The 55,157-nt window shown below is 32.5% G+C and carries 48 protein-coding genes; 28 read left to right on the plus strand and 20 right to left on the minus strand.

Features of this window, described 5'->3' with window-relative positions; all coding sequences use genetic code 11:
• From KQA_RS19600 to KQA_RS0211000, 3 genes are all read left to right on the plus strand, one after another.
• The coding region (locus KQA_RS19600; RefSeq protein ID WP_157366658.1) for a CBM96 family carbohydrate-binding protein at window positions 1-3,451 on the plus strand (3,451 nt) is incomplete at its 5' end.
• A 414-nt stretch (window positions 3,452-3,865) separates the two neighbouring features.
• Window positions 3,866-7,600 (plus strand): CBM96 family carbohydrate-binding protein, encoded by a 3,735-nt coding sequence (locus KQA_RS0210995; RefSeq protein ID WP_040396291.1) that lies wholly within the window; start codon window positions 3,866-3,868, stop codon window positions 7,598-7,600.
• A 338-nt stretch (window positions 7,601-7,938) separates the two neighbouring features.
• Complete coding sequence (locus KQA_RS0211000) at window positions 7,939-12,048, plus strand: CBM96 family carbohydrate-binding protein (protein ID WP_157366659.1); 4,110 nt, start codon at window positions 7,939-7,941, stop codon at window positions 12,046-12,048.
• Between the two features lie 96 nt (window positions 12,049-12,144).
• Here KQA_RS0211000 and KQA_RS0211005 read toward each other — a convergent pair whose 3' ends face one another.
• The 5 genes from KQA_RS0211005 to KQA_RS0211025 all read right to left on the minus strand — a co-directional run bounded on the left by KQA_RS0211005 (window position 12,145) and on the right by KQA_RS0211025 (window position 16,335).
• Complete coding sequence (locus KQA_RS0211005; RefSeq protein ID WP_010181072.1) at window positions 12,145-12,522, minus strand: CoA-binding protein; 378 nt, start codon at window positions 12,520-12,522, stop codon at window positions 12,145-12,147.
• Between the two features lie 410 nt (window positions 12,523-12,932).
• Window positions 12,933-13,949: a 3-oxoacyl-ACP synthase III family protein gene (locus KQA_RS0211010; RefSeq protein WP_010181074.1), complete on the minus strand. Its 1,017-nt coding sequence runs from the start codon at window positions 13,947-13,949 to the stop codon at window positions 12,933-12,935.
• Between the two features lie 145 nt (window positions 13,950-14,094).
• The gene (locus KQA_RS0211015) at window positions 14,095-14,409 is read right to left on the minus strand and encodes a hypothetical protein (protein WP_010181076.1); all 315 of its coding nucleotides are present in this window, start codon (window positions 14,407-14,409) and stop codon (window positions 14,095-14,097) included.
• A 356-nt stretch (window positions 14,410-14,765) separates the two neighbouring features.
• The gene (locus tag KQA_RS0211020; RefSeq protein ID WP_232285887.1) at window positions 14,766-15,578 is read right to left on the minus strand and encodes a TlpA family protein disulfide reductase; all 813 of its coding nucleotides are present in this window, start codon (window positions 15,576-15,578) and stop codon (window positions 14,766-14,768) included.
• 241 nt (window positions 15,579-15,819) lie between these two features.
• Entirely contained in the window at window positions 15,820-16,335 is a 516-nt protein-coding gene (locus tag KQA_RS0211025; protein WP_010181080.1) for a hypothetical protein, read from the minus strand.
• 169 nt (window positions 16,336-16,504) lie between these two features.
• Between KQA_RS0211025 and rpmH the strand changes: the two genes are divergently transcribed.
• From rpmH to KQA_RS0211055, 6 genes are all read left to right on the plus strand, one after another.
• Window positions 16,505-16,666, plus strand: coding sequence for a 50S ribosomal protein L34 (gene rpmH, locus KQA_RS0211030; RefSeq protein ID WP_010181082.1), 162 nt, complete (start codon window positions 16,505-16,507; stop codon window positions 16,664-16,666).
• Window positions 16,667-16,767: 101 nt separating this feature from the next.
• Complete coding sequence (gene carB / locus KQA_RS0211035) at window positions 16,768-19,620, plus strand: carbamoyl-phosphate synthase large subunit (protein WP_010181084.1); 2,853 nt, start codon at window positions 16,768-16,770, stop codon at window positions 19,618-19,620.
• A gap of 173 nt (window positions 19,621-19,793) precedes the next feature.
• The gene (locus tag KQA_RS0211040; RefSeq protein WP_010181086.1) at window positions 19,794-20,216 is read left to right on the plus strand and encodes a hypothetical protein; all 423 of its coding nucleotides are present in this window, start codon (window positions 19,794-19,796) and stop codon (window positions 20,214-20,216) included.
• A gap of 113 nt (window positions 20,217-20,329) precedes the next feature.
• On the plus strand, window positions 20,330-20,785 hold the full coding sequence (locus KQA_RS0211045) for a GNAT family N-acetyltransferase (protein ID WP_010181089.1): 456 nt from the start codon (window positions 20,330-20,332) through the stop codon (window positions 20,783-20,785).
• Window positions 20,786-20,930: 145 nt separating this feature from the next.
• Window positions 20,931-21,380, plus strand: coding sequence for a lipocalin-like domain-containing protein (locus tag KQA_RS0211050; protein WP_010181091.1), 450 nt, complete (start codon window positions 20,931-20,933; stop codon window positions 21,378-21,380).
• 112 nt (window positions 21,381-21,492) lie between these two features.
• Complete coding sequence (locus KQA_RS0211055) at window positions 21,493-22,713, plus strand: bifunctional alpha/beta hydrolase/OsmC family protein (RefSeq protein ID WP_010181092.1); 1,221 nt, start codon at window positions 21,493-21,495, stop codon at window positions 22,711-22,713.
• Window positions 22,714-22,912: 199 nt separating this feature from the next.
• Here KQA_RS0211055 and KQA_RS0211060 read toward each other — a convergent pair whose 3' ends face one another.
• Genes KQA_RS0211060 through rlmN form a run of 3 tightly spaced genes read right to left on the minus strand, consistent with a single transcriptional unit; the run spans window position 22,913 to window position 24,687 of the window.
• Window positions 22,913-23,131 carry a VF530 family protein gene (locus tag KQA_RS0211060; RefSeq protein ID WP_010181094.1) on the minus strand — a complete coding sequence of 73 codons (219 nt, stop codon included), beginning with the start codon at window positions 23,129-23,131 and terminating at the stop codon, window positions 22,913-22,915.
• Window positions 23,131-23,631 (minus strand): TlpA family protein disulfide reductase, encoded by a 501-nt coding sequence (locus tag KQA_RS0211065; protein ID WP_010181096.1) that lies wholly within the window; start codon window positions 23,629-23,631, stop codon window positions 23,131-23,133. The genes KQA_RS0211060 and KQA_RS0211065 overlap by 1 nt, the downstream gene beginning before the upstream one ends.
• 3 nt (window positions 23,632-23,634) lie before the next feature.
• Window positions 23,635-24,687 carry a 23S rRNA (adenine(2503)-C(2))-methyltransferase RlmN gene (gene rlmN / locus KQA_RS0211070; protein WP_010181098.1) on the minus strand — a complete coding sequence of 351 codons (1,053 nt, stop codon included), beginning with the start codon at window positions 24,685-24,687 and terminating at the stop codon, window positions 23,635-23,637.
• 137 nt (window positions 24,688-24,824) lie between these two features.
• Between rlmN and KQA_RS0211075 the strand changes: the two genes are divergently transcribed.
• The 10 genes from KQA_RS0211075 to KQA_RS0211120 all read left to right on the plus strand — a co-directional run bounded on the left by KQA_RS0211075 (window position 24,825) and on the right by KQA_RS0211120 (window position 34,912).
• On the plus strand, window positions 24,825-25,595 hold the full coding sequence (locus KQA_RS0211075) for a M90 family metallopeptidase (RefSeq protein ID WP_010181100.1): 771 nt from the start codon (window positions 24,825-24,827) through the stop codon (window positions 25,593-25,595).
• Window positions 25,596-25,857: 262 nt separating this feature from the next.
• Window positions 25,858-26,757 (plus strand): MerR family transcriptional regulator, encoded by a 900-nt coding sequence (locus KQA_RS0211080; protein WP_232285888.1) that lies wholly within the window; start codon window positions 25,858-25,860, stop codon window positions 26,755-26,757.
• A 3-nt stretch (window positions 26,758-26,760) separates the two neighbouring features.
• Window positions 26,761-28,227, plus strand: a complete 1,467-nt coding sequence (locus KQA_RS0211085; RefSeq protein WP_010181104.1) for a phytoene desaturase family protein — start codon at window positions 26,761-26,763, stop codon at window positions 28,225-28,227.
• Between the two features lie 2 nt (window positions 28,228-28,229).
• Window positions 28,230-29,069, plus strand: coding sequence for a phytoene/squalene synthase family protein (locus KQA_RS0211090; RefSeq protein WP_010181106.1), 840 nt, complete (start codon window positions 28,230-28,232; stop codon window positions 29,067-29,069).
• Between the two features lie 6 nt (window positions 29,070-29,075).
• Window positions 29,076-29,525 (plus strand): sterol desaturase family protein, encoded by a 450-nt coding sequence (locus KQA_RS0211095; RefSeq protein WP_010181109.1) that lies wholly within the window; start codon window positions 29,076-29,078, stop codon window positions 29,523-29,525.
• A 10-nt stretch (window positions 29,526-29,535) separates the two neighbouring features.
• On the plus strand, window positions 29,536-30,693 hold the full coding sequence (locus KQA_RS0211100; RefSeq protein ID WP_010181111.1) for a lycopene cyclase family protein: 1,158 nt from the start codon (window positions 29,536-29,538) through the stop codon (window positions 30,691-30,693).
• Between the two features lie 6 nt (window positions 30,694-30,699).
• Window positions 30,700-31,329: a rhodanese-like domain-containing protein gene (locus tag KQA_RS0211105; RefSeq protein ID WP_010181113.1), complete on the plus strand. Its 630-nt coding sequence runs from the start codon at window positions 30,700-30,702 to the stop codon at window positions 31,327-31,329.
• A 413-nt stretch (window positions 31,330-31,742) separates the two neighbouring features.
• The gene (locus KQA_RS0211110; RefSeq protein ID WP_010181115.1) at window positions 31,743-33,014 is read left to right on the plus strand and encodes an ammonium transporter; all 1,272 of its coding nucleotides are present in this window, start codon (window positions 31,743-31,745) and stop codon (window positions 33,012-33,014) included.
• 25 nt (window positions 33,015-33,039) lie between these two features.
• Complete coding sequence (locus tag KQA_RS0211115; RefSeq protein WP_010181117.1) at window positions 33,040-33,897, plus strand: hypothetical protein; 858 nt, start codon at window positions 33,040-33,042, stop codon at window positions 33,895-33,897.
• A gap of 1 nt (window position 33,898) precedes the next feature.
• Window positions 33,899-34,912: a hypothetical protein gene (locus tag KQA_RS0211120; RefSeq protein WP_029209565.1), complete on the plus strand. Its 1,014-nt coding sequence runs from the start codon at window positions 33,899-33,901 to the stop codon at window positions 34,910-34,912.
• 88 nt (window positions 34,913-35,000) lie between these two features.
• Here the strand turns inward: KQA_RS0211120 and KQA_RS0211125 are convergent, their stop codons facing one another.
• The 4 genes from KQA_RS0211125 to KQA_RS0211140 all read right to left on the minus strand — a co-directional run bounded on the left by KQA_RS0211125 (window position 35,001) and on the right by KQA_RS0211140 (window position 37,427).
• Window positions 35,001-35,525: a DUF4494 domain-containing protein gene (locus KQA_RS0211125; RefSeq protein ID WP_010181121.1), complete on the minus strand. Its 525-nt coding sequence runs from the start codon at window positions 35,523-35,525 to the stop codon at window positions 35,001-35,003.
• Window positions 35,526-35,749: 224 nt separating this feature from the next.
• The gene (locus KQA_RS0211130; protein WP_010181123.1) at window positions 35,750-36,058 is read right to left on the minus strand and encodes a SelT/SelW/SelH family protein; all 309 of its coding nucleotides are present in this window, start codon (window positions 36,056-36,058) and stop codon (window positions 35,750-35,752) included.
• 101 nt (window positions 36,059-36,159) lie between these two features.
• Window positions 36,160-36,729 carry a carbohydrate binding domain-containing protein gene (locus KQA_RS0211135; protein WP_010181125.1) on the minus strand — a complete coding sequence of 190 codons (570 nt, stop codon included), beginning with the start codon at window positions 36,727-36,729 and terminating at the stop codon, window positions 36,160-36,162.
• Window positions 36,730-37,022: 293 nt separating this feature from the next.
• On the minus strand, window positions 37,023-37,427 hold the full coding sequence (locus KQA_RS0211140) for a TerB family tellurite resistance protein (RefSeq protein ID WP_010181127.1): 405 nt from the start codon (window positions 37,425-37,427) through the stop codon (window positions 37,023-37,025).
• A gap of 342 nt (window positions 37,428-37,769) precedes the next feature.
• On the opposite strand from KQA_RS0211140, the gene KQA_RS0211150 reads away from it, so the two are divergent.
• A complete protein-coding gene (locus KQA_RS0211150) occupies window positions 37,770-38,015 on the plus strand; it encodes a DUF1456 family protein (protein WP_010181131.1) in 246 nt (81 codons plus the stop codon).
• Window position 38,016: 1 nt separating this feature from the next.
• On the opposite strand, the gene KQA_RS20270 is transcribed toward KQA_RS0211150, so the two are convergent.
• The 3 genes from KQA_RS20270 to KQA_RS19605 all read right to left on the minus strand — a co-directional run bounded on the left by KQA_RS20270 (window position 38,017) and on the right by KQA_RS19605 (window position 41,775).
• Window positions 38,017-38,655 carry a hypothetical protein gene (locus KQA_RS20270; RefSeq protein ID WP_010181133.1) on the minus strand — a complete coding sequence of 213 codons (639 nt, stop codon included), beginning with the start codon at window positions 38,653-38,655 and terminating at the stop codon, window positions 38,017-38,019.
• Window positions 38,656-38,674: 19 nt separating this feature from the next.
• Window positions 38,675-39,868 (minus strand): ADP-forming succinate--CoA ligase subunit beta, encoded by a 1,194-nt coding sequence (gene sucC / locus KQA_RS0211155; protein WP_010181134.1) that lies wholly within the window; start codon window positions 39,866-39,868, stop codon window positions 38,675-38,677.
• Between the two features lie 266 nt (window positions 39,869-40,134).
• Window positions 40,135-41,775, minus strand: a complete 1,641-nt coding sequence (locus KQA_RS19605; RefSeq protein WP_010181137.1) for a family 16 glycosylhydrolase — start codon at window positions 41,773-41,775, stop codon at window positions 40,135-40,137.
• 267 nt (window positions 41,776-42,042) lie between these two features.
• On the opposite strand from KQA_RS19605, the gene lysA reads away from it, so the two are divergent.
• The 8 genes from lysA (at window position 42,043) to KQA_RS0211200 (ending at window position 49,567) form a co-directional block, all read left to right on the plus strand.
• Window positions 42,043-43,269, plus strand: coding sequence for a diaminopimelate decarboxylase (gene lysA, locus KQA_RS0211165; RefSeq protein ID WP_010181139.1), 1,227 nt, complete (start codon window positions 42,043-42,045; stop codon window positions 43,267-43,269).
• Window positions 43,270-43,464: 195 nt separating this feature from the next.
• Window positions 43,465-44,277 (plus strand): DUF6503 family protein, encoded by an 813-nt coding sequence (locus KQA_RS0211170; RefSeq protein ID WP_010181141.1) that lies wholly within the window; start codon window positions 43,465-43,467, stop codon window positions 44,275-44,277.
• 271 nt (window positions 44,278-44,548) lie between these two features.
• Window positions 44,549-44,947, plus strand: a complete 399-nt coding sequence (locus tag KQA_RS0211175) for a hypothetical protein (RefSeq protein WP_010181143.1) — start codon at window positions 44,549-44,551, stop codon at window positions 44,945-44,947.
• 51 nt (window positions 44,948-44,998) lie between these two features.
• A complete protein-coding gene (locus KQA_RS0211180) occupies window positions 44,999-45,316 on the plus strand; it encodes a DoxX family protein (RefSeq protein ID WP_316912118.1) in 318 nt (105 codons plus the stop codon).
• A gap of 105 nt (window positions 45,317-45,421) precedes the next feature.
• Window positions 45,422-45,976 carry an alpha-ketoglutarate-dependent dioxygenase AlkB family protein gene (locus tag KQA_RS0211185; protein WP_010181147.1) on the plus strand — a complete coding sequence of 185 codons (555 nt, stop codon included), beginning with the start codon at window positions 45,422-45,424 and terminating at the stop codon, window positions 45,974-45,976.
• 151 nt (window positions 45,977-46,127) lie between these two features.
• A complete protein-coding gene (locus KQA_RS0211190) occupies window positions 46,128-46,934 on the plus strand; it encodes a Cof-type HAD-IIB family hydrolase (RefSeq protein WP_010181149.1) in 807 nt (268 codons plus the stop codon).
• Between the two features lie 9 nt (window positions 46,935-46,943).
• The gene (locus KQA_RS0211195; RefSeq protein WP_010181150.1) at window positions 46,944-48,839 is read left to right on the plus strand and encodes a M61 family metallopeptidase; all 1,896 of its coding nucleotides are present in this window, start codon (window positions 46,944-46,946) and stop codon (window positions 48,837-48,839) included.
• A 2-nt stretch (window positions 48,840-48,841) separates the two neighbouring features.
• A complete protein-coding gene (locus KQA_RS0211200) occupies window positions 48,842-49,567 on the plus strand; it encodes a DUF4369 domain-containing protein (RefSeq protein ID WP_040396303.1) in 726 nt (241 codons plus the stop codon).
• 4 nt (window positions 49,568-49,571) lie between these two features.
• Here the strand turns inward: KQA_RS0211200 and KQA_RS0211205 are convergent, their stop codons facing one another.
• From KQA_RS0211205 to KQA_RS19610, 5 genes are all read right to left on the minus strand, one after another.
• Window positions 49,572-49,982 (minus strand): 6-pyruvoyl trahydropterin synthase family protein, encoded by a 411-nt coding sequence (locus KQA_RS0211205; protein ID WP_010181154.1) that lies wholly within the window; start codon window positions 49,980-49,982, stop codon window positions 49,572-49,574.
• Entirely contained in the window at window positions 49,979-50,503 is a 525-nt protein-coding gene (gene idi, locus KQA_RS0211210; protein WP_010181156.1) for an isopentenyl-diphosphate Delta-isomerase, read from the minus strand. Before idi ends, KQA_RS0211205 begins: the two co-directional genes overlap by 4 nt.
• Window positions 50,504-50,596: 93 nt before the next feature.
• A complete protein-coding gene (locus KQA_RS0211215; protein ID WP_010181158.1) occupies window positions 50,597-52,552 on the minus strand; it encodes an OmpA family protein in 1,956 nt (651 codons plus the stop codon).
• Between the two features lie 25 nt (window positions 52,553-52,577).
• The gene (locus tag KQA_RS0211220; protein ID WP_010181160.1) at window positions 52,578-53,519 is read right to left on the minus strand and encodes a PorP/SprF family type IX secretion system membrane protein; all 942 of its coding nucleotides are present in this window, start codon (window positions 53,517-53,519) and stop codon (window positions 52,578-52,580) included.
• A gap of 34 nt (window positions 53,520-53,553) precedes the next feature.
• Window positions 53,554-55,157 (minus strand): T9SS type B sorting domain-containing protein (locus KQA_RS19610; protein ID WP_010181161.1); only part of this gene is annotated, 1,604 nt, incomplete at its 5' end.

Here is a 55,157-nt window from a genome sequence, read left to right on the forward strand (position 1 = left end):
TATTCATAAAGGTAGTAACAGGTCTTATAAAATACCTGGATATTTCGCAGCTTGTGGTAATGCCGCTAATAATAGCTGTACTTCAGGAAATAAATGGAGAGTAAATTTTTCTCCTGATCAAATTGGTGGTTGGAACTGGAAGGCATCCTTTAAAAAAGGTGCTAATGTAGCCATTAATGGAGGTGGATCTGCTGCCGGGTTTATGAATGGTAAATCTGGTTCTTTTGACATTGCCGAATCTAACAAATCTGGAAAAGACTTTAGAAATAAAGGCCTAGGAAGATTACAATATGTTGGTGAACATTATTTAAAACACACTGGAACTAATCCTACTAGTCCAAATGGACCTTGGTTTTTAAAAGCTGGTGCAGATTCACCCGAAAATGCTTTTAATTATGTTGATTTTGATGCTACACCTAGTTTTAAAAATAACCTAAACAAAATAGGAAGTAAAACATGGCAACCCCACCAAAGAGATTATGCTGCAAATGATGCACAATCCTACACATGGAATAATAATAAAGGAACCGAGATATTAGGTATGATTAACTATTTATCGGGACAGGGAGCTAATGTTGTTTCATTCCTTACTTGGAATGCTGGTGGTGATGGCGGAGCCGTTTTCCCTCATTTATTAAAAGGTTCAGTAGCCGACTATGAAAAAAATGGTGGCAACAGAAATGCACAATGGAATAAAATGCACCATAACCGTTTTGATGTTTCTAAAATGGATCAGTGGGAAAAAGTAATGGAATATGCCGATAAAAAAGGGATGTACTTGCACTTTAAAACCATGGAAACAGAAAATGACAACAAAATGGATGGTAATAAATTCGGTAACGAACGTAAAATCTATTACCGTCAATTAATTGCTCATTTTGGACATCACTTAGCCTTAAACTGGAATTTAACAGAAGAAACTACAATTCCTGATAATGTGGTAAAATCAACTGCTTCATACATTAAAAACATTGACCCGTATGATCACAACATTGTTATCCATACCTTTCCAGGAAAACAAGATCAAGGATACAATCCTTTAATAGGAAATCAATCCGTATTAACTGGAGCTTCAATTCAAACAGATAAAAATAAAGTTCATAATGATGTAAAAAGATGGATTGAAAAGTCAAGAAAAGAAGGCCGAAAATGGGTTGTTGCCAATGATGAACAAGGAAGTGCTGGACAAGGAATTAGAGTTTCTGATAAAGAAGTGAGACATAAAGTGCTCTGGGGAACACTAATTGCAGGTGGTGCTGGTGTTGAATATTATAGTGGTTACACGGATGATGATGGAGACATCAATGGAAATGATCATCGTAAGAGAGGTAGAAAATATAAAGAAGGAAGTTATGCTTTAGCTTTTTTCAATACACATTTACAAGCCTACATGGTAGACATGAATAGTGCCGATAATGTAACTGCCGATGGAAAAGATTATGTATTAGCTAAAAACGGCGAAATATATGCTATTTACAGACCTAATGGTGGAAGTACAGGTCTAAATTTACCTAATGGAAATAATAAGTATGATGTACAATGGTATAATCCTAGAACTGGTGGTAACCTTACTGCTAAAAAAACATTAGGAGGAAATTTAGTTGCCCCTGACAAAGAAGATTGGGTAGCTTTAATTACCAAAAAAGGAGGAGCAACACCTAGTACAACACCTGTTGTTACACCAAACCCTACTCCAACTCCGACCCAACCTACTACACCAACAAATCCTAATTGTAGCAATACAACTTTAGCTGCATTAAGTGATTTTACTAATTTAGCTATTAACGGTTTTTCTCCTGCGTACAAGGATAATGCTAGGAAAGCTTTAGGTATAAACGCAGCACAACACAAAAATAAATTTGCTGCTGCTGAAACTAATTTTTCTGGACAAACAGGAACTTATAACATTAAATTAAATACACTAGCTGAACTAGATGGCGAAAGCACCTATCGTTTAAGAGTTAATGGTACATTAATAGGGACATATAAAAATCCAGAAACTACAACTGATTATTCTCCAGCTGGAAAAACATTTACTAATGTAAGTGTGAAAAATGGAGATAAAATTAGAGTTGAATTTAGTTCACATACAAATGGTAAAATTCCTGAAAATGGAGGAACGGCTTTTTCTAGAGGAAGATGGACGGGTCTTGAGTTTATTTGTACTGGTAGTACTACTCCAACTACACCAACAACTCCTGTAGTTACTCCTAATCCTACTACACCTCCAGTTACTACTCCTCCTACAACACCATCAAAACCAGATACCACTGGTGGATACAGTCCAATTCATGATGCTTATTTAGAAGGCAATAAGAGTTTTAACACGAGTATTGTTCGTGTCGAAGGAAATGAGCGTACAGCTCACTTATTATTTGACCTATCAAAAGTTAAAGGAAAAATTACTAAAGCAAGTCTTGAATTCACTGTAAATGGTGATGCTGGAAACGGAACTGTTAAAGTATACAAAGGAACTTCAACAAATTGGACCGAAACTAACTTATCTGCAGCTAATGCTCCAGGTAAAGGGAAGGAACTAGGTAACACTTCTGGAACTTATACTATAGGAAAAGGAATAAGTATACCACTTTCTGCCAATGATATTTCTAAAGGAAAAATTTCACTAGTTGTCGAACAAACTAGTGGTAACGATTTTGCTTTTTCATCAAAAGAAAATGGTAACGCAACTGCTCCTAAGTTAATTCTTGACATTGAACAAAATGTGGAAAAAACAACCAAGTTTAATGCACTTCAAGATGCCTTTATGCAAGGTGATAAGCGCTACAACACCGAAATGCTTAGAACCGAAAATGGAAAACGTACTACTTACTTAAAATTTGACTTACGTAAAGTAAATACGATCAAAAATGCAAACCTGGAACTTATAGTAGATGGTGATGCTGGTAATGGTACTATTGAAGTGTACCAAGGTACCGATAGCGGTTGGACAGAATTTAACTTAAACAAAAGTAACGAACCTACCACATTAAAAAAAGTAGGAAGTACTTCTGGTAATTTTACTTTAGGCAAAAAAGTAAACATTAAGTTAACTAATATTGACAAGAAAAATTACGTTACATTAATTGTTAAGCAAACTAGTGGTAATGATGTGGCTTTTGCTTCTAAAGAAAATGGAAATAAAGGACCTAAATTAGCACTTACTTACACTGAAAATACCGGAGCTAAAATTGGCGTTGAGGACTTTAACATTAATGTTAATGTTTACCCTAACCCAACGGTAAATAGTGTAACTGTTTCTTCCGAAAATTTATCACAATTATCAGCTATTAATGTATACGATTTAAATGGTACATTATTAAACAAAGTGATTATCGATAAAGAAAAACCTGAAACAGTTATCGATCTATCGAATTATAGTAATGGTATTTATTTATTAAGTCTACAAAGTGACACAAATAAATTAAAGATTATAAAAGTGGTTAAAGAGTAATTAATCAAATCACATACAGTTTAAAATTAGTTTTAAACTATCTAACAAGACCGCCTTGCCATAGTAGCGGTCTTGTTTTTTTTATATTATCACAAGGATTCAATAGAATAGCATCATTTTTTCTTATAGAAAAATACAGCTACATCATTATAAACTTTACGTAAAGTAATCTTACTCTTCAATCTACCAATACTGTAAAATTAATTTGAGTAATATCTTTCTTACTTAATTTATTAGCTATTAAAAATCCCCCCATAAAAGACAGCTTAAAAAGTTAAAATTCTATTTAATTAAGCTCCTCTAAAACTGTGGACGGTAGCACTTTTTTAACCTATTGATTTACCTTCATAAATAGCTTAAAATTGTATTAGTTAACAAAACATATACAGAAACCAACTCATAAAATTTAACCACATGAGACAAAAATTTTCACTATTTCTAATAAGTATATTATGCTTTTCAAGCATGATAAATGCTCAAAAAATTACCGGCGAATTAAAAAAATGGGAAAAAGTAACCCTTAGTGTTGATTTACCTGCTTCTAATCTTAATGAAAGTGCTGACACTTTTAAAAATCACCGAATGGATGTTGTTTTTACAGATCCAAACGGAAGTAAAATTAGAGTACCTGGTTACTTTGCTGCCGATGGTAATGCTGCAAATTCAAGTTCAAAAAGTGGTAAAACTTTTAAAGCCATTTTACGTCCATACATGACTGGACCTTGGAAGTATGAAATATTGTATTATACAGGAACTGATGTCGCTTTAAAAAATGTAAATCAACTTCCTAGTCCAGCACAAAAATTAACAGGAAACGTTGGTGATATTCAAAACAACAACGTAACTGCTCCAGATTTACGTGCTAAAGGAAGACTAACTTACCGTACTGCAGGTGATGTAAATTCTAGACGTTATTTACAATTTTCAGAGACTGGGGAATTCTTTTTAAAAATTGGCCCAGACTCACCAGAAAACATGTTAAACTATGATGAGTTTGATTTTGATGCCAAATTAAACAAATGTGGACTTTGTCCAACTCATAAATTTACTCCTCATAAAAATGACTACAAAACGGGAGATCCAACATTTAAAAACGGAAAAGGTAAAAACATCATTGGTGCATTGAATTATATTAAAAAACAGGATATGAATTCCTTTTCAATGTCTCTGTATGGAGGTGATGATAAAAATGTATTTCCTTGGGTGAACCTAAACAACAAATTTGTTTTTGATGTTTCAAAATTAGATCAATGGGAAGTGGTTTTTGATCATGCCGAATCACTTGGATTAGTTATGCACCTTAAATTAGCAGAAAACGAAAATTGGGATAAACTTAATGCTAATGAAATTAGAGCTCAATATAGAGAAATGGTAGCTCGCTTTGGACATCACTTAGCTATTGAATGGAACATTTCTGAAGAATATCGTGGTGCCGCCCAATCCGCAATGGCGCGTATCAACTTTTTAGAAGCTATCGATGCTTACCAAAACCCTAGAGTAATTCACACCTACCCAGGAGAACATAGCAAATATGATGAGTGGTTAAAATTAGGAGCTAAACTAACGGGTGCTTCTATTCAAAGTGCGAGTAATCCTAATGATGCCTATGATGGTCGAAGCGGTATTTTAACTTGGATTAATAAATCGAAAAACAATAATACGCCATGGGTAGTATCTTCGGATGAACAAAATCCTGGTAGTACTGGTATATTTAATAGTAAAAGCATTAATGATAAAACTGTTAAAAAAAGCGCTAGAACACATTACTTATGGAAAAATCTTATCGCCGGAGGACAAGGTGTTATGTGGTATGGTGGTGGTGAAGGAGACTTCAAAACCGAAAACTTTGATCGTTTTAGCACCTTATTTGAATGGTCAAGACATGCCTACAAATTTTTTAAAGAAAACAAAGTTCCTTATTGGGAAATGCAAAATAATGACAACCTAGCAGATGGTAAAAACAATCATGTTTTAGCTGGAGCAGGTAAAACATATGTAATTTACCTTGAAAAAGGAGGAAACACTCAATTGAATTTGAATGGAATTACTGGAAAATTTAATGTTAAATGGTTCGACCCAAGAAATGGTGGAAACTTAAAAGATGGAAGCGTAACTACAATTTCTGGTGGTGCTAAAAGAGGAATTGGTAACCCTCCAAATAATGCAAATGATGATTGGGTTGCTTTAGTTACTAACACAGATAATTCAGCAACCATTACTAATCCTCCAGTGGTTACCAATCCTACACCAGAACCAAACGTTCCTGTTACAGATGATTGTAAAGAAAAAATATTTGAAGAAAACGAAGGAGTAATTGCTATTGAGGCCGAAGATTTTTTTGAACAAACAAAAATTAGCAAAAGAGAATGGTTCATTTTTGATGGATCTACTAAAAATACTCCTAAACCAGACCCAGATGGTGATCATTCTGAAGGAGCAAGTAACGGTAAGTATATTGAATTACTACCAGATACAAGAGTAGTACATGCTGATCCTTTAGAAAATGGAGTAAGCTTTACAAACACTCCTGGCGAAGCTGCTATTATAAGTTATAAAGTCAACTTTAAATCTGCTGGTAAATATTTTGTATGGGTACGTGCGTATTCTACAGGTAGTGAAGATAATGGAATACATGTTGGTCTGGACGGGAATTGGCCGGCATCTGGAGCTAGAATGCAATGGTGCGGCGGTAAAAACAAATGGACTTGGGAAAGCAAGCAACGTACAGCTGCAAATCATTGTGGGGAACCCGAAAAGATTTTCTTGAACGTACCTAGTGCAGGTTTACATACGGTATCTTTTTCTATGCGTGAAGATGGTTTCGAAGTAGATAAAATGATATTATCAAAAACTTATAAAAAACCAACCGATGCCGGAACATTTGCTTTAGTAAATAACTGTAATGACACTACACCTACTACTCCAACAACTCCGACAAATGGAAGTTGTAATAAGGTAACTTTACAAGCAATTGATGATTTTAGTAATCTAAATATCTCAGGTTTTTCTCCTGCATACAAAGATAATGCGCGAAAAGCTATTGCCATTAACGCAGCTCAACACAAGGATAAATTTGCTGCTGCAGAAACTAGTTTTACGGGAGAAACAGGAACCTATAATGTAAAACTAAATACACTTGCAGAACTTGATGGTGAAAGCACGTATCGTTTAAATATTAATGGTAAACTAATAGGAACCTATAAAAATCCTGAAACAACTACTGATTATGCTCCTGCTGGAAAAACATTTAACAATATAAGCGTTAAAAAAGGAGATAAAATTAGAGTCGAATTTAGTTCACACACTAATGGTAAAATTCCTGAAAATGGAGGCACTGCTTTTTCTAGAGGAAGATGGACAGGAATTGAATTTATATGTACGGAATCAACACCTCCTACTGCTCCTACTACTGGAGTTAAATCAATAACACTTTCTCCTATTTATGATGCCTTTTTACAAAATGGAGTAAACAATAACACTAATGAACTTAAAATAGAAAAAGGGAAACGTGTTGCTTATTTAAAATTTGATCTGAGTGCGGTTACAGGTACCATAAATGCGGCTAATTTAGAGCTTAACGTTTCTGGTGATGCTGGTAATGGAATCATTAAAGTATATCAAGGTAAAGATACTAATGGATGGACCGAAACAAACTTAGACAATACCAATACGCCAACAAAAGGAAGTGAGCTAGGTAGTCTTGATAAAAATTACCCTTTAAATAGTAAAAACTCCATTGCTTTATCAGACCTTAATAAATCTAATTTTGTCACATTAATTATAGAAATGGAAAGTGGCAATGATGTTAGTTTTGCTTCCAAAGAAAGTGGAAACAATGGCCCAAAATTAACTATTACCTATACAGAATCTACCTTATCAATAAATACCCCTGATGTAGACAATGAAGTTAGGGCCTCTATTTTCCCTAATCCAACTACTGATTATATAAGCATTAATTCTGCAAATTCATCTAAATTAAAATCAATTAAAGTATTTAATTTAAACGGAATACTATTACAAGGAATCTCTAATACTCAAATAAATAATGAGACTAATATTGATCTTTCAAATTACAGTAATGGAATTTATTTAATTAGCCTACAAGATGCTAAAAACAACATAAAAATAATTAAAGTTATCAAAGAGTAATTATTTTTTCACTTATTAAATCTAGGCCGCTTTTTTGTTAAAAAGCGGCCTATTTTATTGTATCAATTTCTGTGGAATTTGAAAATTCTTACGCTAATTTATATTGGTATATTTTTCTAAATTTAATTTGAGTAATATTTTTCTTACCACTATTGTTACCTAGCCTTATTACTCCCTTTAAAACACACCTTAAAAAGTTAAAAATACAATTAAAAGCCCCTTTAAAAACAAGGTTACGGCTGGCTTATTTACCCCTATTGTTAGGCCAAAATAAATGCCTTAAAATTGTAGTTATTAAAGCAATAGTTTTTAGAACAAAACACAAACAAACTAAAAAAATGAAACAAAAATTAACAATGTTTTTGATATGCTTGCTCAGCGTATCCAACCTAATCAACGCTCAAAAAATTAGTGGCGAATTAAAAAAATGGCACAAAGTGACCCTAAGTGTCGATTTACCTAGCGCTAACTTAAATGAAAGTGCAAACACTTTTAAAAATCACCGAATGGATGTAGTATTTACAGATCCAAATGGTGGAAAAATTAGAGTTCCTGGTTATTTTGCTGCCGATGGAAATGCTGCTAATTCAAGTTCAAAAAGTGGTAAAAATTTTAAAGCTATTTTACGTCCTTACATGACAGGTGCATGGAAATACGAAGTGTTGTATTATACAGGTACAGATGTAGCACTTAAAAATGTAACCCAACTACCTGCTCCTGCCAAAAGATTAACTGGTAATGTTGGTACTATTCAAAACAACAACAAATCAGTTCCTGATTTGAGAGCTAAGGGTAGATTAACTTATAAAACTTCAGGAAACAATAACTCAAGACGTTACCTACAGTTTGCAGAAACGGGTGAATACTTCTTAAAAATTGGTCCAGATTCACCTGAAAACTTTTTAAATTATAATGAGTTTGATTTTGATGCTAAATTAAATAAGTGTGGTCTTTGTCCAACACATAAATTTGCGCCACACAAAGGGGAATTTAAAAATGGAGATCCTACTTTTAAAAACGGAAAAGGTAAAAACATAATAGGGGCATTAAATTACATCAAAAGACAAGGAATGAACTCTTTCTCTATGTCTTTATACGGAGGTGATGACAAAAATGTATTTCCTTGGGTAAACCTTAATAATAAATTTGCTTTTGACGTTTCTAAATTAGACCAGTGGGAAGTTGTTTTTGATCATGCCGAAAAGCTTGGTTTAGCTATGCATTTTAAATTAGCTGAAAATGAAAACTGGGATAAATTAAATGCAAATGAAATTAGAGCTCAATACCGTGAAATGGTAGCTCGTTTTGGACATCACTTAGCTATTGAGTGGAATATTTCTGAAGAATACAGAGGTGCAGCACAATCTGCTATGGCACGTATTGACTTTTTGGCTACAATTGATGCTTACCAAAACCATAGAGTTATTCACACCTACCCTGGTGAGCATAGTAAATATAATGACTGGTTAAGATTAGGAGCTAAATTAACTGGTGCATCAATTCAAAGTTCTAGAAATCAAAATTACAGAGACGCCTATAATGGTAAAAGTGGTATTCTTACTTGGATAAACAATTCAAAAAACAACAATACTCCATGGGTAGTAGCTTCAGACGAACAAAACAGTGGTAAAACAGGTATTTTTACCGATGAAAAAATGTCTACAAAAAGTGTAGTAAAAGAAGCTAGAACTATCATTTTGTGGAAAACCTTAATTGCAGGTGGACAAGGTGTAATGTGGTACGGAGGAAGCAGAGGAGACTTCCAAACAGAAAACTTTGATCGTTTTAGCACTTTATTTAATTGGTCTAGACATGCTTTTAATTTCTTTAAAGGAAATAAAATTCCTTATTGGAACATGGCTAACAATGATAAATTAGCTAATGGTAATAATAATCACGTATTGGCCGAAGTTGGAAAAACTTATGTCATATACCTTGAAAATGGAGGTAATACGCAATTAAACTTAAGTGGTGTAAATGGTAACTTTAATGTAAAATGGTTTGACCCAAGAAATGGTGGAACGCTTAAAAATGGTAGTGTTACCCAAATTTCTGGTGGAGCAAAAAGAGGTATAGGAAACCCACCAAATAATACAAATAATGACTGGGTAGCTTTAGTTACAAACACAAACAATACGGTAACTAACCCAGCACCTCCAGTAGTAGTTGGACCAGTAGCTGACCCAAGCCCAAACCCTTCGGTTACTCCTCCTACAAATGGAAATTGTAACGAAAAAATATTTGAAGAAAACAATGGAGTAATTGCTGTGGAAGCCGAAGATTTTATTAGTCAATCAAAAACTAGTAAAAGAGAATGGTTAGTACTAGATAAAAACACAAAGAATACACCAAAACCTGACCCTGATGGAAATCATGCCGATGGCGCTAGTAACGGTAAGTATATTGAATTACTACCAGATACAAGAGTAGTACATGCTGATCCTTTAGAAAATGGAGTGAGCTTTTCAAACACTCCTGGTGAAGCTGCTATTGTAAATTACAAAGTAAACTTTAAGTCTGCCGGAAAATACTTTGTTTGGGTACGCGCTTACTCTACAGGTACTGAGGACAACGGAGTACACGTTGGTTTAGATGGAAAATGGCCTGCATCTGGTGCAAGAATGCAATGGTGTAGTGGAAAAAACAACTGGACATGGGAAAGTAAACAACGAACTGCTGCTAATCATTGTGGGGAACCTGAAAAGATTTTCTTAAATGTGACTAGTGCAGGTGTTCATACTGTATCATTCTCTATGCGCGAAGATGGTTTTGAAATTGATAAATTCATATTATCAAAAGCTTACAAAAAACCTTCAGGTCAAGGAACTAAAGCTATTGCTGAAAATTGCACAAACAATCCAGCACCCGCTCCAACTCCAACACCTACACCAACTACCCCTAAGCCTGCTCCACAAAATCCAACAAATGGAAATTGTAGCAATTCAAGCTTAAATGCAATTAATGATTTTAATAAGTTAAATGTGAATGGTTTTTCTCCAGCATATAAGGATAATGCAAGAAAAGCGATTGCCATTAATGCTGCACAACATAAAAATAAATTTGCTGCTGCAGAAACTAATTTCAAAGGTGAAACAGGTACTTACAATATTAAATTAAATACACTTGCTGAACTTGATGGTGAAAGCACGTATCGTTTAAGAGTAGGTGGTAAGTTAATTGGTACTTACAAAAACCCTGAAACAACAACTGATTACTCTCCTGCAGGCAAAACATTTAATAATGTAAGTGTTAAAAAAGGAGACATCATTAGAGTGGAATCAAGCTCTCACACTAATGGTAAAATTCCTGAAAATGGAGGAACTGCTTTTTCTAGAGGAAGATGGACTGGAATTCAGTTTACTTGTGTGGCTGCTAATCCTACCCCTGAACCTACAACTCCTAATCCTGAACCGACTCCAAAACCAACAACTCCTACTCCAACAACAAATGGAGATGTTATTATATATGAACACTGTAATTTTGGGGGAGAAAGTTTAGCGCTTAATGTTGGTAACTATTCGAATTTTAATAATTTAAAATTCTCAAATGATCAACTGTCATCAATTAAAATAGCATCGGGTTATACTGTACAGTTATTTGCAAATAGTAATTTTAACGGAAAATCTATAACACTAAAAGCCAATAATGCTTGTTTAATTGGGGACAATTTTAATGATATAGTTTCTTCTATTAAGGTTTCTAAAACAAATGAAGCTAAACCTGTTACTAAAACTTTTAACGCCTACCAAGATGCATTTATGCAAGGATCAACTAGTTTTAACACAGAAATACTTAGAACCGAAAATAGAAAACGTACTACTTACTTAAAATTTGATTTACGTAGTGTTAAAGGTGCTATTAAAAATGCAAACTTAGCACTTATAGTAGATGGTGATGCTGGTAATGGTACTATCGAAGTTTATCAAGGTGTTGATAAAGGATGGACAGAATTAAACTTAAACAAAAACAATGAGCCAACCAATATCAAAAAATTAGGTAGCGTTTCTGGAAACTTTGCTTTAGGTAAAAAGATCGATATCAAGTTAGCAAACATTGATAAGAAAAACTATGTGACTTTTATTATTAGACAAACAAGTGGTAACGATGTTGCTTTTGCTTCTAAAGAAAACGGAAACAAAGGACCTAAATTAACACTTACATATGCTAACAATAATGGCGCTAAAATTGGTGCCGAGGATTTAAATATTACTGCTAAAGTATATCCTAATCCTACTGCAAATACAGTAACTGTTAATTCTGAAAACTTATCATTATTAGAATCTATTAATGTATACGATCTAAGTGGTACATTATTAGAAACTGTGAATATTGATAAAGAAACTACAGAAACTTCAATTGATCTTTCTGCTTACAGTAAAGGAATTTACTTATTAAGTTTACAAGGTGCTGGAAACAAATTAAAAATTGTTAAAGTTATCAAGGAATAACAACTTTTCAAATCAAGTTGCTTGATAAAAAGGACCGTCTTAAAAATTAAGACGGTCCTTTTTCAATGGTACTAATAATAAGATTTACAGATAAACCTAACTTAATGTGATCTCATATTGATCTGTTGATAATAACACTAAAGTACATGATGCTTCAAATGGAATGGAAGCACGCTGAAGCAACTCAAATAATTCTGGATTTTCTGTCCCTGGATTAAAAATAACACGCTTTGGTTGAAGAGCTATAATATAATCATAATACTCTGGTTGACGTTTAGGGTTTATATAAAGACTCACCGTATGCACATCATCGAGTAAAGGTTTTCCTTTTACTATGCTTACATCTTGTACCTCTCCTTCTCTTAACCCTATCGCTACAGTTGGGTGCTTATAGTTTCTTAACTTATTTATTGCTTTATTCGAGTAACGTTCTTCTTTTAATGAAGCTCCTATTACTAATGTTTTTAATGGCATATATTCTTTTTTGGGTATTGGTAGGTCAACCTATTCAAAAATTACAATTTTAACTTTATCCTAATTAAGCAATGAAATATTTGATTATGATCAAATTTGGGTTCTGATTAGATTTCCTTTAGCAGTATTAGTGTATCAATCAGTTTTAAAAGTCTATGATTAAAGAACTCAACCTAAAAAATGTTAAAATCTATTTTTTCTGTAATTATATCGAACCTTATACGTCTATAATAATAGATATTAGAATAGTTAGTTGGTTAGTTAATTTTTACCCTTTTGTTCTTCATTGATTTAGATGATTGATTAGTAGTTAGTGTTAGTATGATAATTTTCAAAAGGGTAAAAGAAAGCCGCAGAGAGTAGTTAACTCTGCGGCTTTCGTTTTTTTATTCTTTTAACAAAAAAAATAACTACCACTTAATCAAAGCACTAGCCCATGTGAATCCACTACCAAAGGCTGCTAACACTACCATATCACCTTCTTTTATTTTACCAGATTCCCATGCCTCTGTTAAGGCAATTGGAATAGAAGCCGCAGTTGTATTTCCGTATTTTTGAATATTATTAAATACTTGATCATCGGTTAAACCAAATTTTTTCTGTACAAATTGTGAAATTCTTAGGTTAGCTTGATGCGGGATCAGCATGTCAATATCTGTAGGGGATAACTTATTTTTTTCAAGTCCCTCCATAATTACTTCCGAAAAACGAACTACAGCATTTTTAAATACAAATTGTCCATTCATATATGGGTAATAAGTAATATCGGCATCGGTAGCTGTCTCATGCTCTTCTATTATTTGAGGCACCCAATGCTCTGTACTTGGACCTATCATAGCTAACTCTTTAGCATGTTTCCCTTCACTATGCATATGTGTTGATAACACCCCTTGGTGATCATGTTCACTTCTACTCAATACGGCTGCCCCTGCTCCATCACCAAAAATAACAGAAACAGATCGCCCTCTAGTAGTCATATCTAAACCACCACTATGATTTTCACTTCCTATAATCAATACATTTTTGTACATACCAGTTTTAATATACTGATCGGCTACAGAAAGCGCATATATAAATCCACTACATTGATTTCTAATATCTAATGCAGGAACGGTAGGTAACCCTAATAAATCCTGTACTTGCACTCCACATCCAGGAAAATAATAATCTGGACTTAATGTAGCAAATACAATAAGTTCAATAGCATCTTTATCAATTTTAGCTCTTTCAATAGCTATTTTAGCTGCCTTTACCCCCATAACTGCAGTAGAATTCCCATCACCTGCCTTTATATGACGACGTTCCTTTATACCTGTACGTTCTTGAATCCACTCATCATTAGTATCCATTACTTTTGAGAGATCGTCATTGGTTACTACATTTTCAGGGACATACATTCCCAATCCAGTAATTTTAGAGCTATACATATTTTCAATTAAATTTTCTAAATAAATAAAATAAAGATCGCAAGTTACCTATTTAAGTACATAATGAAAAGTATTGCGTTTACTTAATATATGCAAGCATAATAATCAGCTGATTTACAGTCAAAAGCATCTTAATAAGCTATGCTCATTTTTTAGTATAATCACAACCTAAAAAATCAAATTCCCTCCACTTTACTCGCACAGTTCTTTCATGACTTTGACCGGACATATCTGTACACTCTAAATTTGATTGTGTTATTTCAATCGAGTTTTTATTATGATCTATTCCTTTAAAAACAACTCTTTCCTCACTTGAATTCATTGAACCTTCCATTAACTGTAAAGTCCCTCGAATTTCTCCTTCATCAGTTGCTAATGTTACTAATTTAAAAGAGTAACCACCTCCATCAAGTTTATCCACAAATAAATTCCAAGAAGGCTCACTTCCTCCCGCTACCAATTTAGAAATTTCACTTTCTTTGGTTAAGTTAACGGTGCCATTCTTAGGCGTTTCTTCCCCTTCTATTTTTTCGATTGAATCTTCTGCTTTTTTTCTCTACTATTATTTTCTTTACAAGAAAACATTAAAAAAGACAACGTAAATAAGGTTACATATTTAATTTTAATCATAACTTAAAATTAGTATTTGTTTTAAATTTAATCAATAGAATTAAATTTATCTAAGGATAAATAAAAAATAACTATGCATAAACATTCCATACTCAACTTAAAAGAATAAAGAATATTATATTAACCGAAGGAAAGAATAAACTTTTTAATGAACAGTAAAAAAATGTAAATTCGAATAAATGATCGCTACATTTTAGATATCATAGAACTGATATCTTCAACCATATCTTCGAAGTACTCTGTATATGATTTCACAAAATGATCCTTAGAATCTTTAGGATTAAACTCTCCAAAACGCACTCTATCTTCATATTTATGAGCTGAAAATTCTGGAGCAATCCCCTTTTTAACATTAAGAATAGTTCTTTTTCGATCCATCAAAAAAACTGATGGAAGTCCTAAAGAATGTTTCACTCTACGCACAATATCCGAACTAAAATTATCTTGTTCATCAACATAAACTACCGAAACATTGGAATCATAATATTGTACTTTACTCGCTACCTTTTCTCTTGGCTCCCAATACAACACTACAAAATCTATTAAATCCCCAAACTCATTAGCAATATCATTAAATGCAGCTGCTTCGGACTCATTAGGTTCACACCAAGTTGCAATTGTTTTTAAATAAATGGGTTTTTGAAAAGATTCAAAATAAATAGGATCTCCCGATTTGGCTTTATTTACAATAAAATTATCAAATTGAGTCCCTTTTAAACAGTTCTGAACCAAGGAATCATATAAAAATCGAGCCCTTTCCAAATCCTTACGTTCATAAGCGACTTGGCTATTCACTTTAAATAAATTAATATTTCGATCGATAGCATCGGAAAAAAAGTTATAGTCTGCCAGTGAACCAATAAGTGAAGTCTCCTTTTTATCTGCTAAATCTTTATCATACCTATCTACAGGATCATAATCATTAGCTCTATCATCATCTTGTGCTTGTATGCACATAAATGACAATAGAAAACCGATAAGTAAATACTTTATTTTCATAATTAGGTTTCGGGGCATTAACCTGTATCATGTATTTAAAATTCTAATACATAAGCCAGATAAAAATAAGATATTATAAACAATAACCTATTTTTAGTAACATTTAGTATACAAAAACTTAGTAAACTCTAATTAAATAACAGTCTAACACTATAAAATGTTACAAATCAAGCGCCATTAACTAATAACAAATTTAAAAAAAATCCCCACTTAACCTCGATAAAAGATTCTTTTTAAAGGATTAAATACGTTTTAACTGCTGTTTCATCATATCCATTTGCTCCTTAAGCATTCCGTGCTTGTCTAATTTTTTCGCTTCGCTAAGCAAAGTTTGCGCTTCGCGCTTACGCCTCTTTTGCATTGCAATACCTGCTAAATTTAATTTAGCTACCGCTAAATCTTGATCCATGGACAAACCTAATTTAATCGCATTTTTAAAAAAACGCTCCGCTTTTGTTAAGTTAGTTTGAGAAACAATAATACCACGTAAATAACTGTAATATCCTTGTTGTTTTTTTGTCAAAGCCGTTTCTGGACTTTGAATTTTGTCAAGTAATTTTTCCGTACCTACCAAATCTTGTTTTCTTAATTTTAAAAAAGATAACAATATGATTTCATTTTTAAAATAAAGAAACACAAACATTCCTGCTAAAAACAACAGTAAAATTCCGTTACCTATATAATTGTCTACAAATTGCCAAACTGCTGCAAAAACAGCTAGAACAGCTAAAACTAACTTAATATTTTTATTGAACATTTATTTTATTTATTTTTAATGCGCAAAGGTACTAAAAACAATTGAAAATATTTTTCCCTAGAGTGTTGCAGAACAAAAAACTCTTTGTATATTTGCACGCAGTTTTAAGATGAGCTATATCATCTTGAAATAATGATATAGATACTTAAGATTTTTTAAAGATACCAAAATGAGTAAGAGAACATTTCAACCATCTAAGAGAAAAAGAAAAAATAAGCACGGATTCAGAGAGCGTATGGCTTCTGTTAATGGTAGAAAAGTCCTTGCAAGAAGAAGAGCTAAGGGCAGAAAGAAAATTTCTGTTTCTTCAGAAATTAGACATAAACACTAATTATGATTAGTGTTTCAAATACAGGGTGTTACTTTTTTTAAGAGTAACGCCTTTTTTTATATCTTATAGCATACAATTTTTAATTTCAATACAATTTCCAAATGCCAAAGAATAACAATCTTAAATGTGTACTTTTAATAGGTTCAGGTCCTATAGTTATTGGTCAAGCGTGTGAGTTTGATTACTCTGGATCACAGTCCCTAAGATCGTTAAGAGAAGATGGAATAAAAACCGTCCTTATTAATTCCAATCCTGCGACTATTATGACCGATCCGTCCATGGCGGATCACGTGTATTTAAAGCCATTAAATACAAAGTCAATTATTGAAATTTTAAAGAATCATCCAGAAATTGATGCCGTATTACCTACAATGGGAGGTCAAACAGCATTAAACCTTTGTATTGAAGCTCAAGAAAAAGGTATTTGGGATGACTTTAATGTAGCATTAATCGGTGTTGATATTGATGCCATTAACATTACCGAGGACAGGGAGTTATTTAGAGAATTAATGGGTAAAATTGGCGTTGGAATGGCTCCACAGGCTACCGCTAATTCATTTTTAAAAGCAAAAGAAATTGCTCAGGAATTTGGTTTTCCTTTGTGTATTCGTTCTTCTTTTACATTAGGAGGTGCTGGTGCCGCAATTGTTCATGAAGAAAAAGATTTTGATGAATTATTAACTCGTGGCTTGGAGTCCTCTCCTATTCACGAAGTAATGATTGACAAAGCCTTACTTGGTTGGAAAGAATACGAATTAGAGTTACTACGTGATAAAAATGATAACGTTGTTATTATTTGTACTATCGAAAACATGGACCCTATGGGAATCCATACAGGTGATTCGATTACTGTAGCTCCTGCCATGACACTTTCGGACAAAACATTCCAACGTATGCGTGATATGGCTATTCATATGATGCGTAGTATTGGTGATTTTGAAGGAGGATGTAACGTGCAGTTTGCTGTAAGCCCAGATGAAGCTGAAGAAATTATTGCTATTGAAATCAACCCACGTGTATCTCGTTCATCTGCTTTAGCAAGTAAAGCTACTGGATATCCAATTGCAAAAGTAGCTACAAAATTAGCTATCGGATATACACTTGATGAATTGAGTAACCAAATTACAGGATCAACATCTGCTTTATTTGAGCCTACGTTGGATTATGTAATTGTTAAAATACCACGTTGGAACTTTGATAAATTCGAAGGTTCGGACAGAACTCTTGGATTACAAATGAAAGCTGTTGGCGAGGTAATGGGGATTGGACGTTCATTCCAAGAGGCATTACATAAAGCTACACAGTCGTTAGAAATTAAACGTAATGGTTTAGGTGCAGACGGAAAAAGCCATAAAGATTACGATACCATTGTTGAAAAATTAACCCATGCAAGTTGGGATCGTGTATTTGTAATTTACGATGCTATCCAAGCTGGAATTCCTTTGAGTAGAATTTTTGAAATCACTAAAATTGACATGTGGTTCCTTAAACAATACGAAGAGTTATACACCTTAGAAAAAGAGATTAGCACCAATACTATTGAAACACTTCCAAAGGATTTATTGTTAGAAGCAAAACAAAAAGGTTTTGCAGATAGACAAATAGCCCACATGCTTAAGTGTTACGAAAGTGAAGTATACAAAAAACGCGAAAAATTAAACATCAATAGAGTTTATAAATTAGTAGATACATGTGCTGCCGAATTTAAAGCACAAACACCTTACTACTACTCTACTTTTGAAAGTGAAATTGAAAAACCAGATGGTACCGTTAGCGTACAAAACGAAAGTATAGTTACCGACAAAAAGAAAGTAATTGTACTTGGTTCGGGACCTAACCGTATTGGACAGGGTATTGAATTTGATTACTGTTGTGTACACGGGGTACTTGCTGCTTCAGAATGTGGCTACGAAACCATTATGATCAACTGTAACCCAGAAACGGTATCTACCGATTTTGATATTGCTGACAAATTATACTTTGAGCCTGTTTTCTGGGAACATATTTATGACATTATTCGTCATGAAAAACCAGAAGGCGTTATTGTACAATTAGGTGGTCAAACCGCACTTAAATTAGCCGAAAAACTAGAGCGTTACGGAATCAAAGTACTAGGTACTAGTTTTGATGCTTTAGATTTAGCTGAAGACCGTGGAAGTTTTTCTACCTTATTAAAAGAAAACAATATTCCTTACCCAGAGTTTGGAGTAGCCGAAAATGCTGATGAAGCTTTAGCTATAGCCGATGAGTTAGATTTCCCAATACTAGTACGTCCATCGTATGTATTAGGAGGTCAGGGAATGAAAATTGTAATTAACAAAAAGGAACTAGAACAACATGTGATCGACCTTTTAGTTAAAATACCTAACAACAAACTGTTACTAGACCATTATTTGGATGGTGCTATTGAAGCTGAAGCAGATGCGATTTGCGATGGCGAAAATGTATACATCATCGGTATTATGGAGCATATAGAACCTTGTGGAGTTCACTCTGGAGATTCTAACTCAACCTTACCTCCATTCAACTTGGGTGAGTTTGTAATGCAACAAATTAAGGATTACACTAAAACTATTGCTTTAGCCTTAAAAACAGTAGGTTTAATTAATATCCAATTTGCTATTAAGGATGACAAAGTGTACATCATTGAAGCAAACCCTCGTGCATCACGTACCGTTCCTTTTATTGCAAAAGCATACGGAGAACCTTATGTAAACTATGCAACTAAAGTAATGTTGGGTCACAATAAAGTTACTGACTTTGATTTTAACCCTCAGTTAAAAGGTTATGCAATTAAACAACCTGTTTTCTCATTTAATAAGTTCCCTAACGTAAACAAAAAACTAGGACCAGAAATGAAAAGTACAGGAGAAAGCATCTTGTTTATCGATGATTTAAAAGATGATGCTTTTTACGAATTATACTCTCGTAGAAAAATGTATTTGAGTAAGTAAAACTTACTTTTTATAACATATCCAAAAGGCCGTTTATTTTTAATAAGCGGTCTTTTTTTGTTTTTATTCGACATACAAATTAACTTTTTGTATACAAATACATATAAACAACTAATTTCTAAGCAACCATCTCGCAAAACTCTCATCTCATATTAAAACAAAACTATTACAAAATGAAAAAAACACTGATGTTAATACTTATGGGAATAGCAATTTTTAGCTGCTCAAACGATGATGATAAAAATCAAAATAACTGTGATTTTAATACCCTTATAAGTTCTGAACAATTTAAAAACTCACCTTCTGATGAACTAGAGATTCATAACTTAGAAATAAACAATGACTGTCTAAAAATTAACTTTAGCTCAGGAGGCTGTAGCGGAGATACTTGGGTAGTAAAACTAATTGACAAAGGAATCACCACAAAATCTATCCCTCCTCAGCGATCTTTAAAGTTATCCTTAAAGAATGATGAATTATGTGAAGCGCTTATCACTAAAAAACTAACTTTTGATATTTCAAACTTACAAGTTAAAGGAAATCAAGTCAAACTAAATATTGCAAATTCAAACAAAATAATCTTGTATGAATATTAAAAACATATTTCAATCCTAAAAAGCTCTTTTAAAATACGTTAAAATCAACCTTAACATCTAGTACTTATTTTAATATTGTAAATTTAGTATAGTGATCAATTTAAAAAGAGTAAATGATAACATTGAAAAGAATAAATTCTGATAATTCTGATTTCAAAAAATTAGCACAAGAACTAGACACGAGTCTAAGATATTACTATAAAGGTGAACAATCTTTTTATGAAGAATTAAATAACCTTGAAAAAATAAAATATGCTATAGTTGCTTATAATGAAAAAAGGAAACCCATTGGGTGCGGAGGAATTAAAAAAATTTCTGAAGATATAGCAGAAATTAAAAGGATGTATGTTGACCCAACATTTCGAGGAAATGGAATTGCTACAATGATATTAAATGAATTGGAAAAATGGGCTATTGAATTAAACTTTAGCAAATGCATACTTGAAACGCTAAAAACAAAACCTTATGCAATTGCATTTTATACAAAAAACAAGTATTCAAAATTCCCAAATTATGGTGAATATGTTAATGCCAAAAAAAGCATTTGTTTTCAAAAAAAACTAAACTAAAATATCTACTATTACTACAGTAAAATCATATTTAAATACCAATCATTTATACTTAAACCTACTGATAAATAATCACCACCTAACTATTCTTTTAAATTTTTAACGCAAGCTTTAAAAAAAGTCTATTTACTAACAAATACCAATTATGAAAAAAATTAAACTAATCTTAACCTACCTATTCATAGTATCATTAGCCTTTGCTGGTTGCAATAACGATGACACTAATAACAACAGTAATAATATAGATCCAATCATTGGAAAATGGAAAACCATAGAGTTAAATGAAAATGGCATAAAACAAAAAATAGCCGAATGTGAACTACAAAACACTATAGAATACCTAAATGATGGTAAAATTATTGACACCTATTTTGAACCCAACTCTAACAATGGATGTGATAAAATCGTAGACAATTCTGGAAGTTGGAAAAAAATATCCGATTTAGAATATCAAATAATTTTAGACGATGGTGATGTTAATTATATAAGCCCTATAAGCTTTTCTAAAAACAATACTGTACACGTTCAAAAATTCACTATACAGGATGGTGAAGAAAAATCAGAACAACTAAATAAATATCAAAAAATAGAATAAATCACTTTGAAACAAGCTTAATTTGCCCTTATTAATTTTAAGTAAAAAACAGTTGTTATACTACTTAAAATAAAACGACATAACCAATGAACATTTAAAAAGGCAAACCACGGTGAATACTCAAAAGGTTACATTTAAAAATACTACAGGTCAACAATTATCTGGCCGATTAGAATTACCATTTAATCAACAGCCCCATAATTTTGTACTATTTGCACATTGTTTTACATGTAATAAAAACTTGAGTGCTATTCGAAATATTAGTCGAGCCCTAGCCATACAAGGCTTTGGTGTGTTACGATTTGATTTCACAGGACTAGGCGAAAGCGAAGGAGATTTTGAGGATACTAATTTTTCAGGTAATGTAGAAGACCTTGTTGCTGCATCTAATTATTTAAAAACACATCATCAATCACCTGTTTTACTAATAGGTCATTCATTAGGCGGAGCGGCAGCAATTTTTGCAGCCTCCAATATAAGTTCGATAAAAGCAGTGGCCACTATCGGAGCTCCTTCCAACCCAAAACATGTTACTCATTTATTACATAATAAGATCGGTGAAATTATAGAAACGGGCCTAGCAAATGTCAATTTAGGAGGCAGGCGGTTTACCATAAAAAAACAATTCATTGATGATTTAGAAGAACAATCATTACCCAAACTTGTACATAATTTTGAAAAAGCTCTTTTGGTATTGCACTCTCCACAAGATACTACAGTAGGTATTCAAAATGCTGAAGAAATTTATAAAGCTGCTAAGCATCCTAAAAGTTTTATAAGTCTTGACGGAGCAGATCATTTACTTATGCGTAAAGAAGATTCCATTTATGTTGGTGAAGTGATTGCCGGCTGGTCCAAACGTTATATTAAATTCCCCGAAAAGAAAACGTTAAAAACTACTGACGAAGTTGCTGCTAGTTTAAATGCTGTTGATGGATTTACCACACAAATGAAAATAGGAAATCATCACTTTTATGCCGATGAACCCAAAAAAGTAGGAGGTAATGATTTTGGCCCTAATCCTTATGAATTTATTTCTGCTGGTTTATCTGCTTGTACAGCTATGACAATTCAAATGTATGCTAAACGAAAAGGATGGCAAGTTGATAATGTCGAGGTACACACTAGTCACAGTAAACAATACAACTCAGATTGTGAAAATTGCGAGCAGGATACTGCAAAAATTGATACTTTTATCAGGAAAATTAAACTCACTGCTCCTACTTTAAATAGTGATCAATTAAATCGTATTTTAAAAATAGCCGATAAATGCCCTGTACACAAAACATTATACAACAAGTCACAAGTAATCACAGAACTCCTCAACTCCTAAAATGATTTCACCAATATAGGGTAGTTCTTAAAAACTTTCCCAAAACAACATTATTTATAGCAGAAAATGACATCATATACCCCGATCAAATAAAAGGAACTAATATGCCACATATTTGGCCATTCCTTCCTGTAATGAAAGAAGCCAAAATAACCTTAAAACAAATCATCACAATAATCAACAGCTAACAAAATAAAACTCATCGCTTTCGCAACATATGCACATATAAATTTTCTACTTTGGTACGTGCCCAAGGAGTGCGACGTAAAAATTTAAGACTCGATTTTAGGGATGGATCATGCGTAAAACAACGTATAGGTATCGTATTCCCAAGATATTCCCACCCATAATGCGCTTCCAACTCGGTAATAATTTGTTGTAACTTAATACCATGCAATGGATTATTTTTTTGCTCCATTACTTCGTATTAAGTATCGTTTCTATTTCATTAAATGTTAGTTTTCCTAACAATTTCCCTTGGGGAGAAATTAAAAACTTTGAAGGTATTTCGGTCACACCATACTTCCGTGCAATACTCGATAGTACAACAATTCTGCTTTTATCAACAATTTGATGTTCCCAATTTAAACCATCCTCCTTACTCGCTTTTTCCCAGGCATTATCCGTTCGTTCCAAAGCCACACTAACCACCTCTAATTCATTTTTATGTTTATTATAAAAATGAACTAATTTAGGATTTTGCACTCTACAGGGCGGACACCATGATGCCCAAAAATCGAGCAAGACATATTTCCCTTTTAAATCCGATAATTTAAAAGGCCTACCATCAATTAACTCCGTTTCAAAATCGGGAGCTTTTTCTCCTCTGGTATAGGCATTAAATTTAGTAATTAGAAAAGCACCTCCCAATACTATAATAATACCCCAAGTTGCATAATTAAATAGTTTCTTAAACATCTTTTATGATTTATTTGCTAACTGGCCGCAAGCTGCATCTATATCCTTCCCCCTACTCCTACGTACATTAACTACTATCTTTCTTTTTTCTAAAGCTTTAATATAATTATCCACAGCTTCATTGGATGCTTGTTGAAATTCGCCATCATCAATAGGATTATATTCAATCAAGTTCACCTTACAAGGTACATACATACAAAACCTAACCAAGGCATCAATATCCTTTTTCTTATCATTTATCCCTTTCCAAACTACATATTCATAAGTAATACGACTTTGAGTTTTCTCATACCAATATTCCAAAGCTTCACGCAAATCGGTTAATGGAAAATGCTCATTAAATGGCATAATCTGTGTCCGCACCTCATCAATTGCCGAATGCAAGGATACAGCTAATTGAAACCTCACCCCATCATCAGCCATTTTTTTTATAATCTTTGGTACTCCCGAGGTGGAGACAGTAATTCGTTTTGGTGACATACCTAAACCTTCGGTGGAGGTAATTTTATCAATTGCCTTAATCACATTATTATAATTCATTAAAGGCTCTCCCATTCCCATAAACACAATATTCGAAAGGGGGTGATTGTGATACAAACGACTCTCATTATCAATAGCTACTACCTGATCATAAATTTCATCAGGATTTAAATTCCTCATTCGTTTCAGTCGCGCGGTAGCACAAAACTTACAGTCCAAACTACAGCCTACCTGCGATGATACACAAGCCGTAGTCCTTGTAGCCGTGGGTATCAACACCGATTCTACTACTAAGCCATCATGTAAACGAACTGCATTTTTAATAGTCCCATCACTACTTCGCTGCATTTGATCCACACGAATATGATTAATTACAAAATGAGTTTCCAAAAGTGTCCTTGTAGTTTTAGATAGGTTAGTCATTCCTTCAAAACTATGTGCTCCTTTACCCCATAACCACTCATATACCTGATTACCTCTAAAGGCCTTATCCCCTTGAACTACAAAAAAATCACGTAATTGCTCTTTAGTTAATGCTCGTATATCCTTCTTTTTACCTGACTTATTTTCTACCATGAACTGTACATTTCATCAAGCCACAAAGTTCGCCAATTTATTATAAACAAAGGCCTTGTTTTTTTGTGTAAATTAACCCAATCGATTTTTGGACATAAAAGTTCCTGCTCTTATTCATTAATAACATAAATTTTTAAATGAGCTACATCATTACATTACTTATCATTGCTGTATTATTAATTGCTGTTTTTCATAAAAAAAAGAATAAAAAGCCTATAACTCCCCCAAAAAATTGGCATCAAATATTACTTCAAAAAGTTCATTTTTACACTAAGCTTTCCTCCAATGAGCAATTGCTTTTCCAACAAAAAATGGCAGACTTTTTAAGTTATATAAACATAGAAGGTGTACAACTTGAATTAGAAGAAAACGATCCTATTTTAATAGCCGCAAGCGCAGTAATTCCTATTTTTAGGTTTGATCACTGGAAGTACCCCAACTTAAACACCGTACTTTTATATCCAGATTATTTTAATGAGGATTTAGATTTTAATGCTTCCGCAGAAGGTAAAAATATTGCGGGTTTAATAGGCACTGGGCGTTTTGAGAATCAAATGATTTTATCCAAAAAAGCCTTATATCATGGTTTTTCGAACAAAACGGATAAAGGAAATACCGCTGTTCATGAATTTGTACACTTATTAGACAAATTAGATGGAGCCACCGATGGTATCCCCGAACGCTTATTAACACAAGAAAACACCATACCTTGGCTTAATTTAATGCACACTAAAATGGAAGCCATTAACAATGATGCATCCGATATTAGAAATTATGGAGGCACCAGTAAAACAGAATTTTTTGCAGTGGCCTCGGAATATTTTTTTGAACGACCCGATTTACTTAAAAGAAAACACCCCGATTTATACCAAATGTTAGCTTCTTGTTTTTCTCCAGAAAAAAAGTAAATCTGTAATAAATTACTATTAATAATGAGATAAGCTTCCTGTAAAACTCTCCAGTTACAAATCAAATATTAAAGCCTAAATATATAGTATTCAATTGAGTACTATATAAATTTCAAACCTTTCTGATAATTACACTTTTATTTAAAAATTTAACAGTTGTTAAATAACTACTGTTAAATCTATCACAATTAAAGTATTTTTTTTTCGTAAAAGTAGGCTTAACTCGTACAAATTGTTAGATTTGTTTAATGTAAATGAAATAATGATGAACAAAACAAATCAAGCTTTTAGTATTAAGGATCTGGAGAATATATGTGGGATAAAAGCGCATACCATTCGTATATGGGAAAAAAGATACCATCTTTTAACACCCGAAAGAACGGACACGAATATACGTTCGTACAATATGGAAAACCTCCAAAAACTATTAAATGTTACTTTTTTAGTTAGTTGTGGCTACAAAATATCGCGTATATCAAAACTTGAACCCGAAGAAATTTTAGAATACGTAACAAGTATTGTTTCGGACAAAACCACAGTTGACCGCTCAATGAATTCGCTAAAATTAGCTATGTTGAACTACAACACAACTATTTTTACTGACACTTTTAATGAGTTAAGTGAGCGCTTTAGTTTTTCTCAAATTTTTTATGACATATTCATCCCTTTCTTAGGCGAAGTGGGTATGCTATGGCAGACAAATACCATAAATAGTTCTCACGAACATTTTATTACCAGTCTTATAAAGCAAAAATTATGGGCCAAAATTGACTCATTACAACAACAAGTAACCAATCACGAACAAACATTTGTACTCTACTTACCAAGTGGAGAAACCAATGATTTAAGTTTGTTATTCATAAATACACTTATACTAGAAAAAGGATACAAAACAATCTTTTTAGGGCCAAATGTGTCCACTGATTACTTAAAAGACTTATCCGAATTACAAAACAATTTAGTATTTGTATCCTATTTCACATTACAACCACATATTGACGAAGTAAATGAATATATAGCAAACTTTAAAAACGAAATATGTGTACCTAACGAACATGAATTATGGGTTATGGGTCGTCAACTAAAAGAAGTTCCCGTACCTATATCTGCGCAAATAAAAATAATACAATCGTTTACCGACTTTGAAAAAATACTAGGCTAATACATGAAAAAAAAAATTGCTATCATTGGTTCTGGCTTTTCCTCTTTAGCCGCTGCATGTTATTTAGCCAAAGAAGGTTATGAGATAAGTGTTTTTGAAAAAAACGAGAGTATCGGTGGACGTGCCAGTCAATTTAAATCCGATGGATTTACTTTTGACATGGGTCCTTCATGGTACTGGATGCCCGACGTTTTTGAACGCTTTTTTAATGATTTTGGACATTCGGTTTCCGATTTTTACGAGCTAGAGAAATTAAACCCTGCGTATTCGGTCTTTTTTTCAGATGGCACATCCATTGATATACCAGATAATTTAGAGGCTATTTTTAATACTTTTGAAACCGAGGAACAAGGAAGTTCCAAAGCCTTAAAGGAATTTATGGCAGATTCCAAAAGTAATTATGATGTTGCTGTAAAGGATTTAGTATACCGACCAGGAGTATCTCCTTTGGAACTTATCACGCCCAAAACAGTCACAAAACTTGGTCAATTTTTTAGTAACGTATCGCGAGAAGTCCGCAAAAAAGTAACCAACCCCAAACTTGTATCTATACTCGAATTTCCCGTATTATTTTTAGGTGCTAAACCAAACAAAACACCAGCCTTTTATAATTTTATGAATTATGCCGATTTTGGACTTGGTACTTGGCAACCAAAAGGCGGAATGCATCAAGTCATTTTGGGCATGGAAAAATTAGCCAAAAGCCTTAGTGTTACTATTCATTTAAATAGCCCTGTTTCCAAAATAAATACAAAAAATAATAAGGCAACTGGTATCACTATAAATGAAAATGAACTCTTTTTTGATACCGTGTTAAGTGGTGCAGATTACCACCATACCGAAACCTTATTAGGAGCACATCAAAAACAATATTCCGAACACTATTGGGATAAAAAAACTTTTGCTCCCTCTAGTTTATTATTCTATGTTGGTTTTGACAAGAAATTAAAAAATGTGAATCATCACAATTTATTTTTTGATACTGATTTTGAAAAACACGCACAAGAAATATACGATGATCCCCAATGGCCAACCGAACCTTTATTTTATGCCAACTTTACTTCTATTACAGATCCTAAAATGGCTCCCGAAGGCATGGAAAACGGTTTTTTCCTAGTACCAATAGCCCCAGGACTTACTGATACCCAAGCCTTAAGAGACACTTATTTTAACAAAATAATAACTCGCTTTGAACGTGTTACTAAACAAAACGTTAAAAATAATATTATCTTTAAGAAGAGCTTTTGTGTAAACGACTTTGTAAGCAGGTATAATTCCTATAAAGGAAATGCTTACGGAATGGCTAACACATTACTACAAACAGCTTTCTTACGCCCCAATCTAAAGAGTAAAAAAGTAGAAAATCTATTTTTCACAGGACAGTTAACTGTTCCTGGACCAGGAGTACCTCCAGCCCTAATTTCAGGAAAACTTGCTGCAGGTTTAGTACTAAATAAACACAACCAGTAATTATGAAGTCTTTATTTGATTCCGTTTCGTACAAGTGTAGTAAAACTGTAACACAGTCCTACTCTACCTCTTTTTCATCGGCTACAAAAATGCTAGCCCCTAATATCCGTCAAGATATATACAATATATATGGTTTTGTCCGTTTTGCTGATGAAATTGTTGATAGTTTTCATGAGTACCCAAAAGCCACATTATTTGATGATTTTGAGCGCCAGATGTATGCTGCTATTGAAAATAAAATTAGCTTAAACCCTATTTTAAATAGCTTTCAGGAAACGGTGCACAAATATACCATTGAACCAGAATTATATGAAGCCTTTATGAAAAGTATGCGCTTAGATTTATCCAAAAAAGTATACTTAACCGACGATGAATATAAAGAATACATTTATGGATCTGCTGATGTTGTTGGTCTAATGTGTTTGTGTGTTTTTGTGAAGGGGAACAAACAACAATATGACAAATTAAAGGATAGCGCTATGCGATTGGGTTCTGCTTTTCAAAAAGTGAATTTTTTACGTGATTTAAAAGCCGATTTTGAAGGTTTAGATCGCACCTATTTTCCTAATGCCGATTTAAAAAATTTAAACGAAGAAAGTAAGCAACAAATTATAACCGAAATTGAACTTGATTTTAAAGAAGCAAAAAAAGGCATTAGTAAATTACCCATTGAGGCACGATTTGGAGTATATACCGCGTTTTTATATTACCAAAAACTATTAAATAAACTTAAAAAAACACCTTCAGAAAAACTAAAAGAGTCTAGAATTAGAGTACCTGACTATCAGAAATTCAGCCTTTTAGCTCAAGGCTATGTAAATTATCGATTAAATTTAATATAAGCATATATGAAAATTACTTTTTGGATCGTTATATTCATCGGTACATTCCTTGCTATGGAAGGCATGGCTTGGTTTACTCATAAGTATGTAATGCATGGATTTTTATGGTCATTACATGCCGATCATCATCATAAAAAGCATAAAAGTTGGTGGGAACGCAACGATCTATTTTTTGTTTTTTACGCACTGGTAAGTATTGGTTGTTTTCTTTTGTGGAAATACGATATTGCATGGTATGGATTACCTATTGGCTTAGGCATTTTAGCTTATGGAATTACCTACTTTTTAGTGCACGATATATTTATTCATCAACGTTTCAAAATATTTAGAAACGCGAATAATTGGTATGCTAAAGGTGTACGCAGGGCTCACAAAGTACACCACAAACACTTAGGGAAAGACAAAGGTGAATGCTTTGGTATGCTGTTTGTCCCTTTTAAATATTTTAAACATTAATATTTGATTTGTGAATAAAAAAAATGAGCCACCTTTAAATTTTGATTATATTATAATAGGGAGTGGTGTTGCTGGTTTACAATTAGCTTTGGCTATGAGCAGTAACAAAAAACTAAGTAATAAACGTATTGCTATTTTAGATCGATCTAAAAAAACCACTAATGATAAAACCTTTTGTTTCTGGGAAAAAGGAGCAGGCAAATGGGATGAATTGGTTTCGAAAAGTTGGCATCAAGCCTTTTTCTACAGTAATACCAATAAAAAATTAAGTATCGATTTAGCTCCGTACAGCTACAAAAAAATTAAATCAATTGATTTTTATAATTACTGTATAAAAAAACTTAAAGATAAGCCTCAGTTTACTTTCTTTACAGAAGAAGTTAATGTTGTTACTGAAAAATTAGATAAAGTAACCATTAAAACACCAAACAACATATTTGTTTGCGATCATCTTTTTGATAGTAGATTACCTGAATGCTTTAAAAAAAGAAAAGAATCCTTTACTTATATTGATCAAAGTTTTAGTGGTTTTGAAATTGAAACCAAAACAGCTTTTTTTGACCCCAACAATTTCACTATGATGGACTATCGCTTCACTTGGAAAGATAGTACCAGTTTTATGTATATACTTCCAGAAAACAATACCAATGCTTTGGTTGAATATACTTTTTTTGCTCCATTTACATTGAGTAAAACTGAATTTGAATCTCAATTAAAAAAATACCTTAAAACGCAGTTAAAAGGAACTGAATACATTATAAAAAATACGGAAACTGGTGTAATACCCATGACCGATTATCCTTTTGAAAAACGACAAACTTTACGAATTACTAAAATTGGTACCGCAGGTGGTTGGGTTAAAGCCTCCACAGGCTATTCTTTTAAACGATCCGAAAAATTCGTCTCCTCTATTATTGATCAACTTATAAATAATCAAAATGTAGTTGGTTACCAAGCCGCACCACGCTTTAAGTTTTATGATAAGTTATTATTAAAGGTACTTGAAAAGCAAAATCAAAAAGGTCCCGAAATTTTCTTTAAAATGTACAAAAATACACCCCCTACTACTTTTTTTAAATTTTTAGATGAAGAAACCTCACTAATGGAAGAAGTTAAGCTGATTTTAAAACTTCCGTATTTACCTTTTATTAAAGCATTATTAAGTTAATATTCTATGAAAAATCCGTCCCCTTTAAATGCTCTAGATTTTCAAACTAAAACTAAACAACTAAATACTATAGTGCTAGATGTTCGTCATCAAGTGGACTTTGTTTCAGCTCATATTCCCAATTCTATATTTATTGGTTTAGATGGTTTATTTGAACCTTGGGTACAAGCATTTATTAACACCAAAGACGCTATATTACTAATAACACCTTTAGGCAGGGAAAATGAAACTATTGAGAAACTTACAAACATCGGTTACACCAATATTATTGGTTATTTAAAAGATGGATTTCAAACATGGAAAAATGAAAACTTTAAAACTACAACTATTGAATCTATACCTGCCACATCCTTAGAAAACATAATGAATGCAAAACAAATTACTGTTTTTGATATTCGAAAAATTAATGAGTATAATGATGGCCATATTAAAAATGTAATTTTTTCCCCTTTAACTTCTTTAAATCAAAACTTGACTAATTTTAATTTAAAAAACGAAACTGCTTATATCCATTGTGGAGGTGGATACCGAAGTATTATCGCTATTTCTATACTAAAAAGAAATAATATTCATAATGTTATTGATATTGCCGGGGGCATGGGAGCTATTCGTAAAACAAACATCGAAATAATCTAATACCCCTCGACTCTTTAATTATTATCCTCTTCGATTAATAGTGATGCTATCTTATTTTTAGATATTAAAATTATTCCCTTTACAGAATAAGAAATACCATCATATTGTTTTTTAACCCACAAAAAGAGCAAAAAAACGATAAACAAACCTAAAAATTACCTTCGAATTAGGTTTATACACTAATTTTTAGTAGTAAAAATCGCATTTTTTAAGTCGTTCAGCCTTAAAAAACGCATTTAAAAATGTTAAAATTTAAAAATAAGTAATCCTTTTCCTTCTCTTTAAAATCAACGTATTCAACAAAATTTAGTTGATTTATAATTTTACAAAAACTCAAAACAACATCAACATATTGATTTTCAGCTATTTAATTTTGTAACTTGGGGGCACTAACAATAATAATTTTAACATATATGGATTTGTCAAATACGCTCGACTTACTTTGGGTAATTGTAGCTGGAATTTTAGTTTTTTTTATGCAAGCTGGCTTCACTCTTTTAGAAGCTGGTTTTACCCGAGCAAAAAACACCGCCAATATAGCAATGAAAAATATAGTTGACCTATTCATAGGAGCTATAGCATTTTGGGCAATCGGTTACTCGTTAATGTATGGAAATTCAATTAGTGGATTTATAGGAACCCCTAGCCTATTCTATATTGAACCTTCGGATATGCATAATTTATTTTACCAAACTGTATTTTGTGCTACAGCAGCTACCATTATTTCTGGTGCTATTGCAGAACGTGCAAAATTTAGTACTTATGTGATTTTCACCTTTGCTTTTACCACATTTATATACCCAATAGCTGGTCATTGGATTTGGCAAACGGATGGTTGGTTAACCCAAATGGGCTTTATTGATTTTGCAGGCTCTACTGCTGTACATGTTATGGGTGGTTTTTCGGCATTAATATATGCCTTACTCGTAGGGGCTCGTAATGGTAAATACAATGCGGATGGGAGTGTTAATCATATCAAAGGACACAATAATTTATTTGCTGTTCTTGGTGTTTTCATTTTATGGATGGGTTGGTTTGGTTTCAATGCTGGTTCTACTTTAGCCATAACTGGAGAAAGTACCAGCATGGTTCCCCTAATTATATTAAACACCAATTTAGCCGCAGCTGCTGGTGGATTAGCAGCTTTATTCGTAACCTGGATTAAATATAAAAAAGCTGATATTTCAATGACTCTAAATGGGACACTTGCTGGATTAGTAGGTATTACTGCTGGTTGTGCTATTATGGGACCTGTTGGAGCTATGGTAACTGGATGTATTTGTGGTATTGCTGTATCTCTCGGTGCCGAATTTGTAGAAAAAGTATTAAAAGTGGATGACGCGGTAGCTTCTTTTTCTGTTCATGGAATTGGAGGAGTACTGGGTACACTATTAGTTGGTATTTTTTCTACTGAAAACGGGATCCTATATGGAGGCGGTTTTGAACAATTAAAAATACAAGCAATTGGAGTTTCATCTGTAGCTATTTGGGCCGTTGTTGTTGCTTTTATTGCTATTTCTATTTTAAAATACACTGTTGGTATTAGAGTTCCATTGGCACATGAAATTGCTGGTTTAGACAATTCTGAACACAATATCTTTTTTGATAACACCATTCAATCGGAAGAAGAAAACCCTAATGAATTCATTAGTGACACTGTTACTATGGAAATCGCTGATAAATAACCCAACCCCATAATTCTACGCAACCATGAAAAATTTCATAACATACCAAATCTGTATTGTACTGAGTACATTCTCATTTATAGGCTGTAATTCAAACTCCAAACCTTCAATCAAGGAAAACTCAGTAAGAAAAATTGAGGCAACGACTAATGATTACAGTAATATTAAACCCGAATCTTTATTTAAACACATAACAGCTCATTACGATTTAGAACAATATAAAGTTGGAAAGGAAAAGTTAACAGCTTTAATTGAAAATCATCCAGAGCTTATTGATTCCATGGGATTGAATAGTTTAAAAAATAAGTTTGATTCAAAACTTGCCGAAATGCAGGAAAAAGAAGCTGCTATAGCTGAAGTGGAAAGAAAAAAGCGAATGCCTAATGCCATTAAGAACATGCGTCAATTTAAAAAAGGGACTACTACCCACTATGTTGACAAAAGTAGCCCTGAATTTGATACAAAAGAATGTTTTTATGCTTATTACACCAAGGATAGAGCTGGTATATTAGAATTACACTTTAAAATTAGATATATAGATACTCAATGGTTAAATATTGAAAATTATATGATTACTGTTGACCAGTTAGATCACACCTTATCCGGAACTATTTCAAAAACAGAAACAAAAGGAAAAAAGAAATACAAACATGAAGAACTAGATACTCCTGTAGATACTCCCGACAAATTAAAAACAATACAAGCCATAGCAAATGGAGATGATGTAGTAGCTTTATATGTTGGTAAAACTGATTATAAAAAAAGAACTATTACAGATGAACAAAAAAAGGCTATACGTAATGTTTTAGACGCTTATTCCTTTATGGGAGGTACTAATTTTAAGGAATTGAAAAGTAGTTATACTAATGCTAATGCTGAGTAAAATGAAATTACTAATTTTAAGTTGTTTTGTTAGTTGCACCTTAGTATCAAGTTTAGCTCAAAATTTAAATTATGAGTTCAATGAATTTTACACCCAGACTGTAATTAGTGAAACTGGCAAAGTACCTTACATGTATTCGGTAAAAAAAGAGAACGTAACTTTTGAAAAAAAAGTAAAACTCAAGCGAGAATCCCCTCAATATCTAGCCGCTCTTGACAAACTAAATTCTTTTGTAAAGGACAGCACTAGTATTAGTGAAAGTTACTCTAAAGAGCTTGATAAATTTACTCAACTAAACAAAGTAAAAACTTTAATTAATGATTTTTTAAATTCCACCAAGCCTTATGAATTAAAAAAAGGAAAACTTATTGAAGCTCAAAAAATAGCAGATACACATCATAAAGACTTATTAATTTATGCCGATAACAACATAAATACTAAAAACAAATCGAATTTTTTTGTGCTTCAGCTAAAAAGTCTTGACTTAAAAATCCATCTAAAAAAGGTCATTTGGAAAGTTGATGCTTCTAACAAAAAACCAGAAAATAGTAACAATGAAGATTTTAAGAATATTGAAAAACATAGAAATAATCTAAAATCAATAAAGAAATTTGAATATTATTATGGTCCTTCAAAAAAGAGCACTAGGAATGCTTTAGTATTAAATGAAAAAATTGAAAAGCTAACAACTATAAAAGGGGAATTTAAAGTTGTAAATGATTATGTATACTTAAAAAACAAAACAAAATGGCATATTGCAAATGAACTCATCCTTTATAGTGAAATTAAAGAAAGTGCTAAAAAAGATATTTTTAGTCCTTTAAAAAAATTAATTGAAAATGTAAATTCTAAAGAACTTTTTTTGGTTGATTTAGATTTTTTAGAAACCTATGCTATCAACCCCAATAAAAAGGAAAAATTTATAACTCAAAATGAAATTGAAACTATAGAAATTGACAAATCCGATCAGATCTTTAGATCTATGAAAAGTAAAAAAAGAGCTTTAGGGGAATAGCTTTATTTTATTGTCATTTAAAAATTAAAATGGTCAATTGTTAATGTGATAACTATTGACCATTTTAATTTAATTACTTTCAAATAATTTATTCTACAACTATATTTTCAGGAGCTTCTTCAACTGCTAGTACTTCTGTATCTACTATTGGTTGTTCGTCCACTACTTCTTCATCAACCTCATCAGAAAAATAGGGAAACACATCCATTATTGGCGATTCCGCAATAGCAGGTATGGTATAATCACCCGTTGTACCATTCATGGCTGTATTGGTATTATCAAAGGCCTCTTTTAAATCATTACCTTGCACCAATAAATAAATATTTGATTTTCTTTCTTTGCCACTTTCTTCATCAAAAGCAATTAATGATACTTTAGATTTAAACCAGCGATCTGTGTTTTCAACAGGGTGAATTTCAGAAAAATTAGCAACCTTAATATTGGTAATTTTAAATTCCTCACTTACATAAGCAGACATCTCTTCATTTATTCTAGCTTCAGCTTCTGTATATGATATAGCGTCCAATAAGTAAGATTCTGTAACTACTTTTTGTTCTCCAGATTCTAATGTTTTTCTATATTTTACTTTGCACTCGTACCAAGTTACACTCATTTTTTTATATCTAAATTAAAAGGGAGTCAAATATAATTTTTTAAAAAAAGCTACAATTCATATTTAAGTAATAAATATTCACAATTAATAACCTCTCCAATTTTTTTTAATTCAATATTTAAATTAAGTCACTAGTTTTTATATTACATTCTGTAAAATCTATCAGTATCATATTTACTATTAATATGCATTGATTGCTCAAAATTAGCGGTATAATACACAACTTAATTTTGTTTCTTTCGATCGGCATGACCTAAACTTTTTTCAGGTGCTATCACATCTCTTATCAATTGTTTCAATTCAGTAATTTCAGGGAATCTATTTTCTCTTTTTCTAGACCAAACCAATTGATCATTTGCTATTATTTCAAAAACACCTCCAGTACCAGGTTTTAAAGTAAGTTCATATATCTCTTGATCAAAGGTGGTTAATAATTCTTGAGCCATCCAACTGGATCTCATTAACCATCGGCATTGCTTACAATAATGTATTTCTATTTTATTTTTTTTCACTGCTTGCGTATTTAATTCCATGTACAAATTGAATTATCAACTAAATGCTAAAAACACAAAAGCTACCTAAATAGGTAGCTTTTGTGTTCTGTGGGTTTATTAGGCTAATTATAGTCTAAAAATTATTTTCTTCTTGTGATAGTTACATCATCAATCCAGAAGCTTCCTTTTCTTTTATCAAATCCAAAGATTAAATCTAGTTTTTTGTAATCGATTGGAGCTCCTTCTGCACCTTCTCCTGCTTTGAAGTTATATACTACATTTTGCCATTTATTGTTTCCTTCAAAATTAAAGTCTCGGATAAACAATGCTCCCCATCCATTTTTACTTCCTGTATCAACTCCAGAATAGATTGAAACATAAATTTGATCCTCTGGGTATAAACTTTTTATCCAAAAAGAAAGTGTATACTCTTTTCCTTTTTTAATTTTTAATCCACTTCTTCTTAAAAGGGCTTTATTACCTTGTCCTTTTTTTGTATTTGATTTTACTTTTACTTTAAAAGAAGAATTGTCTGTTCGTCCTATTCTATCAATTTCAAACTTTGCTACAGGCTTTCCATTGTTATCTCCCCATACTCCATAACCCCAGTCAGAAAAACCAGTATTAAATGAGTTATTTGAAGTTATTAAATCTTGTGAAAAGCAGGTGAAACTTAGTATGGAAAAAAGGGCTAAATAAATTTTTTTCATAATATCTTATTTTTTAATTACATAACATTTACATCAAAACAAATTCTGTGCCATAAATTAAATGAGTCCTCAAAATTTAAGTTACATCACTGGCCCAAAACTAATACGGTTGTTTGCTATTTACGCAAAACAACCGCTATCATATTACGAAAATAGGATAATAAATTTAATTTTACCAGATATCCAAAGAAATAGTATTCTATAAGATAGTTAATTTTATGTGAAAAAACAAAAAATTAACACTAACTGACTAAATTACAAATGAATAGAATTTATTAATTTTTATTAAAAATTTAATTGTGAAATTTTTTGAATATTTTCATAAGTGAATTTGTAGGAATAATCCGATTTTCATAATTCTCCATTTGCTGAAATACCTCATCAATTGCCTGGGAAGGCAAGCCCATACGCAAACCTAAATTTTTTATAGCTTTAACTTCCTTTAAACTAACTTGTTCATCAACATTAATTACTAATAACAGACGATAAAATTGAACAATACGCTCAAATTCTGAAGCTAGCACTAGTCTCTTTACCGGCCTAGCAATCAATTCTCCAACTTCTTTTCTCTCTAAATTCAAAGAAGTGGCTACTAATTCAATAAATTCCACTTCACTTTTTTTTAATTTATTATCCGATTTGGCTAATTCAATCATTTCCGACAGTAGGCTCAATTTTTCTTCACGTGTATAATCCATTTGTGGTAATTATATTTATTAAATGCTATCTTTCCTATTTAGCACTCCTTTTTCTATTTAGTTTTATTAAAAAATAACACATAGCTTCCTCTGTAGTTTAATTTCCTGGCTTAATGTAACCATCTTCTCCAATTTCTACACAATAGATTTTAGTGTCGTTAATCCTTTTAGAATTAAATTCTCTCTCGTACATATTATACAATAAAAATAAGTCCCTGATAACCTCTTTCTCATTTACTCCGCCAGTATTTAAATTTAACGAAGTAATCGAATAATAATTCCATTTTCTAAAAAATAATATATTCAATAGATCATTTATTTTGATTCACTTACTTTTGTAGTATGGGATTAACAAACAACGACATTTTTAAAAAATTGAGGGTCGCACATAAATTACGTGACACCGATATTATTGCCATTTGCAAGCTTGTAGATTTTAATGTATCCAAAGGAGAATTAGGTGCTTTTTTCAGAAACGAAGAACATCCAAAATATATGGAATGTGGAGATCAAATTTTACGTAACTTTTTAAACGGCTTAATTATACACCTCCGTGGGCCTATGCCTAAAAAGGGTGAGAAGAAATAGATTATGGTTGATGGTTGATGGTTGATGGTTGATGGTTGATGGTTGATGGTTGATGGTTGATGGTTGATGGTTGATGGTTGATGGTTGATGGTTGATGGTTGATGGTTGATGGTTGATGGTTGATGGTTGATGGTTGATGGTTGATGGTTGATGGTTGATGGTTGATGGTTGATGGTTGATGGTTGATGGTTGATGGTTGATGGTTGATGGTTGATGGTTGATGGTTGATGGTTGATGGTTGATGGTTGATGGTTGATGGTTGATGGTTGATGGTTGATGGTTGATGGTTGATGGTTGATGGTTGATGGTTGATGGTTGATGGTTGATGGTTGATGGTTGATGGTTGATGGTTGATGGTTGATGGTTGATGGTTGATGGTTGATGGTTGATGGTTGATGGTTGATGGTTGATGGTTGATGGTTGATGGTTGATGGTTGATGGTTGATGGTTGATGGTTGATGGTTGATGGTTGATGGTTGATGGTTGATGGTTGATGGTTGATGGTTGATGGTTGATGGTTGATGGTTGATGGTTGATGGTTGATGGTTGATGGTTGATGGTTGATGGTTGATAAATGTAAAATAAAAAGGCTAAAATTCTCCGAGGAAAATTTTAGCCTTTTTTTATCACTGTTTTTCAACAGCTAAATACACATAAATCTATGCTAACACAGCTTGAACTTTATCTGCTGCTTCTTGGAATTCAACTGCACTTAACACATTCAATCCACTCTCATCAATAAGTTTTTTTGCAATATCTGCATTAGTTCCTTGCAAACGTACAATGATAGGCACTTTAATAGCATCTCCCATATTTTTATACGCATCAACTACACCTTGAGCCACACGGTCACAACGAACGATACCACCAAAAATATTAATTAGTATAGCTTTTACATTATCATCTTTTAAAATCAAACGGAAAGCTTCTTCTACACGTTTGGCATCAGCTGTACCTCCCACATCTAAAAAGTTTGCTGGCTCACCACCTGCTTGCTTTATTAAATCCATAGTAGCCATTGCTAATCCGGCTCCGTTTACCATACAACCTACATTTCCATCTAGATCTACATAGTTTAAACCTGCTTCTTTTGCTTCTACTTCAACTGGGTTTTCTTCACGAATATCACGCATTTCAGCATAATCCTTATGGCGATATAATGCATTATCATCCAAAGTTACTTTAGCATCTGCAGCCATTATTTGATCATCTGCTGTTTTAAACACAGGGTTGATTTCAAATAAAGAAGCATCCGAATTTTCATAAGCTTTGTAAAGTGCTGCAGCAAATTTAGTCATATCCTTAAATGCAGCTCCCGAAAGTCCTAAATTAAACGCAATTTTACGTGTTTGAAACGGTAAAATTCCTGTTGCAGGATCAATTTCTTCACTATGGATAAGCTCCGGTGTTTTTTCAGCTACAGCTTCAATATCCATTCCACCTTCGGTAGAATAAACAATCATATTTTTACCTGTAGCTCTATTTAATAAGACAGACATATAAAACTCTTGCGGTTTAGATGGTCCATCATAATATACATTTTGAGAAATAAGTACTTTATGCACTTTTTTTCCTTCTGCTGAAGTTTGAGGAGTAATTAACATCATCCCTAATATTTGATCAGCATATGAGCGAACTTCGTCAATAGACTTAGCTATTTTAACTCCACCTCCTTTTCCACGTCCTCCAGCATGAATTTGAGCCTTTACAGCAAACACAGTACTTCCTGTTTCTTTCTGAATTTGTTTTGCTGCAGCTACAGCGTCGTCCGGTGTTTCGGCTAAAATTTCTAAAGGCACTTTTACTCCAAAACTACTAAGTATTTGTTTTCCTTGATATTCGTGTAGATTCATAATCTGTTTATTTCGCTTTTCTTATAGGTTTCCAAATGTAGAAAACGAGGCTTGCATAAACAAACATTATCTAGCAAAAATTAGATACTAATACGTAGTTATTTTTTATTTTCAAATTTTGTAAGATTTTACACCCTTAGGACAAAATAATTATTCCTCTAGCCCTTCAACAAAAACACCTCACTAACAACCAACACCTTAATTCCAAAATAGTATAGTGTGAGATACTTGTTTTACTGTTTTTATTAATAACAATGTATTATAGATTAAAAAACGACTTTCTTTACTAAAGCCTCACCTTTTTCTGAAGTTATTTTTATAATATACATTCCGGAATCTACTTGCATAGGCACATATTGAACCGAGTTTGTTATCGTAAAATCTTCTTGCTTATATACTTCTCTGCCTAAAATTGAATATATACTAATTGACACTTCAAGCTCCGTTGAGGATTCCGAAAAAATACCGATAGATCGTTTATTATTTGTAATAGTTACGTTTTTTTTTACATCATTCAGTTCATCTATCCCTCCTAAAGTTTCATCCTGTATTAAAGAAACATTATCTACAAAACCTAAATCACCCGAAATACCAGCTGCATATATTTTAATTTGAGTATTTGATCCCGAATTAAACCTTAACTCATAAATTTCGTAGTCGGTCGATGTTACTTTTAATTGAGGGACTAAATCTGGTCCTCCCGAAACTGGTTTTACTCCTAATTTAATTTCCGAACTTCCTAAACTTTTTTTAGCCATAGCTGTGTAAACATATTCTGTTCCAGGTACTACCGTAAAAGCTTGTTCCAATCCACCAGGACCTTCTATTCTTGCTCCATAATCTCCTGAATATTTTTCTCCTTTTTCTTTTGTAAAAGAAATACTCCCTCCGTTTGTCCAAGATGTCCAAGGCGCTGTTAAAGTTCCACTCGACATATCTCCATCAACCACTAAATTATCTAGAGTTTGTTTTAATTCATATGAACGCACCCAATCATAATAAGTAGTATTAATAGACGCGTCATTCAATTCCGTTTCATTTGGATAACCTGGATTAGGAGTGCCATCACTTTTTATTTGCCAATCATAGGTTTCTGTTACCATACGTACTGTCATGGGTACATTAAATGGTGTAGAAAAATTATCATCTCTAGGATTTACCGAATATTTATAAACTCCATCAATAAAATAATGCACCAAATTAGGGGTTACCCACCAAGCTCCATATACATGAAAATCATCAGCAACATTAGCTTGATCATTAGTTACAAAAGCCGCATTACCTCTGGATAAAAATAAACTGCTACAATTAGTATCTTTAATTCGTTTTAATTTAAAATGTGTATTTGATGCCATTCCTTTATCCCACGGAATTGCAGCCCAATCTGGGGAACCACCTCCCATACATTCAATAATATCAATTTCAGTACTGTAACCTTCACAGTCGGGTCGATCTGGGCTATTTACATTAGGATCATCCCATACCCTATTTGTATTTAACCAAAATGTTGAAGACATTCTTATTTTAGAAGCTTTCATTTTCACTTCAAAAAAACCATACTTTTGCGAAGCCTTGGATTCTATTCCTCCACCGGCAATTGTAAATCCATCATGTGGTGCTGGGTGAATTGTATTTTTAATCAACAACATTCCATCTTCGACAACTATATTTTCTGGCAAAAATTCTGCAGGCTTTCTTCCCGCCCAATTGGGTAACCTAGGATGCCATTTAGTCGTATTCAATAAAGTTTGATTGTTAAACTCATCGGACATGTCGGTAGAAATGGCCCATTGATATCCTGGGGGAACTATAACAAATTCCGAAGAATTTAATGCCGGAATCTGGGCTTTGACCTGAAAAAAGAAATTAAAAAGCAAAAAAAACCATAGTGTAATTATTCTTATCATAAACTTGGGGAATTAAATGAATAAAATGATTATCAATGCAAATATACAACATTAAACACTGATAATCAGAATTTTAACACCCTTCACCTACTATAACATTTGAGTTAAAACCTATTTTTTTAGCACTAAAAAATGATTCTTAACAAAAAATATTATTTTATTTCCATACTACTCAGTATATTTTTTTCCTTTTAAAAATTATAATATTAAATTTGCAGACTTTTGCTTTTATTAAAAGCGAAAAAATTATTAATCATTATATAAACCATGGAAAACACGGATTTATTAGCTATTGCCGAAACTTACGGAAGCCCCGTATATGTTTATGATTCGGCTAAAATTGCATCACAGTATCAACGTTTAACAAGTGCTTTTAGCGGAGTTAAACGCTTAAAACTGAACTATGCTGTAAAGGCATTATCAAACCTTTCAATTTTAAAGCTAATGAAATCGCTTGGTGCTGGTTTAGATACTGTTTCAATTCAAGAAGTTGAAATGGGACTTTTAGCAGGTGTTGAGCCTCAAAATATTATTTTTACTCCTAATGGAGTTTCATTGGAAGAAATTGAAAAAGTAGCTGCAAAAGGGGTTCAAATAAATATCGACAATCTTTCAATTTTAGAGCAATTTGGTACAAAGCATCCAAACATTCCTGTATGTGTGCGTATCAATCCTCATATTATGGCTGGAGGAAATAGTAAAATTTCTGTAGGTCATATTGATTCTAAATTTGGTATTTCGGTACACCAAACACCACATATTTTACGTATTGTTGAAAATACAGGTATGCACATTAATGGCGTACATATGCACACGGGTAGTGATATTTTAGATATTGATGTCTTTATTCAAGCTAGTGAAATACTATTTGATGTGGCTAAGCAGTTTAAAAATCTAGAATTTGTTGATTTTGGTAGTGGTTTTAAAGTTCCTTACAAAGAAGGAGATATTGAAACTAATATTGAAGAACTAGGAGAAAAATTAACTACTCGTTTTAATACTTTTTGTAAATCATATGGAAAGCAATTAGAATTAGGTTTTGAGCCAGGTAAGTTTTTAGTAAGTGAATCGGGACAGTTTTTAGCAAAAGTAAATGTGGTTAAACAAACAACATCCACTGTTTTTGCAGGTGTAGATACTGGTTTTAATCACCTTATCCGTCCTATGTTTTACGATTCATACCATAGAATTGAAAATATTTCAAATCCTGCAGGACGCGAACGTTTTTACTCGGTAGTTGGGTACATATGTGAAACCGATACTTTTGCAACCAACCGCAGAATTGCTGAAATATCTGAAGGAGATATTGTTTCATTTAAAAATGCAGGTGCTTATTGTTTTTCAATGGCAAGTAATTACAATTCTCGCTTTAGACCTGCAGAAGTATTATGGCATAATGGTGAAGCTAAATTAATTAGAAAGAGAGAAACTTTTAATGATTTATTAGCTAATCAAGTTGCTGTTGAATTTGAAACTGAAGCTGTTTCTGAATAAAATCTAATTTTAGATATATCATAAAGCCACTGATACTCTTTCAGTGGCTTTTTTTTATGCTACAGCTTTACCTCAATGCTATTTTTTTTAATATAAAAACCTTATTTTACTTAATTCTTATTTTGCTTTCATAAATTTATGGCGCAAACACATGTTACACTTTATTTTAAAGTCATCATCTAACTTAATTCTATTATGAAAAAACACTTAATTATTAGTGCTGTCACTATGTTATTTTCTTGTCAGAAGCAACAAAAAAAGCACATTACCCCTACAGAATCCACTATAGAAATTGTGAAGGAAGTAAAGAAAATATCTCCTTTTACTCAAAAAATTGAACTTACACACAAAAAAGAAGCTTACTTAAACCACAAAGCCATTAGCTTTGATATTAATGTAAAATTTGGAGGAAAGGACTATTTAAGCGGTACACTTACCCAACTCACCAATGGCACTAAAATTAGATTGGATAATAAAAATACCACCAAAGTCATTTACAATGGTGATGACGTATTTATTTGCCCAAAAACAGCAGAAATTGGCGGTTCTAGGTTTGATATTTTTACGTGGAGTTATTTTTTCAATTTACCATACAAACTAAATGACCCTGGAACTATTTGGTCTACTCCTACTAAAAAACCTTTAAACGGAAGCTTACATCAAACCGAAAAGTTAAGCTTTGAAACTGGTATAGGTGATGCTCCCGACGATTGGTATATAGTTTACAAAAACGCTATTGATAATACCTTAGCTGGTGCAGCTTATATTGTTAGTTTTGGAAAAGATCTTGCGGCTGCAGAAAAAGAACCGCACTCCATAAAATTTAATAATTACCAAAATGTTGATGGTATTCCAATTTCAAAAAAATGGACCTTCCATAATTGGAATGAAAAAGATGGTTATGGTGATCAAATTGGAGAGGCTACCATTAGTAATGTAAAATTTTTAGATGTGGACAATGCCTTGTTTGCAAAGCCTGAAGATTCAAAACCTGTACTTGCTCCTTAAAATCTACACTGTTTAAATTAAATTTTAAATATAGTATATGGCTTAATAAGCAGTAGACTTACGCCAGATTATAGCATAGATTATTCTCATTGTGTAATCTGGCGTAAATACGTTTTACTCATAAAAAAGCACTCCATTACTATTCCAACTCTACTAATTAATTTACATCATTTCCAAATTACTTTACACACAACAAACTATAAATCAATTTATAATCTAAAATTCTTGTTTTTTTGTATCTTTAGATAAGAAGTAAAAAAATCGCATACAAATGACCGAATTATTTAACAAATTAGGAATTGGAAAAGTTGATGAAATATTAATTTTAAACGAGCCCGAAGGTTTTTGTCAAGAATTAGATAAACTTCATGGAATTATTATTAGGGAATCTGTTATAAGAACTTCCGAAATTGATTTTGCCTTAATTTTTGTTACTCAAGTATCCCAAATCCAAAACCGAATTGAAACCGTATACCCCAAACTAGTTGGCGATGCTGTAATTTGGTTTGCCTATCCTTCTGACGCTTCTAAAACTGAAATTACCGAAACTACTGGCTGGGGAGTTTTAGGGGATTATAACTTAAAAAAAATTGAAACAACTCCGATTAATGAAGATTGGAACGGAGTGCATTTTAGAAAAATTGAATTTATTGGCAATGAAGCATCCTAATTAGGTAACAAAAGAATGAATCTACCATGGCATCTATACCTAATGGCCGCAATGTATGTTGTCGCTGGTTTTTTTCACTTTTACAAACCTAAGGCTTACCTTAATATCATGCCCCCATACTTACCTAAACCAAAAGCTTTGGTTTTTTGGAGTGGAGTGGCTGAAATCATTTTAGGTATTGGATTATTGATACCACAACTAAAAAATATTTGCATTTACTTGATTGTTTGCATGCTTATCATTTTTATTCCTGTACACATTTTTATGTTACAATCGCCAAAAGCTAGCAAAGGAGTTCCAAAATGGTTTTTATGGATACGCCTACCTATACAGCTATTATTAATATGGTGGGCTATATTTTACTTATGAAACCATTCGTTAATCGTATAACCTTACCAAAAAACAATCTTTATCCTACCACTTTTCCAAAATCCAGATGAAAAAATTGACTTAGCACTTCCCGATGCTGATATCGTGCTTTACCCTAACTTTTTATCACCAGAAAAAGCTCAATACATTTTTAACGATCTATTAACCACTACCACCTGGCAACAAGACACCATTCGAGTTTATGGAAAAACACACCCACAACCTCGCTTAACACATTTATTTGCCAATAATAACTCCCCTTATTCGTACTCAAATATCACCATGCAACCTACTACATTTACACCGAGTTTACTTGAGCTAAAACAAAAAGTTGAACTTTTAACAACTAAAAAATTTACTACATGTTTAGCTAATTTATATCGTGATGGTCAAGACAGTAATGGCTGGCATGCCGATAACGAAAAAGAATTAGGCTCACAACCCATTATAGCCTCTGTTAGCTTAGGAGCAAGTCGCTGGTTTCATTTAAAACACCGTAGCGATAAGACCTTAAAGCACAAAATTGAATTGACTCACGGAAGCTTACTACTCATGCAAGGAAATACACAAAAACATTGGCTACATCAAATTCCTAAAACAAAAAAGCTTGTGGGCAAACGTATCAATTTGACTTTCAGAATTATTGAATTAAATCAATAACAACACTCGTTTTCGCTGGCTTTCATCAAAAAAATCACCCAATTAATACTATATTTGCTAAACTTCTCTCAACTTAATAACAAGTTTACTAATACGAGAAAAAAACATTAAATTACTCCTTTACAAATCAACATTACTTCTAATTTTATATATGCAACCTAAAATTGTTTTCTCTGATATTGACGGCACTCTTTTAAATAATGAACGCATACTCTCTGAGGCTACAATTAATCAATTTAAAAGAATTAAAGATGACATCCCGGTCATTTTAATATCATCACGCATGCCAAGTGCCATGGTCCATTTACAAAAAATGGCTACTATTGAACACTTTCCTATAATTGCTTATAATGGGGGACTAATTTTGGTAAACAACAAGGTGGTTTCAACTCATGAAATTGCCAATTCCATTTTAGAACAAATTATTGATTTTAATATCAAAACCAATATCCATTTGAGTCTTTACAACAACAATGACTGGTATGTCCCCAAACTTGATTATTGGGCTAAAAGAGAGATCAACAATACCAAAACAACTCCACAAATTTTGACTAATGGAAAAGTATTACAGCTTTGGAAAACGGAACAAAAAGGAGCCCATAAAATTATGTGTATGGGAGATGTGGATGCTATTGATCGCTTATACCAATTTTTAGAAGAAAACTTTAGTAACGATTTACACCTATACCGTTCCAAAAGTACTTACATAGAAATTGCCCCTGCAATTATATCTAAAAAAACAGCCGTTAAATACCTTTTAGATCATATTTACACGGATTTATCCTTTGAAAATGTAGCTGCCTTTGGTGACAATTACAATGACATTGAAATGTTAAACGCTGCCGGTTTTGGAGTTGCTGTTGCCAATGCTAAAAAAGAAGTTTTAGCCGTTGCCAACCATACCACACTTACCGGCGCTAATGATGGTGTTGCCCATTTTATTAAAAATAACATCTAACCCATATTTATGAAGTTATATTTTTACTTTTTTTTAAGTCTTTTATTTTTAGTTGGCTGTAAAACAGTCCAACCAATTGCCACTATTGATGATCCAAAAAATCAAAAAAGCGACGTTATTATTGATCTAGTAAATATTAATAATGATCAAGTAGCCGTAAATTTTTTGCCTGGAAAATTAACTACGGAGTCTCCTGTATTTTATTTACCTCGTATAATTCCTGGCACCTATAGTAGTGATAATTACGGTCAATTTATTTCAAACATTAAAGCTTTTAAAAAAAATGGAGATTCTATCCCCATTAAAAAGCTAGACAAAAATAGCTGGAAGGTTACCAATGCTACTCAATTACATAAAATTACTTATTTAGTAAATGATACCTACGATATAGAAAAAGATCATGATGTTTTTTCTCCTGCAGGGACAAATATTTTAAAGGACACTAATTTTATTTTAAATCTACATGGGTTTATAGGTTATTTTAAAGAAACCAAAAACAAGCCTTATGTGCTTTCTGTATTACATCCATCCAAATTAGAGGCAGCCACCTCGCATAATACTATATCAAATATTCATCCTAAACTTGCAAAAAGCACTAATGAAAAGGTAGATTCTTTTTATTACAATCGTTATGCTGAAGTTACCGATGACCCCATTATTTATGGAGATCTTGACAGCGAAACCTTTAAAATTAATGATATTGAAGTACTTCTAAGTGTGTATTCGCCTAATCAAATACATACTGCAAAAGCTCTTTTACCGTCAATGAAAAAAATGATGTCGGCTCAAAAGAAATTCATGGGAGACATTAACAGTACTAAAAAGTATAGTATTTTAGTATACTTATCCACACTAGCTTCAAACGACGCTATGGGTTTTGGTGCCTTAGAACACAATAATTCTACCGTAGTCGTATTACCAGAAAGAATGCCACTACAAGCACTTGAAACTACTATGATTGATGTGGTTTCACATGAGTTTTTTCATATTATAGCTCCCCTAACGGTACATTCTGAAGAAATTCACAATTTTGATTATTATGAACCTAAAATGTCCGAACACTTATGGATGTATGAGGGTACTACCGAATACTTTGCTCAATTATTTCAGGTAAAAGAAAAGCTTATTGGCAATAGTGAATTTTTTGCACGTATTGTGGATAAAATAAGGAATTCAAATCAATACGATGATCGCATGTCTTTTACTAAAATGAGTAAAAACATTTTAAAGAATCCTTATAAGAAAAACTATGCTAATGTATATGAAAAAGGTGCTTTAATATCCCTGTGTTTAGATATTATTATCCGCGAGAAAAGTAATGGCGAAAAGGGAATTTTAGATTTAATGAAATCATTATCCTCTAAATATGGTGCAAAAAAGCCTTTTTTAGATAGCGAGCTTATTGATGTTGTTATTGCTTTTACATACCCCGAAGTAGGTCATTTTTTAAAAACACATGTGATCGGTACCGAACCTATTAACTATGCTGATTATTTTAAACGTGTAGGACTCCAATATGGCACAAACACCATAAACACCGAGTTTTTTATGCATAACGACATCTCTTACCTATCTCCAAATCAAGATAAAAATGAAGTGTATTTTAATACGAGTGGTGAATACAATAGCTTTTTAAAAAGTCTAGACATTCAACCTAAAGATGTTTTATTGGCTATTAATGGGCAAAAATTTGATTTAAACAATGCTGCTTATATTTTTGAATTATCCAAACAATGGAAAACCGGAGATTTAGTCGAATTAAGTATTAGACGAAATGGCGAACAGTTTAACACCAAAACTACTATTACCGAAAAACCTACTAGTTTAAAAAAGTCTTTAATTGAAATTCCAAAAGAAAAACTTACTCCATTACAGTTAACTACTAAAAAAACTTGGCTAAATTAATTATGAAAAAATTATACTATTTGTTTATTTTCCTTGGTTTGATTTCCCTGTGTACTAACTGTAGCAATAAGGATAATACTTTTTTTAAAGGAACTATAAAAGGTTTAAGTAAAGGAACCATTTACTTACAACAAATTCAAGACACACTGCTTGTTACTATTGATTCGGTTCAAGTAAACGGAGTCTCTGATTTTGAGTTTTCACTAAATTTAAAGGAACCTGATATTTTCTATTTGTATTTAGACAAAAATGATGGAACCATTTATGATGATCGATTAGAAGTTTTTTTAGAACCCGGAGAAATTACCTTTTCGACTAAACTCTATGATTTTGAAAGATTAAGTAAAGTGGTGGGCTCTGAAAACCATGAAAAGTTTATGAGTTACAAAAAAACCATGCAACAATTTAATCTAAAAAACATCAATTTACTACAGCAGAATTTTGATGCTCATAAACAAAACGATACCAACCTTATCAAGGAAGTTGAAACAAAATTAAACACCTTACTTAAAACAAAATATTTGTATACAGTAAACTTTGCGATACAAAATAAAAAATACGAGGTAGCTCCTTATATTACTTTACGAGAAATAAGTGACGCCAATGTCACTTTTTTAGATACTGTTCACAATAGTTTGAGTCTAAAAATAAAAAAATCTAAATACGGCAAGCAGCTTAAGGCTTTAATTAAAGAACAAAAAAAGACAACTAATAATAAAAACAATTAGTTCCTTAGCCTCCTGTATAAGTCACAAAATTACGAGGAGTTTCATACAAAGTAATACTTAATTCCACCACCGAATCCAAACAAGGTTTGATTCGGTTCCAAATTACAACAGCTATATTTTCTGCTGTTGGAATTAAGTTTTTAAAATCGGGAACATCAAGATTTAAGTTTTTATGATCAAAAGGGATCTCCACTTCATTAACTATGATTTCCTTCAATTTTTTCATATCAATTACATAACCTGTTTCGGGATGTACTTCTCCGGTAACGGATACAATTAACTCATAATTATGTCCATGAAAGTTAGGGTTACTACATTTTCCAAAAATAGTTTGGTTTTTTTCATCGGTCCATGTTGACTTGTACAGCCTATGTGCCGCATTAAAATGTGCTTTCCTATTCACGGTTACTTTCATGATTCTACTTGTAAGTAATGATAAAATTGTTCGAAAATAATTTTAAACCATGGCGTATAAATTTCTGGATTACTTGTGATATCTTTTTTAATGATTTCTAAATCCACCCATTTCCAAGCTGCTACTTCATCGGGATTAATTATAGGGTCGGCTTCATAATTACCCACTAGTACATGATCAAATTCATGTTCCGTTAAGCCATTATCAAATTTGGCCTTATAAATAAAAGAAAACTTTTCTTTCAAAGGAGTCACAAACCCCATTTCCTCCTGTAAACGTCTTACGCCTGCCTCTAAACTAGTTTCTCCCTCTCGCTGGTGGCTACAACAGGTATTTGTCCATAAACCTGGTGAATGATATTTATGCAAGGCTCTACGCTGTAACATTAATTCCCCTTTCTCATTTAAAACGAATACGGAAAAAGCACGATGTAATAATGCTTTTTCATGCGCCTCCAACTTTTCCATTAATCCAATTGGTTGGTCCTTTTCATCTACCAAAATTACTTTTTCTATACTCATATAAATTCAAAACTAAACAAGTTGATTAGAACACACAAAAAAACGCCCTAAAAATAGAGCGCTTTATAAAAACATTATATTTTGTGAATTATTTTAATATTCTAAAATAATAAATTCACTACGTCGGTTTAATTGGTGTTTTTCAACCGAACAAGGTACTCCATTGGCACACTCATTTACTAATTGGCTTTCACCATAACCTCTACCAGTGATTCGATCACGACTAATTTTTCCTTTTTCAACTATATAATCAATAGTTGCTTTATTTCTGTTAGTAGATAGGACTTGATTATATTGATCATTTGCCCGGCTATCTGTATGAGAACGCACATCAATTTTCATAGTTGGATACTCTTCCATTACAGCAATTACTTTTGCTAATTCAAGCGCCGCATCATTCCTAATATTATATTTATCAAAGTTAAAATATATAGGATTCAAATTAAGTATTTTCCCTAAATCCTGTCCTATTTTAGCTTCTTTAACAGCTTTTTCCAACGCTAATGAAACTTCGACAGTTTCACTATTATTAGGAGTTGTCACAAGCTCTTCTGTAGTATTATAGGCTTCTTTATCCCCGCGTAAAAAATAATTTTTATCACATTCCACAGTAAAACTGTAATTCGCTTTTTCTCCTACCCTAAGTGTCTCAATAGCATTATTTCCAGAATCATAAAGCGTTACTTGCGCCCCTGGTAATAAAGCTTTAGTATCTTTATCGGTTACCACTCCTTCAAGCTTCACTTCACAAGCTTCTCTTATATCTTCTAATTGAATGAATCTATAAATATCATCATCACCTCTACCTCCATCTCTATTCGAAGAAAAATACCCTGTTTTTGTATCTTCATTAACGATAAATGCAAAATCATCTTTTGGACTATTCGCGGGTTTACCTAGATTATAAATTTCTGTTTCTTTAGCTTCACTATCAATTTTAGCTACATATAAATCCAAGCCTCCTAAACCAATATGTCCATTGGATGAAAAATACAAATCCCCACTTTTACTAACAAATGGATAGGCTTCTCTACCTTCGGTATTAATTTTAGGGCCTAAATTTTTAGGCTCACCCAAAGTACCATCATCTGCTATACTTACCTCATATAGATCTGTATGTCCATAGCCACCAGGCATATCAGATGAAAAATACAGTTTTTTATTATCTGGACTTAGTGCAGGATGCGAAACTGTATATTCATCACTGTTTATACTAATTTCTTCTGCTTTTGACCAATCACTCTTTTTCTCTCTTTTTGACTTATATATTTTTAATCGGTTAGTACCGTTTTTATCTTTCTTAAAATCTCCAGCATTATAATTATTACGTGTGAAATAAACTGTTTTTAAATCATTCGTAAATACGGGTGTTGACTCATGAAATTTTGTATTTAAACGTCTACTAAATTTCCTTGCCGTTTTAACCTCCCCTGATTCTTCTTCTTTTATTTTCCCCACATATAAATCCAAAAAGGCGCTGTTATTCCACTCATGTACTCTTTTAGCAAACACACCAGTATCTCGAGCCGAAGCAAACAATAAACGCTCCCCATAATACGCCGGTCCAAAATCAGAATATACGGAATTGGCTACTATATTTTTGACCTTATATCTTCCCGATTGAAAATCAATTTTTCTTAAATATTCTGGCTCTTCTTGATAATTTTTTGCTCTAATATCACCTCCTTTTAGCGTATAAAATTTATTCATAAACTTATCAGAAGCTGCATATTCTTGCATTGCTTTTAATGATTGCGCATAGCGAAAATAATACTCCGCATCTAAATCACCGCCTTCTTTAATTAGTTCAGCATACCATATTACTGCATTTTCATAATCGGCATTAAAATAATAGCTATTTCCTAATTTTTGAAATAAATCAGCACTTCTATAACCTTTATCGGCTACTTTTAGCAATATTTTTTGAGTATCAATATATGCATAACGCTCATAGCTTTTATTGGCTTGTTCCAGCTTTTTTTGTTGAGCTAAACCCCAAAAAGAAATCAAAACAGAAACTATTAATGTTAACGTGTATTTTTTTTTCATAATATAAAACTATTATTATTCCTTCTTAAAAGAATCTAGGTGTAACTAAACGATTGTATTTTTTAAATAATTCGAAACGTAGAAACAACTCAAAACTACCATCATTTTTTTCTTGTAACTCTGTCGTATCCCTATCATAAGAAAAACCAATTAACATACTATTTGACACTTGAAAAGCCACCAAACCACTTACTGCGGCACTCCACCTGTATGCTAAACCTGCTGTGAACTTTTCATTAAAAAGAAAGTTAGCTGACACATCCACTTGTAACGGGGCTCCGAATACTAATTTAGTTAAAAGAGATGGTTTAAATTTAATATTATCATTCAAGTCCATTACATAACCCGCAATTAAATAATAATTTAAACGCTCTTTTGCCACAAAACTTGAAGAAGCTATAGAAGTAGCATTTGTGGTATCAAAATGATTTGTTTGTAACAGATTAGGGGCACTAAGACCAATATATACTTTTTTTGTATGGTAATAACCTCCAATTCCCACTACAGGACTAAATTGTCCATCAATATTAGTGTTAAAAATAGCATCATCTGTATTAAATTGATTTAACTTATTAAAATCTACGTTGAATAAACGGCCCCCTGCTTTTAATCCAAAAGTTAACTTTCCAACCGCTGAAGTTGGTATTGTATATGAAAAATCAACATTAAAATAAGTTTCTTGAGCTGGACCCACTACATCATTAATAACCGATCCTCCCAATCCTACTCTACCCACTCCTATTGGAGAATGTATAGCCAAGGTTTGGGTCCTGGGAGCTCCTTCGAGCCCTACCCATTGTGACCGATGTAAACCTATCACATTTAAAGTCCCTCTGGTACCTGCGTAAGCAGGATTTATGGCTACTGTGTTATATGTATACTGAGTATATTGAGCATCTTGTTGTGAGAAACCCCCTATACTAAATAGCAAAAACAATAAAAAAAATAGTTTATAATGTACTTTCATAAGAAAAATTTAAACTTTCAACACAAATATATGGTTATCTATTAATATACAAATATCCTGACAAGCACTTTTCCGCACCGTCATTAGTGGTATATTGGATTACATAAAAATAAGTTCCTACCGGGAGTTTATCTCCCTTAGCTATAGTTGCTCTACCATCTGACTCTCCGTAAAATGCTCTACTAGGATTAAATTCACCCGTAACATTAGGATCATCACCATTATAATCATCTGCACTAAATACTTCAACTCCCCAACGGTTGTAAATTTTAACCGTATTACTGCTTGTGATAGCCGTATTAGTAATTCCTTTTATAGTAAAGAAATCATTTTTATCATCTCCATTAGGTGATATCGCATTAAATATTTGCAACTCATTTTCTTCGATTTTAACAATGGTATCATCATTAAGTATATCGTTTAAAGCAAGTTCATCAATATCATTCAAATCATCTGAATGTGTATCTTCAATACTTGTCGCTACTCCGGATATCACTACATTTCCTGATACACTTGCTTCACTAACTATCTCTAGGACTATTATTTCATTAGCCGTTGGATTATATGTTGATCTAAATGTAGCTTCTCCTCCATTTGGAGCTAAGCTTTCAATTTGAAAAACTCCATTATCAAAACTTACTGAGTTTACCCCCGAACGTATATCTGTTAGTACAATATCTCTAATCTCGGTTCCCCCTTGATTGATAATTTTATAAACATAATTTACTTCATCAGTTTCATCGGCAACACCATTATTATTAGTATCCACATATTCACCAGATTTAAAAAGCACTAGTCTAGGCGCAAAACCATCGTTAGATGTAAATGTATTATTTCTTCCGGTAAATTCATCTACATTGGTAATACTCGTAATTCCTTCTATATCATCTGTTCTTCCTGTTGTATTTTCTGTTTGAAATAGCCCACCAGGTAATGAACTAGTTACTACTGAAGATTTTGTTGGTCCAAATGGAATACCACTTACTTCCCAATCTCCATTAATATCAGTAAATACAGTATAAATCATTCCATTTACATCTTCTACTCTAACTTCAACACCTTCAAGATTGGTCTCATTGTCATCCTGTACATTGTTAGCATTGTAGTCTAAATAAACATGTCCTGTTATGATTCCGGCAGGAGTAATTATTCCTATTCCAGTTATTGCATTCGTTTCATTTTCAATAGTACCTGCTACAACATTTCCTGTGCTAACTTCAATAGATTCTATCGGTTCATCCTCATTATCTGTTAATGTCACAATACTAAACATTCCTGTATCCTGTCCTACTTCAAATACTACTGTAATTGTAGTAGTGTTATAATCACTATCCGAAGCTGCTTCACTTGGTTGTGGAATGCTCGACGTATTAAATGGATTATTATCAACAGCTTTGTTTATTATGCTAATTTCAATTTCAGTTCGCTCTGTAACAGCTTCCGATAAACTTACTGTAAATTCTAAATCACCGCCTTCTTGAATTATAGCATTCGATATTCCAGTAATACTTGGACTAACAACTCCTCCGTCATTATCTATCACTGTAATTGTTGAGTCTATTGGATCGGTATTGCTTGTATTTCCACTCGTTACTGTTCCTGTTACTGTAATTATTTCATTTGGCTCTGATAATGTAT

It is taken from the genome of Aquimarina agarilytica ZC1 (assembly GCF_000255455.1).
Classification (GTDB): domain Bacteria; phylum Bacteroidota; class Bacteroidia; order Flavobacteriales; family Flavobacteriaceae; genus Aquimarina; species Aquimarina agarilytica.

Coding starts and splice junctions, on each gene's coding strand:
- KQA_RS0210995 (WP_040396291.1), top strand. CDS start 3,866: ATGAGACAAAAATTTTCACTATTTCTAATAAGTATATTATGCTTTTCA.
- KQA_RS0211000 (WP_157366659.1), top strand. CDS start 7,939: ATGAAACAAAAATTAACAATGTTTTTGATATGCTTGCTCAGCGTATCC.
- KQA_RS0211005 (WP_010181072.1), bottom strand. CDS start 12,522: ATGCCATTAAAAACATTAGTAATAGGAGCTTCATTAAAAGAAGAACGT.
- KQA_RS0211010 (WP_010181074.1), bottom strand. CDS start 13,949: ATGTATAGCTCTAAAATTACTGGATTGGGAATGTATGTCCCTGAAAAT.
- KQA_RS0211020 (WP_232285887.1), bottom strand. CDS start 15,578: ATGAAAATAAAGTATTTACTTATCGGTTTTCTATTGTCATTTATGTGC.
- KQA_RS0211025 (WP_010181080.1), bottom strand. CDS start 16,335: ATGTTCAATAAAAATATTAAGTTAGTTTTAGCTGTTCTAGCTGTTTTT.
- rpmH (WP_010181082.1), top strand. CDS start 16,505: ATGAGTAAGAGAACATTTCAACCATCTAAGAGAAAAAGAAAAAATAAG.
- carB (WP_010181084.1), top strand. CDS start 16,768: ATGCCAAAGAATAACAATCTTAAATGTGTACTTTTAATAGGTTCAGGT.
- KQA_RS0211040 (WP_010181086.1), top strand. CDS start 19,794: ATGAAAAAAACACTGATGTTAATACTTATGGGAATAGCAATTTTTAGC.
- KQA_RS0211045 (WP_010181089.1), top strand. CDS start 20,330: ATGATAACATTGAAAAGAATAAATTCTGATAATTCTGATTTCAAAAAA.
- KQA_RS0211050 (WP_010181091.1), top strand. CDS start 20,931: ATGAAAAAAATTAAACTAATCTTAACCTACCTATTCATAGTATCATTA.
- KQA_RS0211060 (WP_010181094.1), bottom strand. CDS start 23,131: ATGGAGCAAAAAAATAATCCATTGCATGGTATTAAGTTACAACAAATT.
- KQA_RS0211065 (WP_010181096.1), bottom strand. CDS start 23,631: ATGTTTAAGAAACTATTTAATTATGCAACTTGGGGTATTATTATAGTA.
- rlmN (WP_010181098.1), bottom strand. CDS start 24,687: ATGGTAGAAAATAAGTCAGGTAAAAAGAAGGATATACGAGCATTAACT.
- KQA_RS0211075 (WP_010181100.1), top strand. CDS start 24,825: ATGAGCTACATCATTACATTACTTATCATTGCTGTATTATTAATTGCT.
- KQA_RS0211080 (WP_232285888.1), top strand. CDS start 25,858: ATGATGAACAAAACAAATCAAGCTTTTAGTATTAAGGATCTGGAGAAT.
- KQA_RS0211085 (WP_010181104.1), top strand. CDS start 26,761: ATGAAAAAAAAAATTGCTATCATTGGTTCTGGCTTTTCCTCTTTAGCC.
- KQA_RS0211090 (WP_010181106.1), top strand. CDS start 28,230: ATGAAGTCTTTATTTGATTCCGTTTCGTACAAGTGTAGTAAAACTGTA.
- KQA_RS0211095 (WP_010181109.1), top strand. CDS start 29,076: ATGAAAATTACTTTTTGGATCGTTATATTCATCGGTACATTCCTTGCT.
- KQA_RS0211105 (WP_010181113.1), top strand. CDS start 30,700: ATGAAAAATCCGTCCCCTTTAAATGCTCTAGATTTTCAAACTAAAACT.
- KQA_RS0211110 (WP_010181115.1), top strand. CDS start 31,743: ATGGATTTGTCAAATACGCTCGACTTACTTTGGGTAATTGTAGCTGGA.
- KQA_RS0211115 (WP_010181117.1), top strand. CDS start 33,040: ATGAAAAATTTCATAACATACCAAATCTGTATTGTACTGAGTACATTC.
- KQA_RS0211120 (WP_029209565.1), top strand. CDS start 33,899: ATGAAATTACTAATTTTAAGTTGTTTTGTTAGTTGCACCTTAGTATCA.
- KQA_RS0211125 (WP_010181121.1), bottom strand. CDS start 35,525: ATGAGTGTAACTTGGTACGAGTGCAAAGTAAAATATAGAAAAACATTA.
- KQA_RS0211130 (WP_010181123.1), bottom strand. CDS start 36,058: ATGGAATTAAATACGCAAGCAGTGAAAAAAAATAAAATAGAAATACAT.
- KQA_RS0211135 (WP_010181125.1), bottom strand. CDS start 36,729: ATGAAAAAAATTTATTTAGCCCTTTTTTCCATACTAAGTTTCACCTGC.
- KQA_RS0211140 (WP_010181127.1), bottom strand. CDS start 37,427: ATGGATTATACACGTGAAGAAAAATTGAGCCTACTGTCGGAAATGATT.
- KQA_RS0211150 (WP_010181131.1), top strand. CDS start 37,770: ATGGGATTAACAAACAACGACATTTTTAAAAAATTGAGGGTCGCACAT.
- sucC (WP_010181134.1), bottom strand. CDS start 39,868: ATGAATCTACACGAATATCAAGGAAAACAAATACTTAGTAGTTTTGGA.
- KQA_RS19605 (WP_010181137.1), bottom strand. CDS start 41,775: ATGATAAGAATAATTACACTATGGTTTTTTTTGCTTTTTAATTTCTTT.
- lysA (WP_010181139.1), top strand. CDS start 42,043: ATGGAAAACACGGATTTATTAGCTATTGCCGAAACTTACGGAAGCCCC.
- KQA_RS0211170 (WP_010181141.1), top strand. CDS start 43,465: ATGAAAAAACACTTAATTATTAGTGCTGTCACTATGTTATTTTCTTGT.
- KQA_RS0211175 (WP_010181143.1), top strand. CDS start 44,549: ATGACCGAATTATTTAACAAATTAGGAATTGGAAAAGTTGATGAAATA.
- KQA_RS0211180 (WP_316912118.1), top strand. CDS start 44,999: ATGTATGTTGTCGCTGGTTTTTTTCACTTTTACAAACCTAAGGCTTAC.
- KQA_RS0211190 (WP_010181149.1), top strand. CDS start 46,128: ATGCAACCTAAAATTGTTTTCTCTGATATTGACGGCACTCTTTTAAAT.
- KQA_RS0211195 (WP_010181150.1), top strand. CDS start 46,944: ATGAAGTTATATTTTTACTTTTTTTTAAGTCTTTTATTTTTAGTTGGC.
- KQA_RS0211200 (WP_040396303.1), top strand. CDS start 48,842: ATGAAAAAATTATACTATTTGTTTATTTTCCTTGGTTTGATTTCCCTG.
- KQA_RS0211205 (WP_010181154.1), bottom strand. CDS start 49,982: ATGAAAGTAACCGTGAATAGGAAAGCACATTTTAATGCGGCACATAGG.
- idi (WP_010181156.1), bottom strand. CDS start 50,503: ATGAGTATAGAAAAAGTAATTTTGGTAGATGAAAAGGACCAACCAATT.
- KQA_RS0211215 (WP_010181158.1), bottom strand. CDS start 52,552: ATGAAAAAAAAATACACGTTAACATTAATAGTTTCTGTTTTGATTTCT.
- KQA_RS0211220 (WP_010181160.1), bottom strand. CDS start 53,519: ATGAAAGTACATTATAAACTATTTTTTTTATTGTTTTTGCTATTTAGT.